The 57,671-nt window shown below is 64.0% G+C and carries 48 protein-coding genes (2 of these 48 running past the window's edge); 31 read left to right on the top strand and 17 right to left on the bottom strand.

Annotated features, from left to right (window positions below; genetic code table 11):
* Positions 1–77, top strand: partial view of a hypothetical protein gene (locus tag ABIB90_RS22210; RefSeq protein WP_354168198.1) — the 3' portion only. It extends 997 nt beyond the left edge of the window; 77 of the gene's 1,074 nt are visible here — the last part of the coding sequence; its start codon lies off the left edge, out of view; it ends in the stop codon at positions 75–77.
* Between the two features lie 129 nt (positions 78–206).
* Here ABIB90_RS22210 and ABIB90_RS22205 read toward each other — a convergent pair whose 3' ends face one another.
* Positions 207–1,025 carry an ABC transporter substrate-binding protein gene (locus tag ABIB90_RS22205; RefSeq protein WP_354201370.1) on the bottom strand — a complete coding sequence of 273 codons (819 nt, stop codon included), beginning with the start codon at positions 1,023–1,025 and terminating at the stop codon, positions 207–209.
* A gap of 255 nt (positions 1,026–1,280) precedes the next feature.
* Between ABIB90_RS22205 and ABIB90_RS22200 the strand changes: the two genes are divergently transcribed.
* Together ABIB90_RS22200 and ABIB90_RS22195 are read left to right on the top strand one after the other, a co-directional pair.
* Complete coding sequence (locus ABIB90_RS22200) at positions 1,281–2,474, top strand: efflux RND transporter periplasmic adaptor subunit (protein ID WP_354168202.1); 1,194 nt, start codon at positions 1,281–1,283, stop codon at positions 2,472–2,474.
* Between the two features lie 15 nt (positions 2,475–2,489).
* Positions 2,490–5,648 carry an efflux RND transporter permease subunit gene (locus ABIB90_RS22195; RefSeq protein WP_354201369.1) on the top strand — a complete coding sequence of 1,053 codons (3,159 nt, stop codon included), beginning with the start codon at positions 2,490–2,492 and terminating at the stop codon, positions 5,646–5,648.
* Here ABIB90_RS22195 and ABIB90_RS22190 read toward each other — a convergent pair.
* Together ABIB90_RS22190 and ABIB90_RS22185 are read right to left on the bottom strand one after the other, a co-directional pair.
* Positions 5,645–7,912, bottom strand: coding sequence for a cation:proton antiporter domain-containing protein (locus ABIB90_RS22190; protein ID WP_354201368.1), 2,268 nt, complete (start codon positions 7,910–7,912; stop codon positions 5,645–5,647). The two genes, ABIB90_RS22195 and ABIB90_RS22190, sit on opposite strands and share 4 nt — an antisense overlap.
* A gap of 577 nt (positions 7,913–8,489) precedes the next feature.
* On the bottom strand, positions 8,490–9,662 hold the full coding sequence (locus ABIB90_RS22185; RefSeq protein ID WP_354168208.1) for an MFS transporter: 1,173 nt from the start codon (positions 9,660–9,662) through the stop codon (positions 8,490–8,492).
* A gap of 60 nt (positions 9,663–9,722) precedes the next feature.
* On the opposite strand from ABIB90_RS22185, the gene ABIB90_RS22180 reads away from it, so the two are divergent.
* Positions 9,723–10,574, top strand: coding sequence for an AraC family transcriptional regulator (locus ABIB90_RS22180; protein WP_354201367.1), 852 nt, complete (start codon positions 9,723–9,725; stop codon positions 10,572–10,574).
* A gap of 180 nt (positions 10,575–10,754) precedes the next feature.
* Positions 10,755–12,107 carry a malonyl-CoA decarboxylase gene (locus ABIB90_RS22175; protein ID WP_354168212.1) on the top strand — a complete coding sequence of 451 codons (1,353 nt, stop codon included), beginning with the start codon at positions 10,755–10,757 and terminating at the stop codon, positions 12,105–12,107.
* Between the two features lie 339 nt (positions 12,108–12,446).
* Here the strand turns inward: ABIB90_RS22175 and ABIB90_RS22170 are convergent, their stop codons facing one another.
* From ABIB90_RS22170 to ABIB90_RS22145, 6 genes are all read right to left on the bottom strand, one after another.
* Complete coding sequence (locus tag ABIB90_RS22170; protein ID WP_027519749.1) at positions 12,447–12,734, bottom strand: GIY-YIG nuclease family protein; 288 nt, start codon at positions 12,732–12,734, stop codon at positions 12,447–12,449.
* 219 nt (positions 12,735–12,953) lie between these two features.
* The gene (gene tarD, locus ABIB90_RS22165) at positions 12,954–14,123 is read right to left on the bottom strand and encodes a D(-)-tartrate dehydratase (RefSeq protein WP_354168215.1); all 1,170 of its coding nucleotides are present in this window, start codon (positions 14,121–14,123) and stop codon (positions 12,954–12,956) included.
* A gap of 148 nt (positions 14,124–14,271) precedes the next feature.
* The gene (locus ABIB90_RS22160) at positions 14,272–14,529 is read right to left on the bottom strand and encodes a DUF3297 family protein (RefSeq protein ID WP_007595651.1); all 258 of its coding nucleotides are present in this window, start codon (positions 14,527–14,529) and stop codon (positions 14,272–14,274) included.
* The gene (locus ABIB90_RS22155) at positions 14,526–15,002 is read right to left on the bottom strand and encodes a glutathione peroxidase (RefSeq protein ID WP_354168217.1); all 477 of its coding nucleotides are present in this window, start codon (positions 15,000–15,002) and stop codon (positions 14,526–14,528) included. The genes ABIB90_RS22160 and ABIB90_RS22155 overlap by 4 nt, the downstream gene beginning before the upstream one ends.
* A 2-nt stretch (positions 15,003–15,004) precedes the next feature.
* Positions 15,005–16,405, bottom strand: a complete 1,401-nt coding sequence (locus ABIB90_RS22150) for an amidase family protein (protein WP_354201366.1) — start codon at positions 16,403–16,405, stop codon at positions 15,005–15,007.
* A 208-nt stretch (positions 16,406–16,613) separates the two neighbouring features.
* Complete coding sequence (locus tag ABIB90_RS22145) at positions 16,614–16,871, bottom strand: DUF6894 family protein (protein WP_354201365.1); 258 nt, start codon at positions 16,869–16,871, stop codon at positions 16,614–16,616.
* A 249-nt stretch (positions 16,872–17,120) separates the two neighbouring features.
* Between ABIB90_RS22145 and pqqA the strand changes: the two genes are divergently transcribed.
* From pqqA to ABIB90_RS22095, 10 genes are all read left to right on the top strand, one after another.
* Positions 17,121–17,201, top strand: coding sequence for a pyrroloquinoline quinone precursor peptide PqqA (gene pqqA / locus ABIB90_RS22140; protein ID WP_007595659.1), 81 nt, complete (start codon positions 17,121–17,123; stop codon positions 17,199–17,201).
* Positions 17,202–17,319: 118 nt separating this feature from the next.
* On the top strand, positions 17,320–18,249 hold the full coding sequence (gene pqqB / locus ABIB90_RS22135) for a pyrroloquinoline quinone biosynthesis protein PqqB (protein WP_354168221.1): 930 nt from the start codon (positions 17,320–17,322) through the stop codon (positions 18,247–18,249).
* 20 nt (positions 18,250–18,269) lie between these two features.
* Positions 18,270–19,037 (top strand): pyrroloquinoline-quinone synthase PqqC, encoded by a 768-nt coding sequence (gene pqqC / locus ABIB90_RS22130; protein WP_502917016.1) that lies wholly within the window; start codon positions 18,270–18,272, stop codon positions 19,035–19,037.
* 10 nt (positions 19,038–19,047) lie between these two features.
* Positions 19,048–19,359, top strand: coding sequence for a pyrroloquinoline quinone biosynthesis peptide chaperone PqqD (pqqD, locus tag ABIB90_RS22125; protein WP_354168225.1), 312 nt, complete (start codon positions 19,048–19,050; stop codon positions 19,357–19,359).
* Positions 19,356–20,555, top strand: coding sequence for a pyrroloquinoline quinone biosynthesis protein PqqE (pqqE, locus tag ABIB90_RS22120; protein WP_354168227.1), 1,200 nt, complete (start codon positions 19,356–19,358; stop codon positions 20,553–20,555). Before pqqD ends, pqqE begins: the two co-directional genes overlap by 4 nt.
* Entirely contained in the window at positions 20,548–21,531 is a 984-nt protein-coding gene (gene pip / locus ABIB90_RS22115) for a prolyl aminopeptidase (protein ID WP_354168229.1), read from the top strand. Before pqqE ends, pip begins: the two co-directional genes overlap by 8 nt.
* Positions 21,532–21,546: 15 nt before the next feature.
* Positions 21,547–22,224, top strand: a complete 678-nt coding sequence (locus ABIB90_RS22110; RefSeq protein ID WP_354201364.1) for a hypothetical protein — start codon at positions 21,547–21,549, stop codon at positions 22,222–22,224.
* Positions 22,225–22,451: 227 nt separating this feature from the next.
* The gene (locus ABIB90_RS22105) at positions 22,452–24,251 is read left to right on the top strand and encodes an FAD-dependent oxidoreductase (protein ID WP_354201363.1); all 1,800 of its coding nucleotides are present in this window, start codon (positions 22,452–22,454) and stop codon (positions 24,249–24,251) included.
* Complete coding sequence (locus ABIB90_RS22100) at positions 24,221–26,068, top strand: 2-oxoacid:acceptor oxidoreductase subunit alpha (RefSeq protein WP_007595684.1); 1,848 nt, start codon at positions 24,221–24,223, stop codon at positions 26,066–26,068. The genes ABIB90_RS22105 and ABIB90_RS22100 overlap by 31 nt, the downstream gene beginning before the upstream one ends.
* The gene (locus ABIB90_RS22095) at positions 26,065–27,120 is read left to right on the top strand and encodes a 2-oxoacid:ferredoxin oxidoreductase subunit beta (RefSeq protein ID WP_018454076.1); all 1,056 of its coding nucleotides are present in this window, start codon (positions 26,065–26,067) and stop codon (positions 27,118–27,120) included. The genes ABIB90_RS22100 and ABIB90_RS22095 overlap by 4 nt, the downstream gene beginning before the upstream one ends.
* A gap of 3 nt (positions 27,121–27,123) precedes the next feature.
* Here the strand turns inward: ABIB90_RS22095 and ABIB90_RS22090 are convergent, their stop codons facing one another.
* Together ABIB90_RS22090 and ABIB90_RS22085 are read right to left on the bottom strand one after the other, a co-directional pair.
* Positions 27,124–27,567, bottom strand: coding sequence for a DUF4399 domain-containing protein (locus tag ABIB90_RS22090; protein WP_354201362.1), 444 nt, complete (start codon positions 27,565–27,567; stop codon positions 27,124–27,126).
* A 17-nt stretch (positions 27,568–27,584) separates the two neighbouring features.
* On the bottom strand, positions 27,585–29,135 hold the full coding sequence (locus ABIB90_RS22085) for an SUMF1/EgtB/PvdO family nonheme iron enzyme (protein WP_354201361.1): 1,551 nt from the start codon (positions 29,133–29,135) through the stop codon (positions 27,585–27,587).
* Positions 29,136–29,439: 304 nt separating this feature from the next.
* On the opposite strand from ABIB90_RS22085, the gene ABIB90_RS22080 reads away from it, so the two are divergent.
* From ABIB90_RS22080 to ABIB90_RS22055, 6 genes are all read left to right on the top strand, one after another.
* Complete coding sequence (locus ABIB90_RS22080) at positions 29,440–30,060, top strand: hypothetical protein (protein WP_354168240.1); 621 nt, start codon at positions 29,440–29,442, stop codon at positions 30,058–30,060.
* Between the two features lie 30 nt (positions 30,061–30,090).
* Positions 30,091–30,540 carry a DsrE family protein gene (locus ABIB90_RS22075; protein ID WP_007595690.1) on the top strand — a complete coding sequence of 150 codons (450 nt, stop codon included), beginning with the start codon at positions 30,091–30,093 and terminating at the stop codon, positions 30,538–30,540.
* 240 nt (positions 30,541–30,780) lie between these two features.
* On the top strand, positions 30,781–31,107 hold the full coding sequence (locus ABIB90_RS22070; protein WP_007595691.1) for an ArsR/SmtB family transcription factor: 327 nt from the start codon (positions 30,781–30,783) through the stop codon (positions 31,105–31,107).
* Positions 31,104–31,535 carry an SRPBCC family protein gene (locus ABIB90_RS22065; protein ID WP_007595695.1) on the top strand — a complete coding sequence of 144 codons (432 nt, stop codon included), beginning with the start codon at positions 31,104–31,106 and terminating at the stop codon, positions 31,533–31,535. Before ABIB90_RS22070 ends, ABIB90_RS22065 begins: the two co-directional genes overlap by 4 nt.
* Before the next feature lie 45 nt (positions 31,536–31,580).
* The gene (locus ABIB90_RS22060) at positions 31,581–31,799 is read left to right on the top strand and encodes a hypothetical protein (protein WP_007595696.1); all 219 of its coding nucleotides are present in this window, start codon (positions 31,581–31,583) and stop codon (positions 31,797–31,799) included.
* Between the two features lie 2 nt (positions 31,800–31,801).
* Complete coding sequence (locus ABIB90_RS22055) at positions 31,802–32,248, top strand: DUF1801 domain-containing protein (protein ID WP_354127281.1); 447 nt, start codon at positions 31,802–31,804, stop codon at positions 32,246–32,248.
* A 219-nt stretch (positions 32,249–32,467) separates the two neighbouring features.
* On the opposite strand, the gene ABIB90_RS22050 is transcribed toward ABIB90_RS22055, so the two are convergent.
* From ABIB90_RS22050 to ABIB90_RS22035, 4 genes are all read right to left on the bottom strand, one after another.
* Entirely contained in the window at positions 32,468–34,003 is a 1,536-nt protein-coding gene (locus tag ABIB90_RS22050) for a SpoVR family protein (protein WP_007595700.1), read from the bottom strand.
* Complete coding sequence (locus tag ABIB90_RS22045; protein WP_354201408.1) at positions 34,000–35,277, bottom strand: YeaH/YhbH family protein; 1,278 nt, start codon at positions 35,275–35,277, stop codon at positions 34,000–34,002. Before ABIB90_RS22045 ends, ABIB90_RS22050 begins: the two co-directional genes overlap by 4 nt.
* A gap of 19 nt (positions 35,278–35,296) precedes the next feature.
* A complete protein-coding gene (locus ABIB90_RS22040; RefSeq protein WP_007595704.1) occupies positions 35,297–37,240 on the bottom strand; it encodes a PrkA family serine protein kinase in 1,944 nt (647 codons plus the stop codon).
* Between the two features lie 299 nt (positions 37,241–37,539).
* Entirely contained in the window at positions 37,540–38,169 is a 630-nt protein-coding gene (locus ABIB90_RS22035; RefSeq protein WP_007595706.1) for a hypothetical protein, read from the bottom strand.
* Positions 38,170–38,499: 330 nt separating this feature from the next.
* Here ABIB90_RS22035 and ABIB90_RS22030 point away from each other — a divergent pair, with 330 nt between their 5' ends.
* The 6 genes from ABIB90_RS22030 to ABIB90_RS22005 are packed head-to-tail and all read left to right on the top strand — an operon-like array spanning position 38,500 to position 46,003.
* A complete protein-coding gene (locus ABIB90_RS22030; protein ID WP_354201359.1) occupies positions 38,500–41,349 on the top strand; it encodes a bifunctional transaldolase/phosoglucose isomerase in 2,850 nt (949 codons plus the stop codon).
* Positions 41,350–41,362: 13 nt separating this feature from the next.
* On the top strand, positions 41,363–42,361 hold the full coding sequence (gene gnd / locus ABIB90_RS22025) for a phosphogluconate dehydrogenase (NAD(+)-dependent, decarboxylating) (RefSeq protein ID WP_354201358.1): 999 nt from the start codon (positions 41,363–41,365) through the stop codon (positions 42,359–42,361).
* A 28-nt stretch (positions 42,362–42,389) separates the two neighbouring features.
* Complete coding sequence (zwf, locus tag ABIB90_RS22020; RefSeq protein WP_219685522.1) at positions 42,390–43,901, top strand: glucose-6-phosphate dehydrogenase; 1,512 nt, start codon at positions 42,390–42,392, stop codon at positions 43,899–43,901.
* Positions 43,902–43,906: 5 nt separating this feature from the next.
* Positions 43,907–44,650, top strand: coding sequence for a 6-phosphogluconolactonase (gene pgl / locus ABIB90_RS22015; protein WP_354201357.1), 744 nt, complete (start codon positions 43,907–43,909; stop codon positions 44,648–44,650).
* Positions 44,637–45,167: a gluconokinase gene (locus ABIB90_RS22010; RefSeq protein ID WP_354168256.1), complete on the top strand. Its 531-nt coding sequence runs from the start codon at positions 44,637–44,639 to the stop codon at positions 45,165–45,167. Before pgl ends, ABIB90_RS22010 begins: the two co-directional genes overlap by 14 nt.
* Before the next feature lie 23 nt (positions 45,168–45,190).
* Positions 45,191–46,003: an HAD family hydrolase gene (locus ABIB90_RS22005; protein ID WP_354201356.1), complete on the top strand. Its 813-nt coding sequence runs from the start codon at positions 45,191–45,193 to the stop codon at positions 46,001–46,003.
* Between the two features lie 4 nt (positions 46,004–46,007).
* Here ABIB90_RS22005 and ABIB90_RS22000 read toward each other — a convergent pair whose 3' ends face one another.
* A complete protein-coding gene (locus ABIB90_RS22000; protein ID WP_354201355.1) occupies positions 46,008–47,807 on the bottom strand; it encodes a glycoside hydrolase family 15 protein in 1,800 nt (599 codons plus the stop codon).
* 43 nt (positions 47,808–47,850) lie between these two features.
* Positions 47,851–49,812: a 4-alpha-glucanotransferase gene (gene malQ, locus ABIB90_RS21995; RefSeq protein WP_354201354.1), complete on the bottom strand. Its 1,962-nt coding sequence runs from the start codon at positions 49,810–49,812 to the stop codon at positions 47,851–47,853.
* A 204-nt stretch (positions 49,813–50,016) separates the two neighbouring features.
* Between malQ and ABIB90_RS21990 the strand changes: the two genes are divergently transcribed.
* The 4 genes in view from ABIB90_RS21990 to glgX are tightly spaced (at most 11 nt apart) and all read left to right on the top strand, a layout consistent with a single transcriptional unit that may run on beyond the window.
* On the top strand, positions 50,017–51,963 hold the full coding sequence (locus tag ABIB90_RS21990) for a maltotransferase domain-containing protein (RefSeq protein ID WP_354201353.1): 1,947 nt from the start codon (positions 50,017–50,019) through the stop codon (positions 51,961–51,963).
* Between the two features lie 11 nt (positions 51,964–51,974).
* On the top strand, positions 51,975–55,268 hold the full coding sequence (gene treS / locus ABIB90_RS21985) for a maltose alpha-D-glucosyltransferase (protein WP_354201352.1): 3,294 nt from the start codon (positions 51,975–51,977) through the stop codon (positions 55,266–55,268).
* Complete coding sequence (glgB, locus tag ABIB90_RS21980) at positions 55,261–57,399, top strand: 1,4-alpha-glucan branching protein GlgB (protein WP_354201351.1); 2,139 nt, start codon at positions 55,261–55,263, stop codon at positions 57,397–57,399. Before treS ends, glgB begins: the two co-directional genes overlap by 8 nt.
* Before the next feature lie 3 nt (positions 57,400–57,402).
* Positions 57,403–57,671, top strand: partial view of a glycogen debranching protein GlgX gene (gene glgX / locus ABIB90_RS21975; protein ID WP_007595729.1) — the beginning only. It continues 1,810 nt past the right edge of the window; 269 of the gene's 2,079 nt are visible here — the first part of the coding sequence; it begins with the start codon at positions 57,403–57,405; the stop codon falls past the right edge of the window.

Below are 57,671 nucleotides of genomic sequence, written 5' to 3'. Positions count from 1 at the left end.
TCCTTGGCGCAATGTGGCTGTTCAAGCGGAAATTCGAGAAGGCGATGGCGAAGTATGCGGAGATCAAGCCGCGCTGAGGTCGCGGTTTGCGGCGGGACATCAAACCCTCATGGTGAGGAGCCCGCCAAAGCGGGCATCTCGAACCATGCAGGCCGAGCATGATCGGCAGCCTCCTAGCTGTTCATATCCGATCGCACTGGCCTGTCCTACTCGGTGCGGATCGGAGTGTCCTTCAGGCCGTTGTTGTCATACGCCTTGCGCAAGGTGCCGTTCGTCACCGCCTCGTTCATGAACTTGGCGGCGAAGGTCAGCGCTTGGGGATGGCCGAGCGGGACGGCGACCGCGGTGACGGTCTTCTTGAAGGTCTCGTCGAGCACTCGCGTGCCCGGAATCTTCTGCGCCATCTTGTTGAGCTGGTCGCGCGACAGCGCGAAGGCGTCGATCTCGCCGCTCTTCAGGAGGCCGAAGATTTCGTCATAGGTCTGGTAGCCCGTGACCTTCGCATTCTTCAGATGGGCAACCGCGCCGCGCATGGTGGTGGTGGCGTTGACGGCCGCGACCTTGATGCCCACCTGGTCGAGCGTGGCGAAATTGGTGACGTTCGAGCCTGATTTGACGATGTAGGTGGCATCCGCGACCTCGTAGATCGGACCGAACGTCATCCTGCTCTCGCGCTCGGGATCCTTGGGGAGCCAGGTGACGTCCCAAGCACCTTTTTCAAGAGTGCCTTTCGATGCGGCATCGGTGATCTGGCCGGAGTTCTGGTGCACGACATATTCGACGGGCACGCCGAGCTGGGCGGCCATCTCCTTGCCGAGATCGACCGGAACGCCGGCATAGCCGGCTTCGGTTTTGGTGGACCAGAACGCGCCGCCCGCCGGGCTGATCGCGATCGCGACCCGCAGCCTGCCGGTCGGCGCGATCTCGTCCTTCAGGCCATCGGCTAGCGCGGGCATGGCAACCGCCGCGGCGAGAACGAGGCCGGCAAGGACCGATTTAAGCACCGACTGGAGAGGCGTGGGCATGTCATGATCTCCCGACCTTTTCTTCTTTTATTCTTCTCTTTTTTGTCCCGACCGCTTCGCGCGCCGTCGCTCAGCCTGTGACATAATTCTGGTCGATCGTGCGCGCGATGAAAAGCGGTTTGTGACGGCAAAGCTGCCAAAGGCCACAGCGCAGTCTGCGGTGCAAGGCCGACGACTGCCATGGCTATGGTGTTCCACGTCCGGGCATTTGTTGATAGCCTCCCGCCCCGACAGACAGCAACCGGGGGCCACCGAATGACCTGCGCGAATCCCGCATCTCCCGCACGAAGCAACGGAGCGTGGAGACATGTCGGGCGGGCACTGGCCGCCGCGATGGCCGTGGCCGCACTCACCGGCTGCGAGGACAAGAACAGTTTCGTCGCCCCGCCCCCGCCCAAGGTGGACGTGGCTACGCCCGTACAGCGCCCGGTGACGCGGTATGTCGAGGCCACCGGCAACACCGCGCCGGTCAAGAATGTCGATCTCGTCGCGCGCGTGCAGGGATTCCTGCAATCGATCGACTACCAGGACGGCGCGTTCGTCAAGCAGGGCACCCAGCTGTTCACGATCGAGCCCGAAACCTACAAGCTCAAGCTCGACCAGGCGCAGGCGGCCGAGGCCGGCGCGCAGGCCTCGCTCCGGCAGGCGGAAGCCGACTTCAAGCGGCAGAGCGATCTCGTGCAGCGGCAAGCGGTCTCGCAAGCGACTTTGGACAGCTCGACCTCGAACCGCGACAACGCACAGGCCAGCCTCCAGCAGGCCCAGGCCAACACCCGCCTCGCCGAAGTCAACTACGGCTACACCAAGGTGAGCGCACCATTCGACGGCGTCGTCAGCGCGCATATGGTCTCGATCGGCGAACTCGTCGGGGTCTCCTCGCCCACTCAACTCGCCTCCATCGTCGCGATGGATCCGATCTATGTGAACTTCACAGTCAACGAGCAGGACGTGCTGCGCATCCGTGCCGAGGCCGCCCGCCGGGGGCTCACCGCCGCCGACATGAAGCAATTCCCGATTCAAGTCGGTTTGCAGACCGAGGCAGGCTATCCGCATGAGGGCAAGCTCGACTATGTCGCCCCGACCCTCACCCAGTCGACCGGCACGCTCGCGGTGCGCGGTCTCGTGCCCAACGACAAGCGGGTGCTGCTGCCCGGCTATTTCGTCCGCGTCCGCGTGCCCTTCACCCAGGAGAAGGACGCCCTGCTCGTGCCCGACACCGCGCTCGGCAGCGACCAGGGCGGCCGCTATCTCCTCGTCGTCAACGGCGACAACGTCGTCGAGCAGCGCAAGGTGCAGATCGGCCCCGTCGACAACGGCCTGCGCGTGATCGAGAGCGGGTTGAAGCCGGACGACCGCGTGGTGACCGCAGGGCTGCTGCGGGTGATTCCGGGCCAGAAGATCGACCCTCAGATGACGAAGATCGAGCAGCCGCAGGCGTCTGCCAAGTAAGTAGGAGCGCCTGCCATGATCTCAAAATTCTTCATCGAGCGGCCGGTCCTCTCGAACGTCATCGCGCTGTTGATGATCCTGATCGGCGGCGTCGCGCTGTTCAACCTCGCGATCGCGCAATATCCCGACGTGGTGCCGCCGACGGTGCAGGTCACGACCCGCTATCCCGGCGCCAGCGCCAAGACCGTGATCGACACCGTGGCACTGCCGATCGAGCAGCAGGTCAACGGCGTCGAGGACATGCTCTATATGCAGTCCTACAGCGGCTCCGACGGCACCTATACGTTGACCGTGACGTTCAAGATCGGCACCGACCTCAACTTCGCGCAGGTGCTGGTGCAGAACCGCGTCTCCAGCGCGCTGTCGCAACTGCCCCAGTCCGTGCAGAACCAGGGCGTCACTGTCCAGAAGAAATCGACCTCGATCCTGCTATTCGTGACGCTGACCTCGCCCGACAAGACGTTCGACAGCCTTTATTTGAGCAACTACGCCACCATCAACCTCCGCGACGAACTCTCGCGCCTGCCTGGCGTCGGCAACGTCACCGTGTTCGGCGCCGGTCAGTATTCGATGCGGGTGTGGCTCGATCCGAACAAGCTGCAGGTCCGTGGCCTGGTGCCGCAGGACGTCATCCAGGCGATCCAGCAGCAGAGCCAGCAGGTCTCGGCCGGCCAGGTCGGTGCGCCGCCGACGCCGCCGGGCCAGGCGTTTCAGTACACCCTCAACGTCAACGGCAGGCTCGACGACACCGCCGAGTTCGAGAACATCATCGTCAAATCGGGCACCAGCGGCGACGTCACGCGGGTGCGCGACGTCGGCTGGGTCGAGCTCGGCGCGCAGACCTACAGCCAGATCTTCTCGCTCAACAAGCAGCCGGCCACCGGCATCGGCGTGTTCCAGTCGCCGGGCGCCAATGCACTCCAGGTCGAACAGGCCGTCGAGAAGAAGATGGCGGAGCTCGCGAAGGCGTTCCCGCAAGGCATGAAGTACGATACGCCGTTCGACACCACAAAGTTCGTGCAGGCCTCGGTGCACGAGGTCTACATGACGCTGATCGAGGCCGGCCTGCTGGTGCTGGTCGTGATCCTGGTGTTCCTGCAGGACTGGCGCGCGATGCTGGTGCCGGCCACCACGGTGCCGGTGACCATCATCGGCGCCTTCGCCGCCATGGCGGCGCTCGGCTTCACCATCAACATGTCGACGCTGTTCGCGATCGTCCTCGCGATTGGCATCGTCGTCGACGACGCCATCGTCGTGGTGGAAGGCGCGGCCCACAACATCGAGCAGGGCATGAACGGCCACGACGCCGCGATCAAAGCAATGGACCAGTTGTTCGCGCCGATCGTCGGCATCACGCTGGTGTTGATCTCGGTGTTTTTGCCGGCGTCGTTCCTCGCCGGGCTCACCGGCCGCATCTATTCGCAATTCGCGCTAGTGATCGCCGCGACCGCGCTTCTGTCCGCCATCAACGCGGCGACGCTGAAGCCGACCCAGTGCGCGCTCTGGCTGCGGCCGACGGTGCCGCCGGAGCAGCGCAACTTCTTCTATCGCGGCTTCAACGCGGTCTATAACCGCGTCGAGCGCGGCTACATCCGACTGATCGGCGTGCTGTGCAGGAACAGCACGATCTCGGTCGCGATCGCACTGGTGCTGATCGTGATCGGCGGCTATGGCCTGTCCCGCGTGCCGACCGGCTTCCTTCCGATCGAAGATCAGGGCTATCTGATCGCCGCCGTGCAACTCCCTGACGGTGCCGCGCTGGAGCGGACCCAGAAGGTGCTCGACAGAGCGAGCGAGCTGATCAAGGACACGCCCGGAGTCCAGCAGGTCATCACCATCGCCGGCATCTCCGCGCTCGACAACAGCGCCAGCCTTGCCAACGCCGGCGTCGCCTACATCATCCTGAAGGACTGGGACGCGCGCAAAGGACCGGGCGAGGATCTGCGCTCGCTGGTCTACGGGCTGAACGACAAGCTCGCGGTCATCATGGAGGCGCGCACGCTGGTGCTGCCGCCGCCGCCGATCCAGGGCATCGGCAACGCGGCCGGCTTCTCGATGCAGGTCGAGCTGCGCGACGGCAACAGCGATTTCGCCAAGCTCCAGGCCATCACGGGCGCGATGGTCTCCAACGGCCAGAGCCAGAGCGCGCTGCAGCGCGTGCAGTCCTCGTTCCGCTCTTCGGTGCCGCAATTCAACGTCGAAATCGACCGCATCAAGACCCAGACGCTGCATGTCACGACGGACCAGGTGTTCGCGGCGCTATCGACCTATCTCGGCTCGTCCTATGTCAACCAGTTCAACAAGTTCGGCCGCGTGTTCCAGGTCTACACGCAAGCCGATCCGGCCTTCCGCGTCACCGAGCGCGACATCGCCAACATGATGGTGCGCAACTCGAACGGCGACATGATCCCGATCGGCACGGTCGCCACGATCACGCCGGCCACCGGCCCCTCGCTGATCAGCCTCTACAATCTCTATCCGTCCTCAACCGTCATCGGCCTCCCCGCGCAGGGCTACTCCTCCGGCCAGTCGCTGAAGCTGATGGAGGAGATCGCGGACAAGACGCTGCCGCCGGGCACCGGCTACGAATGGACCGCGATGTCCTATCAGGAGAAGGCCGTCTCCAACCAGATCTACTGGGTGTTCGGGCTCGCCATGCTGCTGGTCTATCTCGTGCTCGCCGGCCAGTACGAGAGCTGGTACGCGCCGATCTCGGTGATCCTGGCGGTGCCGCTGTCGTTGCTCGGCCCCATGCTGATCCTCAATGCCCTGAAGATCGACAACAACCTCTATTGCCAGATCGGCCTGATCCTGCTGATTGCGCTGTCGGCCAAGAACGCCATCCTGATCGTCGAGGTCGGGCTCGAGCTGCACGGCCGCGACGGCAAGCCGGTGCTGGAATCCGCCATCGAAGCTGCGCGCGCCCGCTTCCGCCCGATCTTGATGACGTCGTTCGCCTTCATCCTCGGGGTGGTGCCGCTGGTGATCGCGACCGGCGCCGGCGCCAGCGCGCGCAAGTCGATCGGTATCACCGTGTTCTCGGGCATGCTGGCCTCGACCTGCCTTGCGGTGCTGTTCGTGCCGGCGTTCTTCGTGGTGGTGCAGCGCTTCGAGAACTGGCGTGCGTCGAAGAAGATTCCGAAGGCGGTGGCAGTGGCCGAGGTGAAGTCCTAGGCTTGCTCCGCAGCCACCTGCCGCGCCTCGCCGCTCGAGACCAGGAGCACCGAAACCTTTGCCTGCCTGAGCACGGCGTCGGCGACGCCGCCGAAGGAGAGGTGATCGGCCTGGATGCGGTCGACGCCCATCACCACGAGATCGACGTCGGTGGTCTCGATCTCGCGCAGGATCGCCGCTTCCGGCGTCCGATTCGCGCGCAAGGTCGTGGTGATGTCGACCTCGTAGCGGGCGGCGAGATCGCTGGCGTCCTTCAGGATGCCGGCCTCGTGGCTCAGACCCCGAGAGGCGCCGCGCTGCGCGCCCTTGTCCCGCGTCGTCGCGACATAGATCACCCGGAGCGAGCCTGATCCCGCCTGCGCCAGCGCGACCGCGACCTCGGCGCCGCGCTTGGAGACGCCGCTGCCGGAGACCGGAACGAGGATGTTGAGCGCCTCGGGCATCGGCTGCTTCAGGTGCTTGCCCTTGGCCGCCACGATCGCGAGCGGTCCTTCGAATTGCGCTGCGATGTCCTCGATCCTCCGATCGAAGCGATCCTTGGCGGCAGCAACCTTGTCGACGCCGATGACCAGGAGGTCGAAGCCCTTGCGCGCTTCGTCGGCGATGGACGCGCCGAGCTCCGCACGCCTTGCCCGGGTGACGACATCGACGCTGCCGGAATCGCCATCGCCATGGGCCGAGACGGTCTCGGCGGCCTTCTTCACCACCGCCTCGTGGCTTTCCGCCTCGCCGCTCTCCTTCTCCTGCTCCTTGGCGCGCTTGCCGACGTGCAGCACCGTGATCGGCAGACCGCGCATGCCGGCGATCAGGCCGGCAATGTGGGCGGCGAAGGTGGCGTTGACACTTTCGTCCACTGCCAGCAAAGGACGTTCGAGATTGGCGACGAAGCCGCGCCTCTCGAACTCTTCGCGCTCCAGGCGCTCCTGCTCCTCCTTGTTCATCGGCAGCTTCGCCAGCGCCGCGCGCAGCATCGGCGGCATCGCCATCGTGGTCACGATCGCCATGGTCACGATCATCGTGAACAGGTTCTGGCTGAGCACGCCGATCGAAAGACCGATGGTGGCGATGATCACCTCGGTCGAGCCGCGCGCGTTCATCCCGCTTGCGAGGGCCAGCGACTCCCGTGTGTTCAGCCCGCCCACGGTTCCGCCGACGAAGGCGCCGCCGAACTTGCCGACACTGGCGATCACGACCAGCAGGCCGGTGAGCATCAGCAGATGGGGATCGCGCAGCACCGTGAGGTCGGCGCTCAAGCCGGCCAGACCGAAGAACACCGGCATGAAGAAGCTGGATATCAACCCGCGCAGGCGCTCGTCGATCTGCCGCGTCAGGATCGGGGACTCGCCGACCAGAATGCCGGCGACAAAGGCGCCGAGCACGGTGTGAACGCCGATCAGATGCGTGATCAGCGCCATGGCGCACATCATCAGCAGGATCACCGTGATGACCGGCGCGGTGCTGACGAGATTGTCGTTGGCCCAGCGGATGAGCTGGAACGCGAGGCGGCGGCCGATGGTGAAGCTGATGGCGAGGAAGGCGAGCGTGCCGAGCACGGCTTTCGCCACCGAGGCGATATCCAGCGTGCCGTGCGACGCCAGGCTGAAGATGACGGCGATGATGATCCAGCCGATGGTGTCGTCGATGACGGCGGTGGCGACGATGATCTGGCCGACATTGCGGCGCATGAAGTTCATCTCGCGCACCACCACCGCGACGATCTTCACCGAGGAAATCGACAGCGCCGTGCCCATGAACAGCGACGCCACCAGGCGGGCTTGCGGATTCGGCAACAGCGTGTCCGGCAGGAACTCGCCGAGCGCGAAGCCGCAGGCGAAGGGCACGAGGATGCCGGCGATCGAGATCGCGATCGCGGCCTTGCCGACCTTCCTGACCAGCTTGAGGTCGGTCTCCATGCCGGTCAGCAGCAACAGCAGCAGGATGCCGAACTGGGCGATGCCGTCGATCATCGCTTTCTGCTCGGGCGTCTTGGGGAAGATCGCGTGCTGCGCGTCAGGCCAGACCCAACCGAACAGCGAGGGACCGAGCAGGATGCCGGCGAGCAATTCGCCGATCACCGAGGGCTGGCCGAGGCGCTGCATGATCTCGCCGAGACCGCGGCCGACCGCGATCAACAGCACGATTTGGGCCACCAGCAGGAATTCCGACGGACCGGCCGATTTGCCGCCCTCGGCACTGGCCGCAACTGTGGTGAGGACAAGCGCCGCGGGGACAAGGCCGACCGGTCGGAGCAGGCTCCACTGCATGCAAGAATTTTCCCCCTTCATCTGCCCCGGCGAGGTGCCGGGATGACGGGGATAGAACCCGCGGCAGGCAACCGGAGTTCCTTGAGTTCGCGGCCGGGTAAGGGGACAACACCAAAAAACGCGAAAACAACCCCATGCACAGTAGGGATGAGGTTGAAAAGACTGAAGAAAAATTTTGTCTCTGCGAAACTCAAATTTCGTCTTTGCCGAAAATCACTTGCTCCGTCGGGCAAAACACTGGCATGATGGCATCATCGGCAGACTAAGCGAGCCGCCGCCACATCCCCGTCATTGCGAGCGCAGCGACTTGTCCGCCGAAGCTTAGCGAAGGCGGAAGCAATCCAGAATCCCTCCCTGGAAAGATTCTGGATTGCTTCGTCGCTGCGCTCCTCGCAATGACGGCGTGGAAAGAGCTGATGTTACGCCCCCTCGTGCCCCGGACGCAGCGCAGCGCCACTTCGGCGGTACGCTGCAGAGCCGGGGCCCATGCGGCACGGGAATTCGCAGCCTCTGGGTCCCGGCTCTGCGCCGCAACGCTCGCGCGTTGCAGCTTGTCCGGAACACGAGACTATTGCCCTCACACCGCGTGCGGTGTCCTGATCTCGCGCGGCAGAATGATCGCGGCTGCGATCGCGAGCAGGCAGAGTGCGGCGAAGGCATGCAGCATGGTGACGAAGCCGCCCTGCTCGTAGAGCCAGGCGACCAGGCCGACCGAGGCGCCGGCCGCGGTGAAGCCGATGAAGTAGCGCACGGCATAGGCGCGCGAGCGCCATTCCTCGCTGGTGTATTTGCCGACCATGGCGTCGTTGACCGTGACCTGCCCGAACGCGCCCATGACGATGCCGATCGAGACCAGGATCAGCGGCAAATTGGACAGGCTCGCGGCCAGATACAGGAACGGCGCCAGCATGAAGGACAGCGGCAGCGCCACCGTCTTCAGCGAATAGCGGTCGAGCAGCCGGCCGATCGTGTATTGCGTCATCGCGCCGAACACGTAGACGCAGGCGGCAATAACACCAAGCAGCGCCGGGCTTTTGGTGAGATCGGCGAGCCGCTCCGCGAACAGCTTTGGCAGCGCCACGGTGACGGCATTGAACGTGGTGGAGATCGCGATCACCACGATCAGCAGCGACAGGATCACGCGCCACATGTCCTGCTTGGCGACCCGCGCCTGCGCTGCCGCCTGCTTCGAGCCCTTGCGGTCCTCGTGCACGACCATCATCGCAAAGGCGATACCGATCAGGATGGTGACGATGCCCGGGACGATGAAGGCGAAGCGCCAGCCGAGGTACTGGCCGATCACGCCTGTGACCAGCGCTGACGATGCGACGCCGAGATTGCCCCAGACGCCGTTGATGCCCATCTCGCGGCCGAGCCTGTCGGCGTAGGACACGATCATGGCGGTGCCGACGGGATGATAGATCGAGGCAAAAATGCCGATCGCGAACAGCGCCGCGCCAAGCTCAGCCTGCGTCTGCACGAACCCGACCGAGATCATGGAGGCGCCGATGCCGACGAAAAAGATCAGCATCATGTGGCGACGGCTCCAGCGGTCGCCGAGCCAGCCGGTGAGCAGCGAGCCCGCGCCGAAGGCGACGAAGCCCGGCGTCGCATAAGGCAAGAGTTCCGAATAGGCCATGCCGAGCGCCGGCCCCATGATGATCACCGCGGCCGCGAAAATCAGCATCGCGTAATGGTCGATGAAATGGCCCGCGTTGACGAAACTGATCACCCGGCTGGGGCTGTTCATTCCGAATCCTCTCCTGCTCCGAAATGAGTTATATGTCGGGCGAGTGACGGGATGCCGCCAATGACTGTCGTCGAGACGCCAATCCTCCGGGCGGTCCGGAGCAATCATCGCTCGCCCGCGGGCGTGCATCTGGTCGCGCGCGACTACCCCAAGGGCATGCGGATCGATCCGCATATGCACCGCGAGGCACAGCTGATCTATGCCGCCAGGGGCACCATGCAGGTGACGACGCCCGGGGGGCGCTGGCTGGTGCCGCCGGACCGCGCGGTCTGGGTCCCCGCCGGGCTCCAGCACGCCATCGATCTGCTCGCCGACATCGAGATGCGCACGCTGTATTTCGACCTCGCCTGGCTGAAGCGCGAGCAGCGCCATGAGGGACTGACCAAGGAATTCGTGGTGCGGGTGTCGCCGCTGCTGAACCAGGCGATCCTCGCGCTGTTCGACGCGCGCAATACCGAGGAGCGGACCGATCTGCTGGTGCGCCTGGTGATGCTGGAACTGGTTCAGGCCGAGGATTCCGCAACCTTCGTGCCGCTGCCGCACGAGCCGCGCTGCCGGCGCGCGGCCATGATCGTGCTCGACGATCCCACCGCCCTGCACGACATCGGCACGCTGGCGCGCGAGGTCGGAACCTCCGCGCGCACGCTGTCGCGGCTGTTTTCGACCGAGACGCAGCTGAGCTTCAAGAGCTGGTGCCAGCGCGCAAGAATCGCGGCGGCGATCCAGCGGCTGTCGACCGATGCAAACGTGTCGGTGAAGCAGCTCGCGACCCAGCTCGGCTATGCCAGCGTGCCGGCGTTTTCGGCGGCGTTCCGCCAGGTGACGGGGCGGACGCCGACGGAGTTTGTCACACATTCGGTGTCATCGCCCGGCTTGACCGGGCGATCCAGTACTCTGGGACGGCGCGGCTAGAACCGAAAAGCTGCGGCGTACTGGATGCCCCGGTCAAGCCGGAGCATGACAGCTTTCTTTGGGTTTTCGAACCGCCCGCCCCCGCTAAACTTGCCAAAATCCCCCGCTTGATTGTGATCGGCTTCCGCCCAAATCCCGTGTAAGATTCCCGCACCGCACAAACCTGACACGAAAGCCCCGATGGCCAACGCTTTCTTCTCCGACCTGCTCACCACCATCTCCGAGCGTGGCCGCACTCTGCTTCGCCGCGGGGATTCTGCCGACACCAAGCAGGACGCCGATGGGCTCATCGAGCTCTGCGGCGCGCTGCTGTCGGGCCGGGGCGAAGCTTCGGGCACCGCCATGGCGCGTGAGGTGCTCGACATCTACCAGGACCTGGATGCGGCGGGACGTCGCGCCTTTTTCGAAGCACTGGTGCGCGATTTCGGCCCGGATCGGGAACGCCTGTCCAAGGCGATCGAGACATGGCGCGCCAAGCCGGCCGACGAGGATGCCAGCGCCTTGCACTTCGCCTCCGAGCCGCGCCGGCAGGAGCTGATCCGCCGCCTCAACCGCGCGCCCGGCGGCACCGGCGATCTCGTCAAGATGCGCGCCGACCTGCTCGACATGATGAACGGGCACGCCGATCTCGCCGCACTCGATCGCGACGTCTCGCATCTTCTCTCGTCATGGTTCAACAGGGGGTTTCTCGTGCTGCGCAGGATCGACTGGTCGACCCCGGCCAACATCCTCGAAAAGATCATCCGTTATGAAGCCGTACACGAGATCAGCGACTGGGACGATCTGCGCCGCCGCATCGATCCGGTCGACCGTCGCTGCTACGCCTTCTTCCATCCCGCGATGGTCGACGAGCCCCTGATCTTCGTCGAGGTGGCGCTGACGGAGACGATCCCCGGCGCGATCGCGCCGCTGCTCGCGGTCGACCGCCCCTCCGTCCCGATCGAGCGCGCCCGCACCGCCGTGTTCTACTCGATCTCCAACACCCAGCGCGGTCTCGGCGGCATCTCCTTCGGCAGCTTCCTGATCAAGCAGGTGGTGGAGGAGCTGCGCCGCGAATTGCCCAAGCTCGACAATTTCGTGACGCTGTCGCCGGTGCCGGGCTTCATGCCATGGGTGAAGCAGGACAAGGATTTGCCGCTGTCGGACGAGGACCGCGAGATCCTGAAGCGCCTCGACGATCCCAAATGGTTCGAGAACCCCGAGACCACGACACTGCTACGTGGCGTGATCGAACCCCTCGCGGCGCACTACTTCCTCAAGGCACGCACGCCGAAAGGCAAGCTGATCGATTCCGTCGCGCGCTTCCATCTCGGCAACGGCGCCCGCCTCGAGCGCATCAATTGGTTAGGCGATCTCTCGCCCAAGGGGGTGCGCGAGTCCGCCGGCGTGATGGTCAACTATCTCTACCGCCTCGACGACATCGAGAAGAACCACGAAGCCTACGCCAATGACGGCGAGGTCGTGGCCTCGAGCGCGGTGAAGAAGCTGCTGAAGGGCGAAGGGCGGCGGCTGCTGGACATGCGGCTGTCGTAGAGACATTCGGCTCACGGCACATCGTCAAGGCGAACCCAGCCGACGACGCTCTCTCCGCCGTCATTGCGAGGAGCTCTGCGACGAAGCAATCCAGACTGCCTCCGCGGAAAGATTCTGGATTGTTTCGCTGCGCTCGCAATGACGGAGATTGTGGCGACACCTCGCGCAATCCCAGCAATTCGCCCGCAGCAGGCGAAGCGCCCGTCGAAGCGCTCCCCTCTCGCCACCGTCATTGCGAGGAGCCCTTGCGACGAAGCAATCCAGACTGCTCCCGTGGAAATACTCTGGATTGCTTCGCTGCGCTCGCAATGACGGGGTGTGTGGTGACACCTGGTGCAATCAGATTAGCGTCTCGTACAAATCCATCCAATCCGGATTGACGCTCTCGATCAGCGCAAGCTTCTTTTCCCGGCTGCCGGCCTTGATCTGCTTCTCGCGTGTGATCGCGTCGGTCATCGTCGCATGCAGCTCGTACCAGACGAGAAGCTTGCAGCCATACTTTGACGAGAACCCCTTCACCAAGCCCTCGCGGTGCTCGAACGCGCGGCGCGGTGGATTGGACGTGACGCCTGTATAGATCGTCCCGTTGCGGCGATTGGCGAACATGTACACGCAAGGCTGCTTCATGATCGTGCTCATCTGAGGAGAGCTTTCATGATATCCAAGAGATGATTGCGAGACTTTCGCCGACATCGTCACTGCGAGGAGCTCGCGACAAAATTGCAAAGCAATTTGCGCTGATGCGACGAAGCAATCCAGACTGCCTCCTTGGAAACACTCTGGATTGCTTCGCTGCGCTCGCAATGACGGAGTGTGTGGCGCGGCCGTCGCGCCCCTCGCGTTGCGCTACTCCGCCAGCGCCTTCATCTCCTTGTAGAGATCCGACTTGCCTTCGAAGCCGATGCCTGACAGCTCCGGCATGGTGATGTGGCCGTTCTCGACGCGGACGCCGTCGGGGAAGCCGCCGTAGGGCTGGAACAGATCGGGATAGCTCTCGTTGCCGCCGAGGCCTAAGCCGGCTGCGATGTTGAGCGACATCTGGTGGCCGCCGTGGGGGATGCAGCGGCTCGGCGACCAGCCATGAGTTTTCAGCACCTCCAGCGTGCGCTGGTATTCGCACAGGCCGTAGGACAACGCGCAGTCGAATTGCAGCCAGTCGCGGTCGGGCCGCATGCCGCCGTAGCGGATCAAATTGCGGGCGTCCTGGTGGCTGAACAGGTTTTCGCCCGTTGCCATCGGTCCCGGATAGAATTCGGCGAGGGCTGCCTGCAGCGCGTAGTCGAGGGGGTCGCCGACTTCCTCGTACCAGAACAAGGGATAATCCCGCAGCATCTTGGCGTAGGCGATTCCGGTCTCGAGATCGAAGCGGCCGTTGGCATCGACGGCGAGCTGCGCGTCCTTGCCGATCTCTTTCAGCACCGCCTCGATGCGGGCGCGGTCGTCCTCGATATCGGCGCCGCCGATCTTCATCTTCACGACGTTGTAGCCGCGATCGAGATAGCCGCGCATCTCGCCGCGCAGCATCGAGAGGTCCTTGCCCGGATAATAATAGCCGCCGGCGGCGTAGACGAACACGCGCGGATTGGCTTTGACGCCGTGACGCTCAGCCAGCAGGCGGAAAAGCGGTTTCCCTGCGATCTTCGCTACCGCATCCCACACCGCCATGTCGATGGTGCCGACCGCGACGGAGCGCTCGCCGTGGCCCCCCGGCTTCTCGTTGGTCATCATCGCACCCCAGACCTTGTCGGGGTCGAGATTGTCGCCGGCCGCATTCAGCAGCGATTTCGGATCGGCCTCCAGGATGCGCGAGGCAAAGCGCTCGCGGATCAGGCCGCCCTGCCCGTAGCGGCCGTTGGAGTTGAAGCCGTAGCCGACGACGCGCTTGCCGTCGCGCACGACGTCGGTGACGACGGCAACCAGGCTCGTCGTCATCTTGGTGAAATCGATATAGGCGTTGCGGATCGGCGAAGAGATCGGTTTCGTGATCTCGCGGACGTCGACGATGCGGACGGACATGGGGTTTGGCCTTTCACTTTCGTCATTGCGAGGAGCGAAGCGACGAAGCAATCCAGACTGCCTTCGCGGAAAGATCCTGGATTGCTTCGCTTCGCTCGCAATGACGGAGGAGAGAGCGCTCGCGATGACGAGTGGAGAGAGCGCGCTCTTACTTCTTATCCCTGAAATACGGCTCGACCGGGCCGTGCACCTTGATGGTCAGCGGGTTGCCGTGACGGTCCTTGGCGTTGCCGGCGGTGACGCGGACCCAGCCTTCGCTGATGCAGTACTCCTCGACATTGGTCTTCTCGACGCCCTTGAAGCGGATGCCGACGTCGCGCGCCAAAATGTCCGCGTTGTAATAGGGGCTGCTCGGATCGACCGAGAGGCGGTCCGGAAATTCGTCGCTCATGATTGTCTCGCTCATAACAGGGTCTCGATTTGCTGCCGTAATCCTTCGGGCCGCGCGGTCGGCGCATAGCGCGAAACCACCTTGCCGGCGCGATCCACCAGGAATTTGGTGAAATTCCATTTGATGGAGGCGCCCAGCAGGCCGGATTGCTGGCGTTTCAGGTACTCATACAACGGATGCGCATTGCTGCCGTTGACGTCGATCTTCTCGAACAGGGGAAAGGTGACGTCGTAGTTGGTCGAGCAGAACGCCTGGATCTCGCTCGCCGGCCCAGGCTCCTGCGCACCGAACTGGTTGCAGGGAAAGCCGAGCACCGAGAAGCCGCGCGGATTGAGATCGCGATGCAGATCCTCCAGCCCGCGATATTGCGGCGTGAAGCCGCATTTGCTCGCGGTGTTGACGATCAGCAGCACCTGTCCCTCGAAGCGGCGCATGGGCACTTCTTCGCCGAGAAGCGAGTTGGCCTTGAAGTCGTAGATCACGGCCATCGCTAACCCACAGGATCGATCGGCGACGGCGGCACGCCGCCCGCCTCGATCGCCTCGCCTGCGAGCAGACAGAGATCCTCGCGATAGCGGCCGGACACGATGTGCACGCCGACCGGCGCCTTGCCGACGAGGCCGGTGGAGACCACGAGGCCCGGCAGGCCCATGAAGGGAGTGGCGATCTGCGGCAGTTGCGCTTCCCAGACCCGCTTAAAGGATTCCTCGTCCTTGCGGTCGAGATGATCCGGGAACGGCAGCTCGCCGGAGACCGGTGTCAGCAGCACGGCATAGGTCTCGAAGAACAGCATCCAGTCGCGGGTCAGCGTGGCGCGGCGGGTCAATGCCTTGGCGTAATTCGCCTGGTCCATCGGCGTGACCCTGGCGCGGTTGCCGCGCAGGCACGCCAGCGCACCGGGATCGCCCTCACGCTCGGCCATCTCCAGCTGCGCCTCAAAGCCGTCGCCGAGCCAGAGCTTGATCTGCCACTCGACCGCCTCGCGCATTGGCGGTGTGTTCTCGATCACATCGACCGTCCAGCCCGCACCCTCCAGGCGCTTGCCGGCATCGGTCACGGCTGCCTTCACCTCCGGTGTGGTCGCAAGGCCGTCCGGATTGAGACACAGCGCGGCGCGCTTCGGCCGCGCGGGGCCTTCCAGCGGCTCGGGCACGAACCAGGGATCGCGGATGTCGCGGGCCGACATGGCCGCGAGCGAAATCCTGATGTCGTTGACGGTGCGCGCCAGCGGGCCCGACACCGCCATGATCTGCGGGCCGATCGGGCGCTCCGGCAACGCCGCGTTGAAGGCGGGGATGCGGCCCAGCGTCGGGCGCAGACCATGCACGCCGCAGGCATAGGCGGGATAGCGGATCGAGCCCGCAATGTCGGTGCCATGGGCGATATGGCCGATGCCGGCCGCGACCGCCGAGCCGGCGCCGCCGGACGAGCCGCCCGGCGTCAGCGAGGCATCGCGCGGGTTCTTGGTGTCGCCATGGACCAAATTGGTGGTGAACCAGCGATAGGAGAAGGCGGGGCAATTGGTGCGACCAAGCAGAACGGCGCCGGCTTTGCGGAAATTGGCGACCACCGGATTGTCCTCGCGCGCGATCAGGTCGCGCTGGAGCTTGAGGCCGTTGGTGGTGGCAAAGCCCTCCTGGTCGACATTGGCCTTGATGGTGACGGGCACGCCGGCGAGAGGGCCTGGGTCCTCGCCCCTGGCGATGGCGGCATCGACGGCGTCGGCCTGCTTGAGCACGTCCTCGGGCCGGTGGTCGATCACGGCGTTGAGCTGGGGATTGACGGCGTCGAGCCGGGCGAGGCCGGCCTGCGCGGCCTCCCTGGCGGAGACCTTTTTGGTTTTGACGAGGGTGGCGAGGTCGGCGGCCGACAGGCGCCAGAGATCTTGCATGGCTTGCTCCGTTTAACCGGCGTCTTTTAGCCCCGGGAACGCGGCAAAGCCATGCGGATTTCGCAGGGGCGAAGGGCGAGAGCCGGGTGACGCCTCATTCGCCGTCATTGCGAGCGAAGCGAAGCAATCCAGAGTGCCTCCGCGGAAGCAGTCTGGATTGCTTCGTCGCAAGGGCTCCTCGCAATGACGGGGAAAGAGCGGCGGACCTCTAATGCCGGGTGGCGGACTGGTCCGGGATGTCCAGCAATGCCTCGGTGAAGGGGAATTCGAGCACGATCTCGCCTTCGCGGTCGGTAACTTCGATCACGGCCTCAAGCAGGGCCGGCTGGGTGCCTTCCGATCTCAGCACCTCCAGAATCATCTGGCGGGCAACCTCCCAGGCACGGTCGGGATTGCGCAGATCCTCTCCCTCAGGATCCAAGATCAGTTCGTTGCCGATACGGGTGTTGAAGAAATATCTGGGCATCACGAAGTTCCAGTTGGGTCGCCTGTACCGGATTGAAAGCTGCACTGCACTCACAACTGCTTTATCAGGACAGGGTTCGCGACCGAATGCGCCGAGCGCAGGGCCGCATCACCAGAAAGTACTGTTCCCCACGCTTTTTTCGCGGCGCAATATGCCCGTCCTCGGGAAAATTTCACTGGCGAACTTTTGTGCTCGCAGTAACTTAGCCCCGGGCGGATACGTCCGAAATCTCGAAAATGGAGAGCCGAAATGGCCTGGAAAGCCCCGAAGATCGTCGAAGTGCCCTGTGGCATGGAAATCAACATGTATGTGAGCGCTACCCGCAAGTAAGCGGTTGGTGAGTTCGCGTTCTGCGCAGGTGGATCTTTCGGTCACGATGCATGTCCGGAAGACAGGATTTGTGTTGGCGTGAGGTCCACCTCGCGACATTGCCTCCAGGAGACGGATCATGCTTCGCGTCGTCGTCCTGGGCGCCGCAGCCGGCGGCGGAGTGCCGCAATGGAATTGCGGCTGCGAGGGCTGCCGGACGGCCCGTGATAACGGCCAAGAGCTGCAACGGACCCAAGCCTCGGTCGCCTTCACTGGCGACGGCGAGCACTGGTTCTTGATCAACGCCTCCCCCGACCTCCGCCAGCAATTGAATGCGACGCCACAGCTGCATCCGAAGGCAGGCGCGCTGCGCCATACGCCGATCGCAGGCGTGATCCTGACCAACAGCGAAGTGGACGCGGTGGCAGGCCTGCTGTCGATGCGCGAGGGCTCGCCCTTCGCGGTCTATGCGCATGAGAAGGTGCTGGCGATCCTGAAGGCCAACAGCATCTTCAACGTGCTGAACGAGAAGAACGTGCAGCGCCTGCCGGTCGGCATCAACGAGCCGTTCGAGCCGCGGCTGCCGGACGGGGCGCGCTCAGGACTTGAGGTGCGGCCCTTCGCGGTCTCGGGCAAATCGGCCTGGTACCTGGAAGGCAAGGCGCATCCGGGCGGCGACACCGGCGAGGGCGATACGCTGGGGCTGAAGATCACCGACAAAGCGACCGGCAAATGCTTCTATTTCATCGCCGCCTGCGCCGAGGTCACCGACGCGCTCAAGGCCGAGATCGACGGCGCTTCGCTGGTGTTCTTCGACGGCACGGTGTGGCAGGACGACGAGATGATCAAGGCTGGGCTCGGCCACAAGACCGGCAAGAGCATGGGCCACGTCGCGATGTCCGGTGACCACGGCGCCATCGCGCGGCTCGCCGACCTCACACTCGACAGGAAGATATTTCTGCATATCAATAACTCGAACCCGGCACTGCTGCCCGCATCCCCCGAGCGCAAGGCCGCTGAAGCGGCGGGCTGGCAGATACCCGCTGACGGAACGGAGATCGTGCTGTGAATGCCGCGTCACTGACTGGAATGACCGCGCTCTCGATCGGCAAGGACATCAGGCTCACTAGCGCCGAGGAGCTGGAGGCGACGCTGCGCCATATCGGTGCGACGCGCTATCACAGCCTGCATCCGTTCCATAGACTGCTGCACGGCGGCAAGCTGAACAAGGGCCAGGTCCAGGCCTGGGCCCTGAACCGCTACTATTATCAGAGCACCATCCCGATCAAGGACGCGGTGGTGATCTCGCGCTTCCGCGACCGCGCCACGCGCGTGGAATGGCGCCACCGCATCGAGGACCATGACGGCGATATCGGCTCCGAAGGCGGGATCGAGCGCTGGCTGAAGCTGACCGACGGCCTCGGGCTGGACACGGCTTATGTGGAATCGACCGAGGGCATCCTGCCCGCGACGCGCTTCGCGGTCGAAGCCTATGTCCACTATTGCCGCGAGAAGTCGCCGCTGGAGGCAATCGCCTCCTCGCTCACCGAATTGTTCGCGCCGAACCTGCACGAGGAGCGCATTGCCGGCATGCTGGAGCACTATGACTTCGTCAATCCTGACACCATGAGCTACTTCAAGCGCCGCCTGGCACAGGCGCCGCGCGACGCCGGGTTTGCGCTCGACTATGTCAAGGCGCACGCCACCACGCCCGAGCAACGCGCGTCGGTCTGCAACGCGCTGATCTTCAAGACCAACGTGCTATGGGTGCAGCTCGACGCGCTCCAACACGCCTATGTCGAGGGCCACATTCCGCCGGGCGCGTTCGTGCCCCAAGAACACCAAAAAGCGAGCTGAGGAACAACCGATGGCCGGGCCGCGTCACATCAGCGTCAGCGAGACCAGCCGGCCGGTGCTGCCGCGGCACGCCAAGCTGAAATATGACGAGACGCGAAAAGTCTGGGTGATCCTGGCGCCCGAACGCGTGCTGGCGCCGGACGAGATCGCGGTCGAGGTCTTGCAGCTCTGCGACGGCGAGCGCAATGTCGGCGACATGTCCGACCAGCTCGCGGCAAAATACGCCGCGCCGCGAGAGGCGATCCTGGCCGACGTCATCGTCATGCTGCAGGATCTCGCCGACAAGGGCTTTCTCACGGAGGCCCGGGAGAAGACGTCATGAGCGATGTGCTCGGCAATCCCACCATTCCGCCCGACGCCAGTGACAGCCTCGCGGTGCTGGAGAAGAGCCGCTCGACGGCGGAGACGTTCGGCATTCCGCTCGCCGTGCTGCTCGAGATCACCCACCGCTGCCCGCTGCAATGTCCCTATTGCTCCAACCCGGTCGAGCTCGACCGCTCGGGCAAGGAGCTGACCACCGAGGAATGGAAGAAAGTCCTGAGCGAGCTCGCCGAGATCGGCGTGCTCCAGGTGCATTTCTCCGGCGGCGAACCGACCGCGCGCAAGGATCTGGTCGAACTGGTCAAGCATGCCAGCGACGTCGGCCTCTACACCAACCTCATCACCTCGGCCGTGCTGCTGACGCGCGAGCGGCTGAGCGAGCTGGCCGATGCCGGGCTCTGCCACGTGCAGATCAGCTTCCAGGGCGTTGAAGAAGCCCTCGCCGATCGCGTCGGCGGTTACAAAAACGGGCATCGCAAGAAGCTCGAAGTGGCAAAATGGACGCGCGATCTCGATTTGCCGCTCACCGTGAACGCGGTGATGCACCGGCAGAACCTGCACCAGCTGCCTGATATCATCCAGATGTCGATCGATCTCGACGCCGACCGGCTCGAGGTCGCCAATGTCCAATATTACGGCTGGGCGCTGAGGAACCGCGCCGCGCTGATGCCGACGGTGGCGCAGCTCGACGAGTGCACCCGTATCGTCGAGGACGCGCGCGAGCGGCTGAAGGGCCGGCTGACGATCGACTATGTCGTGCCCGATTACTACGCGCTGCGGCCGAAGAAGTGCATGGGCGGCTGGGGCCGGCAGTTCTTCAACATTTCGCCGGCCGGCAAGGTGCTGCCCTGCCACGCCGCCGAGAGCATCACCGGGCTCGACTTCGAATCCGTGCGCTCCAACCATTCGATCGCATGGATCTGGCAGAACTCGGAGGCCTTCAACCGCTATCGCGGCACCGGCTGGATGAAGGAACCGTGCAAGAGTTGCGAATTCCGCGAGATCGATTTCGGCGGCTGCCGCTGCCAGGCCTTTGCGCTGACCGGTGACGCCGCCAACACCGATCCGGCCTGTGCGCTGTCGCCGCTGCACGAGACCATCTTCAAGCAGGCCGAGCGCGAGGCCGAGGGCGACACCAACCGCTTCATCTACCGCAATTTCGCCGGCGGCACTCTGGAATCCGGGAACGATGCCTGACGCCGACGCGGCCAGCTCAGTCAAGCGCACCGATCCCTTTGCGCCGCTGACCTCCGAAACGCTCGACGTCGGCGACGGCCACGAGCTCTATGTCGAGAGCGTCGGCCGCACCGACGGAATCCCCGCGGTCTACCTGCATGGCGGCCCCGGCAGCGGCTGCCAGCCCGACCATCGCCGGCTGTTTGATCCCGACCGTTTTCATACCGTGCTGTTCGACCAGCGCGGCTGCGGCCGCAGCCGGCCGAAGGGATCGCGCCAGCACAACACCACGCAGCATCTGATCGCGGACATGGAAAAAATCCGCGAGAAATTCGGGGTCGCGCGCTGGATGGTGGTCGGCGGATCCTGGGGCGCGACGCTGGCGCTGGCTTATGCGCAGGCGCATCCCGAGCGCGTTTCCGGGATTGCGCTCCGCGCGACGTTTCTCGGCACGCGTGCTGAAGTCGAGATCGCCTTCACCTCGCGCCTGTCGCAATTCTACCCCGCGCTCTACGAGGATTTTCTGAGCGTGCTGCCGCTCGAGGAGCGCGCGCGGCCGGTGGAAGCCTATTATCGCCGCATCCTCGATCCCGATCCGGCCGTGCATGGCCCGGCCTCGCGCGCCTGGTACGATACCGAGCGCGCCTTGTCCGAGCACAAGGCGGCAAAGACCCGGCTGGACCTGGCGTCGCTGAACGTCTGGCGCACATTGCCGGCGACACCGTTCATGGAGGCGCATTATTTCATTCACGACAGCTTCATGACGGAGAACCAGTTGTTGCGGAACGCCGGCAAGCTCGACGGCATTCCCGGCATCATCGTCCAAGGCCGCTACGATCTGTTGTGCCCTCCCGAGACATCCGAGCGGCTAGCGAAAGCGTGGCCGGGTTCCGAGATTCGCATCGTGGAAGAAGCCGGCCATTCGCTCTATGATACCGGCGTGCGAGACGCGGTCATGAAGTCGATCGCGGATATCGCCTCGAAGATTTCTCGATAGCGGGACAACAAGAAAATGCCACTCGCTGGAAAAAGCATGCTGCTGACGTCGATGAATATCGACGTTTCAGATGAAGCCGATTTCAATCGATGGTACGATCGCGAGCATCTGGAAGAGCGCGTTGCGATCGAGGGTTTTCTGGAGGCGCGGCGCTATGTCGCGCACGCTGCCAATCCCAAATACCTCTCGCTGTATTCAACCGCGACGCTCGACGTGCTCGACAGTCCCGCCTACCGGGCGCGGCTCGCCAATCAGACTGAATGGTCGCGGCGGAGCATGGCGCATTTCAAGGACATGCTGCGCGTGGTCGCACGCATCACGATCAGCAACGGCACCGGACGCGGCGCGGCGCTCGGCCTCGTGCGGCTGCGGCCGACGCCGGACAATGCAGCCGCGTGGCGTGACGCACTGCAAGAACGGCTGGCGCCTGAAAAACACGACGGCATCATCTCCATGCATCTGCTCGAAAGCGAGCCGGAATTGTCGGGCGCGACCGCGGACATTCCGGCGCTGCGCAACGAAGGCGCACGCGACTGGTTCGTGCTGATCGACGGCACGCATGTCGGCGCGGTCTCGGCCGTGATCGCCGCGCGCTTCACCGGCCCTGCCGCCTCGCCATTCCCGCTTCCCGTGTCGGTCGGCACCTACAGCCTGATGTGGGACCTCGCGAAGAGCGACATCGCGCGCAACTAGGACGCATCGCAACATGTTGCACCGCCACATAGCGCGCGCGGCCGTTAATGCTGTGCGCGCGTAGCTCCCATGAAAGAGGGGAAGCGCGAATTTTGCCGTTGTACTTCGGACCGGTTCTAATAAGCTAACCCAATGACGTCATTCAGAAACCAGATCGCCGCGCGTTAGCGTTCGCCAAGCTCAAGAAAAGGCCGCCGGGTCTTTGAGCCTGCGCGGACAGGGTAGGAATGAAACCGACCGACATTGCGGCCCCCGACTACTTTCACAAAGTGGTCGATTGCCAATGGGCCTGTCCTGCGCACACCCCCGTTCCCGAATACATCCGACTGATCGCCCAAGGCCGCTACAGCGACGCCTATATGATCAACTGGAAATCGAACGTGTTTCCCGGAATTCTGGGACGCACCTGCGATCGTCCATGCGAGCCGGCGTGCCGCCGCGGACGCGTCGAGGAGACCCCGGTCGCGATCTGTCGCCTGAAGCGCGTCGCCGCCGACTTCAAGGACGACATCACCCAACGCCTGCCGCGGCCCTCGGCCAAGAACGGCAAGCGCGTCGCCTTCGTCGGTGGCGGTCCCGCTTCGCTGACGGTTGCGCGCGATCTCGCACCGCTCGGCTATCACTGCACGGTGTTCGACGGCGATCCACGAGCCGGCGGCATGATGCGCTCGCAGATCCCGAAATTTCGCCTGCCGGATTCAGTCATCGACGAGGAGACCGGCTACATCCTGGGTCTCGGCGTTGACTTCAAGGGCGGCCACCGCATCGAAAGCATGAAGGCGCTGCTCGCGGAGAAGTATGACGCGATCTTCGTCGGCTCCGGCGCACCGCGCGGACGCGAGCTCGACATCCCCGGACGCAAGGAAGCAGCCGCCAACGTCCATATCGGCATCGACTGGCTGTCCTCGGTCTCGTTCGGCCATACCGACAAGATCGGCAAGCGCGTCATCGTGCTCGGCGGCGGCAACACCGCGATGGATTGCTGCCGCACCGCGCGTCGCCTCGGCGGCGAAGAGGTGAAGGTCGTCGTGCGCTCCGGCTTCGAGGAAATGAAGGCCTCGCCCTGGGAGAAGGAAGACGCGCTCCACGAAGACATCCCGATCCTCAACTTCCTCGTGCCCACAGCCTTCGTCCACGACAACGGCAAGCTCACCGGCATCACCTTCCAGAAGGTGAAGGCCGAATACGACGCCAAGGGCCGCCGCAACCTCGTGCCCTCGGGCGAGCCGGACCAAACCATCGAATGCGACGACGTGCTGGTCGCGGTCGGCCAGGAGAACGCCTTTCCCTGGATCGAGCAGGACTGCGGGATCGAGTTCGACAAATGGCACATGCCCAAGGTCGATCCGCAAACCTTCGTCTCGACCAACCCGAAAGTATTCTTCGGCGGCGACGCCGCGTTCGGGCCGAAGAATATCATCTGGGCGGTGGCGCAGGGCCATGATGCCGCGCTGTCGATCCACAAGATGCTCTCGGGCGAGGACGTCACCGAGCGTCCATTGCCGGAGGTGCACATCTCCTCGCAGAAGATGGGCATCCACGAATGGAGCTATGACAACGACATCTCCAACGACAAGCGCTACAAGGTGCCGCATCGCGACAAGGTGATCGCGCTGAAGGACGTCCGCACGGAGGTCGAGCTCGGCTACGACGTCAAGCTGGCGCTGGGCGAGGCCGAGCGCTGCCTGAACTGCGACGTCCAGACCGTGTTCTCGACCTCGCTCTGCATCGAGTGCGACGCCTGCGTCGACATCTGTCCGATGGACTGCATCACCTTCACCGACAATGGCGAGGAAGGCGATCTCCGTCAGCGCCTGAAAGCGCCCTCGCTGCATCCGGACCAGGATCTCTATGTCTCGAGCGACCTCAAGACCGGGCGCGTGATGATCAAGGACGAGGATGTCTGCCTGCATTGCGGGCTGTGTGCCGAGCGCTGTCCCACCGGCGCCTGGGACATGCAGAAATATTTGATCGAGATGACTCACGCAGGTTCAGCATGTCCGACAAAAAGCCGATCAGCAGCGTAAACGACTTCGTCGTCCGCTTCGCCAACGTCAACGGATCGGGCTCGGCCAGCGCCAACGAGATGTTTGCGCGCGCGATTCTGCGCCATGGCGTTCCGGTGAGCCCTCGTAACATCTTCCCCTCCAACATCCAGGGCCTGCCGACCTGGTACGAGGTGCGGGTGACCGAACAGGGCCATCTCGGCGCCCGCGGCGGCGTCGACATGATGGTGGCGATGAACCCGCAGACCTGGGACAAGGACGTCGCAGGCATCGAGCCCGGCGGCTATCTGTTCTACGATTCCACCAAGCCGATGCCGTCGACCAAATTCCGCGACGACATCACCGTGATCGGGGTCCCCCTGACCGCGATCACCAACTCGACCTATACCGATCCGCGCCAGCGCCAGCTGTTCAAGAACATCATCTATCTCGGGGCGCTCTCGGCGCTGCTCGACATGGATCCGAAGCTGATCGAGCAGCTGATCGGCGAGCAGTACAAGGGCAAGGAGAAGCTGCTCTCGTCCAACGTCCACGCGCTGCATCTCGGCCGCGACTGGGCGCTGCAAAACCTGAAATGTCCGACCGGGCTGCGGGTGAAGAAGTCCGACAAGGTCGGCGACCGCATCTTCATCGAGGGCAACAGCGCCGCCGCGCTCGGCGCCGTCTATGGTGGCGCCACGGTGTGCGCCTGGTATCCGATCACGCCGTCCTCGTCCGTGGCCGAGGCTTTCACCGCCCACTGCAAGAAGTACCGGCACGATCCGGAAACCGGCAAGGCGAAATACGCCATCGTGCAGGGCGAGGACGAGCTCGCTTCGATCGGCATCGTGATCGGCGCCTCCTGGAACGGCGCGCGCGCCTTCACCGCAACCTCCGGCCCCGGCATCTCGCTGATGACCGAGTTCATCGGCCTGTCATATTTCGCCGAAATCCCGGCCGTGATCATGAACATCCAGCGCGCCGGTCCCTCGACCGGCATGCCGACCCGGACCCAGCAATGCGACATCATCGCCTGCGCCTATGCTTCGCATGGCGACACCAAGCATGTGCTGCTGTTCCCTGAGGATCCCGCCGAGGCGTTCGAGTTCGCGGCCGCGGCCTTCGATCTCGCCGAGCGGCTCCAGACCACCATCTTCCTGATGCTCGACCTCGACATCGGCATGAACCACCGGCTCTGCCGTCCCTTGAAGTGGGACGACGCCAAGCAATATGACCGCGGCAAGGTGATGACTTCGGAGATGCTGGAGGAAGGCCGCGACTTCGGCCGCTATCTCGACGTCGACGGCGACGGCATCCCCTACCGAACCTATCCCGGCACGCATCCGACCAAGGGCTCATATTTTACCCGCGGCACGTCGCGCGACCGCTATGCGCGTTACTCCGAAGAAGGCTCGGTCTACGCCGACAACATGCAGCGGCTGATGCGCAAGTTCGAGACCGCGCAGGATCTGGTGCCACGGCCGCTTCAGGCCAATGCGGAACGGCCGACCAAATACGGCGTGATCTATTTCGGCTCGACCACGCCGGCGATGGACGAGGCGATCGGATTGTTGGAGGCACGAGGCCATCAGCTCGATCGCCTGCGCATCCGCGCCTTCCCGTTCCACTCCAGCGTGGCGAGCTTCCTCGCCGAGCACGATTTCGTCTACGTGGTCGAGCAGAACCGCGACAGCCAGCTGCGCCAGCTCATCGTCAACGAAAACGGCATCGACCCGGTGCGGCTGGTGCCGATCGTGCACTACGACGGCTCGCCGATCACCGCCCGCTTCATCGCAAAAGCCATTGGCGACCACCAGGATCACCTCAAGGTGACCCCGCTCCGCAAGGCCGTGTCATGACCTACATTGCAAAGCCGAAATTCCACCATCCCGGGCTGAAGAAGAACGAGCTCGGCTACACCCATCGCGACTACGAAGGCAAGATCTCGACGCTGTGCGCCGGCTGCGGCCACGATTCGATCACGGCCTCGATCATCGAGGCCTGCTATGAGCTTTCGATCGAGCCGCACCGGGTTGCGAAGATCTCGGGCATCGGCTGCTCGTCGAAGACGCCGGACTATTTCCTCGGCAATTCGCACGGCTTCAACTCCGTGCACGGCCGCATGCCCAGCGTGCTGACCGGCGCCAATCTCGCCAATCGCGACCTGATCTATCTAGGTGTCTCCGGCGACGGCGATTCCGCCTCGATCGGCTTCGGCCAGTTCGCCCATTCGATCCGGCGCGGGGTGAACATGACCTATATCGTCGAGAACAACGGCGTCTACGGCCTGACCAAGGGCCAGTTCTCGGCGACCGCCGACCGCGGCTCGAAGTCCAAGAAGGGCGTCACCAACACCGACAACGCCATCGACCTCGTCGCCATCGCGCTGCAGTTGGGGGCGACTTTCGTCGCGCGCTCGTTCTCCGGCGACAAGACCCAGCTCGTGCCGCTGATCGCGGCCGCGATCCGCCACAAGGGCGCGTCGTTCATCGACGTCATCAGCCCCTGCATCGCCTTCAACAATCACGCCGGCTCGACCAAGAGCTTCGACTATGTCCGCGAGCACAATGACGCGGTGAACCGGCTCGACGTGCTGGTCGGCCGCGATCCGATCGCGGTGGATTACGCACCCGGCACGGTGCAAATGGTCGAGCAGCATGACGGCAGCAGGATCGCGCTGCGCAAGATCGACGCCGACTACGATCCGCACGACCGGCTCGGCGCCCAGACCTTCCTGCAAAAGCACGCCGCAAAGGGACAGATCGTCACCGGCCTGCTCTACGTTGATCCTGATGCGGAAGATCTGCACGAGCATCTCAACACGGTCGAGACGCCGCTCAACACGCTGGAAGCGGACACGCTCTGCCCGGGCTCGGCGGCGCTGGACAAATTCAACGCCAGCCTGCGGTGATTGCTACCGCGCCGTGGCAGGTTGCCTGACCCGTATGGTGATCTTCTCCGACACGATGGGCGGCTCGAACGGATAGTGCTTGGCATCGCCCAGCACAAGTTGAAGCGTGTGCGACCCGGGCGGAAGCTCGAGCAGCGTTTCGGTCTGCCCTGCCCCGAAATGCAGATGCGACTTGTCCTGCAGGATCGGCTCCTTGGGATCGATGGGGTCGTTGACGTCGATCAGCAAATGATGATGACCGGCGTTCTGATACTCGTCGCCGGCATGGGTCACTCCCATGTTGCGCAAGCCGAACCGGACCCAGAATCCGCCGCGGACCTTCTGCCCGTCATGCGGGGTGATGAAATAGAGCTTGGCGTCCTTGGGCGCTGCCTTGCCCTGCGAAAAGGCCACCCCCGGGAGCAATGCGAGCGCCGCCGCCAGCGCGACGCAACGAAGGATCTGCATCAAACCAACTCCTCCACTTAAGGGCTGAGCGCCACGCGGAATCCGTGCGTCGGATAACGAACGTTGGTGTCGTAGCCATCGCGGTTGGACGGCCGCACATATCTCGAATCGTTCTTCCAGGAGCCCGAGCGCAGGACATGAGCGCTGCATTCCCCGCTGCTCCATGCCGAGCCGTCACCGGGCGCGCCCTGATAGGTCTTGTGCCAGCAGTCCTCGACCCACTGATCGACCCCGCCGCCCATGTCGTGGAGCCCGAACGGATTAGGCCTGAAGCTGCCGACCTTCGCCGGCTGCTCGGCCGCGAGATCACCGCAATCCTTGCAACCGGCCATGCCCGGCTGCAGCTTGTCGCCCCACCAATATTTGGTCTGCGTTCCGCCACGCGCGGCATATTCCCATTCGGCTTCGCTCGGAAGCCGATAAGTCTTCTTCGTCGCCTGCGCGAGATAGGCCGCATATTGCTGCGCGTCGGTCCAGCTCACATTGCTGACCGGCGCATCGTCCTTGCCGATGGCCGTGAAGCCGCACGCCTTTGCAGCGGCGCACTCATTCCATTCCTGCACGGTCACCGGATATTTTCCGATCGAGAACGGCTTGACCGTCACCTGATGGACAGGACGCTCGGTCGGGTCGTCATTGCTTCCCATCGCAAAGCTGCCGCCGCGAATGGCGACCATCTCGGGTTCGCGGACGGGAATGGCCGATTGACTTGCCGATTGACTCGGCGCGGGAGCGGGCGACGGAGATGACGAAGCCGACGAGGGAGAAGGCTGCGGCGTCTGCGGCGCTGCTTCGCGCGACGGAGGCTGCGGGCTCGGTGATGCGGCAGGCGAAGCGGTGGGAGAAGCGGTGGGCCCGGTGGCCTGCTCGCTCACCCTGCCCGGTGTCTGAGCCAGCAGATACCACAGCACACCGGCGGCAATCACCGACAGCGTGATACCCAGGAGAAAGATCAGAGTATTCTCGCGCCGCCCCCGCGTCCTGCCGACCGCGTCTGCATCCGGCAGCACTTTATAGACGCGCACGGGATCGGTGATGTTCTTGACCTTGCGGTCCCCGAGCGACTCGTAACCGCACACGACCTTGTGCTTGATCTGCTCGTAGATCGCGCCGGAGATAAAGACCTGGCCTGGCTCGGCGATGCCCTCGATGCGCGTGGCGATGTTGACGCCGTCGCCGTAGACGTCGTCCGGCTCCACGATGACATCACCGAGATTGACGCCAATCCGGTACTCGATCCGGGTGTCCTTCGGAAGCGAGGCGTTGCGGCCGATGAGATTCTGCTGGATGACGATGCTGCATCGGACGGCCTCGACCGGACTGTCGAAAATCGCGATGAAGCCATCGCCCGTCGTCTTCACCAGACTTCCATTGTGCTCGACGATGCTGGGCTGGATGAGATCCCGCTCGATCCGCTTGACGCGGACGTGCGTGCCCTCCTCGTCGGCCTGCATCAGGCGGCTGTAGGAAGCGATGTCACCGACAATGATGGCCGCGAGGCGACGAGGCATAGGGCCGTGCGAAGGCGGCTCGTCATTCCCGGATCTGAAGTTGCGAATTTCGCCCATTGCGGGGACTCCACAAACTTACAAAGGCAGACCCCAACCTACGACTGCCAAAGGCGATCGTCTGTGAAGGCTATCACATCGACGAAATCGGGCAATGTCCGTGGGGATCGCAGGAGTCGATTTCCGAAAGGCGAAGGCGTTACATCGAATGAACCTTTATGACCCCACCGATGACTAACGCCCCGCGTGGAACTAATCACCTCGCTCCGCCCTGCGATGCTCGTGTCATTGATGTGCGAACCATGAACGCGTCGCACCGGGTTCGCGTCTAAAGTACAGCTCAGTTGCTGCACGCGAGGCCATCATGAAGTTTTTTCTCGTTGCTGCCGTCTTCCTCGCCGCCTTCGCCGGCGCGGCCCACGCCGAGGAGGCCGACGATATCCGTGAGGCCAGCAAGGCCGAAGCCGAGACCTTCAACGCGCGCATGTATGCCGGCGCACCCGCCAATAAGGCCTATGCCTGCTTCGTGCGGCGCTACGATGCCGAGCACCTGGCGCGTCATCCGAAGCAGAAGGTCGCCGCGATGAAGCTGCTGATCTCGGCGGAGATGGACACCGAAGACAAGCAGCTCCACAATTCCTTCCGCCTCGGTTTTAAGTATCGTCACCGCTCGGGCGATTTCGATTCCAGCGGCTCCTGTCATCACACCGTGTTCACCAAGGACGGCACCGAAATCCGCCTCGGCTGCGGCGTCGACTGCGAGGGCGGCGGCATCGGCGTCGCGCTCGCAAACGACGACAAATCGGCGATCGTGCGGCTGGCGCGGGTCAGGGTCTGGCAGAACAACAAGCCGGATGAGGATGCCGAACTGTCACTGGTCGCCGGCGCCGACGACGGGATTTTCCGCCTGGATCGAACGGACAATAAGGAATGCGCCTCGCTCGTGACCGACCGCAAGGAACTCGCCGCGCTCCGCCACAAATGATATGTCTCCGGCGCAATCGAGGAGATCGTCATGAACCGCCGGAACATGTTGTGGAGCGCCATCTCAGGCCTGGGCGCAGCGCTTGGCGCCTCCAGCGCGAACGCCGCGACGGACGCCGGCGCGGGCAACAAGCTGAAGGTGGTGTATCACCTGAGCGATGCCGAGAAGGTCAATTTCGTCCTTGGCAACATCCAGAACCACATCGAGGGCGTCGGCGGCCCCGAGCATGTGACGATCGCACTGGTGATCCACGGGCCGGCGCTGAAGGCGTTTCACTCGGCGCAGGCCAACCCTGACATCAGCAAGCGCGTCGGCGATTTCTCCAAGGATGGCGTCGAGCTTGCCGCCTGCGGCAACACGATGAAGGCGCAGAACGTCACGCTTACGGATCTCTTGCCGGGCTTCGTCAGCGCGGAGAAGGGCGGCGTCGTCCGTTTGGCCGAGCTCCAGTCGCAGGGCTATCTCTATCTGCGGCCGTAGGTAGCAGCGAAAGTGGTGGGCTCCCTCCCCCGCTTGCGGGGGAGGGTCGGGGAGAGGGTGTCTCAGCAATCGAGAACCCCCAAGTGGAGAGAGCCCTCACCCGGCGCTGCGCGCCGACCTCTCCCGCAAGCGGGAGAGGTAAGAGGAGTTTGCGGGATCGCTTCCCACACCGCTTCCCACTTGACACATCCATAACTCCACGGTTATGAATATACCCATAACTTACAGATTATGGATTATATGCCCGCCGCCGCCCACGACCTTCTGTTCAGGACGCTCGCCGACCCCACCCGTCGGGCGATCTTCGAGCGATTGTGCCGCGAGGGCGAACAGACGGTCGGGGCCCTGACGGCACTGTCGGGCGTGTCCCAGCCGGCGGTCTCAAAACATCTCGGCGCGCTGAAGCAGGCTGGCCTCGTGCGCGACCGGCATCAAGGACGGCAGACGCATTACAGCGCCCAACCCGGCGCGCTCAATCCGCTGATCGACTGGACCAGCCAGATGGCCGGATTCTGGCAGAACCGGCTCGACGCGCTCGACGATCTCCTGAAGAGGATGGACCAATGAACGAATCCGCGACCGAAACCCGATCTGTCGTCGTCGAGCGCGAATTTGCCTTTCCGGCAGAGCGGATCTGGCGCGCGCTGACGCAGCCGCATCTGATCGAGGAATGGCTGATGAAGAACGACTTCAAGCCGAACGTGGGCCACCGCTTCAACCTTCGCGGCGAATGGGGCGGCGTGCTGGACTGCGAAGTCCTCACCATCGAGCCGCAGAAGACGCTCGCCTACACCTGGAATTTCTCGCACGAGGACGCGGCGTTCGATCTCAAGAGCGTCGTGACCTTCACGCTGACGCCGACGGGCGCAGGCACTCATCTGCGTGTCGAGCAAGCGGGCTTCAGCCCGGCGCAGAAGCAGGCATTTGGCGGCGCGCATGCCGGCTGGAAGCAGTTCCTCACCAAGCTGGACGAGCTGCTGGCCAAGGCAGACTAGCTCGGCCGCCGGCCTTCATTTCGATCATCTCAAGAGGAGGTTTCATTGACCGGAAATATGTGGATTCGACAGATCCATCGCTGGCTGTCGATTGCTTTCACGCTGGCCGTCATCGCCAACATCGTCGCCCTGACGATGCAAGTCCAGGCGACGTGGATCGGCTTGCTCGCCTTCGTCCCATTGATCCCGTTGCTTGCGACCGGGCTCTACATGTTCGCGCTGCCATATCTCGGCCGCGGCCGCGGCGCCCGACAAGAGGCGTGAGCATGAAGAAGGCCGTGACCGCGAAAACCAGCAGCGCGATGAAGACGAATGGCGCTTCGCCATCCAGGATGATCGACGGCAGGATCAAGGAGCTCGGCGACTGGCGCGGCGACATGCTCGGGCGAATCCGCGGCCTGATCAAGGAGGCCGACCCTGATGTCGTCGAGGAATGGAAGTGGCGCGGCGTTCCGGTGTGGGAGCACGACGGCATCATCTGCACCGGCGAGACCTACAAGGCCGTGGTGAAGATGACCTTTGCCAAGGGCGCCGCGCTGGACGATCCCGCCGGCCTGTTCAACTCGAGCCTCGACGGCAACGTGCGCCGCGCGATCGATATTCGCGAAGGCGACAAGATCAACGAGAAGGCGTTGAAGGCGCTGATCCGCGCAGCCGTGGAGCTGAATGCGTCGAAAGCCAAGAAGAAGCCGGCGAAGAAGCGATCGACTTAGAGCACGATTGATTCACGTTGATCGCTTTAGCAGCCGCGGACTGGCTGCAACCTCTCCCGCTTGCGGGAGAGGTCGGCGCGTAGCGCCGGGTGAGGGCTCTATCCTCTGGGGGAATCCCGCTGCGGAGACACCCTCTCGGCCGCAAGCGGGGGAGGGAGCGCACCTCCCTGGCAGAAGCCACAAGGCTAATCTCGTCGCGCTCCGGAAGCTGCCCCGCCCTCACGCCACCGCCGAGATCGGCCGCGGGCTCACGACGTATTCGCGCAGCACCTTGTCGTTGGAATCGACCTCGATCAGTGCGACATCGTAGGTCCAGAGATCGGCGAGATGCTGGAGCACGCGCTTGGCGTCGGTCTCGTTGAGCTGCGCGCCCTTGATGACATGGTGATGCAGGATCAGCCGCCGGTCGCCGGAGAGATCGACGTCGACCACCTCGATATTCGCGTCGATGTAGCCGACATCGTGCTGCCGTGCCAGCTCGCGCCGGACGCGGCGGAAGCCGCGCTCGTCGTGAATGGCGTCGACCCGGATGCCGGCGCGCTCCTCGGGATCGTCATGCAGGTGGAACATGCGGAGATGCCGCATCAGCTTCGGACTCAGGAACTGGGCGATAAAACTCTCGTCGCGGTAATTGGCCCAGACGTCGCGCAGCACGCCCATCACGTCGTTCTTGCCGGCGATGTCCGGGAACCACTCGCGGTCCTCGTCTTCCGGCCGGGTGACGATGCGCTCGATGTCCTGCATCATGGCGAAGCCGAGCGCATAGGGATTGAAGCCGGAAAAGCGCTGGTCGTCGAATTCGGGCTGGAACACGACGTTGGTGTGCGACTGCAGGAATTCGAGAAAATTGCCGTCGCTGATGCGGCCCTGCTGATGCAGCTTGGTCATGATGCGATAGTGGACGTAGGTCGCCGTCCCCTCGTTCATCACCTTGGTCTGGCTCTGCGGATAGAAATATTGCGCGATGTGGCGAACGATGCGCAACAGCTCGCGCTGCCATGGCGCCAGCCGCGGCGCGCTCTTCTCTAGGAAATACAGCAGGTTTTCCTGCGGCAGGCCGAGCAGCTTGCGGCGCCGTTCGACGCTGAGTGCGGACCGGGTCTTGCTCTTTCCCGCCGGCACGGTGCGCCAGAGGTCGTTGAAGACCTCCTCCTCATGCTGGCGGCGGCGCCCTGCCCGCTTCTCTTCGGCGCGGAGGTCGAGCTTCTTCTTGCCGGGATAGCGGTCGATCCCATGCGACATCAGCGCATGCGCGGCATCGAGGGTGCGCTCGACCTCGACGCGGCCGTAGCGATCCTCGCATTGCATGACGTAGTTCTTGGCGAAATCCAGATAGTCCAGGATGCCGTCGGCGTCGGTCCACTGCTTGAACAGATAGTTGTTCTTGAAGAAGTGGTTGTGGCCGAAGGCGGCGTGCGCGATCACCAGGGTCTGCATCGTCGCCGTGTTCTCCTCCATCAGGTAGGAGATGCAGGGCGAGGAGTTGATCACGATCTCATAGGCAAGTCCCATCAGGCCCTTGCGGTATGAGGCCTCGTGATACGCGAAGTGCTTTCCGAATGACCAGTGCTTGTAGAACAGCGGCATGCCGACCGACGAATAGGCGTCCAGCATCTGCTCGGCGGTGATGACTTCGATCTGGTTCGGATAGACGTCGAGCCCGAGATCTTTCGTCGCCACCTCCTCGCAGGCATCCGTGATGCGCTGCAAGGTGTGAAAATCCCAATCGGCGCCTTCGAACAAGCGTTCTGTCATGGAGCGGCTTTCTCCTGGGCAGTGTCGCGGCGCTGAAACAGATCGTGGAACACCGGAAAAATCTCGCTGCGCTCGCTGACCTTGCGCATCGAGAGCGGTGCGCCGCTGTTGCGCAGGCGCTCGTAGAGAGTCCAGAGCGAGGAGTCGGACAGATCGAAAGCGCTGCCGCCGGACTCGCCGACCTCGAGATAGGCAAAGAACTGGCAGACCGGCAGGATCTTGTCGGTCAGCAGCATGCCCGCGAGCTCGCCGTCGGAATAGGAATTGTCGCCGTCGGAGGCTTGGGCGGCGTAGATATTCCAGTCCGACGGGCTGAAGCGTTCGCGCACGATCTCGTGCATCGCCTGCAGGGCGCTGGAGACCAGCGTGCCGCCGGAAGCCGGGCCGTAGAAGAAGGTCTGCTCGTCCACCTCCTCGGCGCGATCGGTGTGGCGGATGAAGACGATGTCGACATGCTTGTAGCGGCGCTTCAGGAACACGTAGAGCAGCATGTAGAAGCGCTTGGCGAGATCCTTCATGTGCTCGGACATCGAGCCCGACACGTCCATCAGGCAGAACATCACGGCCTGGGCAACGGGCTTGGGCACCGTCTCGAAGCGGCGGTAGCGGATATCGAGCGGATCGATGAAGGGAATGCGCTTGGACTTCGCCTTCAGTTTTTCGAGCTGGGCCATCAGCACCAGACGCTCGTCCTCGTCCGCGCAGGCGGCGATGGCGGCTTCCAGCTCTTCGATCTCCTCCTTGCTGGGACGCTTGAGCGCGATACGGCGCGCCAGTGCGCGCCGAACCGTCCGGCTCACCGAGATGTTGGATGGCGAGCCCGACGTGGTGTAGCCGGTGCGCTGGATGCCCTCGCTCTCGGTGTGCGCGATCTTGCGCTTGGCAAGGTCGGGCAATTCGAGATCGTCGAGAAAGAGATCGACGAATTCGTCGCGGCTGAGCACGAAACGGAAGGCGTCCTCGCTGTCGCCTTCGCCCGGTCCGGAATCCTTGGCGCTGCCCTGGCCCGAGCGCTGGAGGTAGTCGCCCTCGATGAACTTCTTGTTCCCGGGCAACACCATGTCGCGCGTTCCGCCGTCGCGGCGGAAACGCGGCTCATGCATGCCGTCGAGCGGAATGGTGACCTCGCCACCCTCCAGGACGTCCTTGATGTCGCGTTCCTGCGAGGTCTTCTTGACGGCGCCCTGCACCAGGGATTTGGCCCGACGCAAGAACCGCTGCCGGTTCTCGAGACTCTTGCCGCCTGGATTCAGGCGCCTGTCAATAATGTGAATCGGCACTTTTCCATCCGCCTCAACCGGCCTGCTTCACGCGCATGTACCATTCGACGAGCCGGCGAACCTGACGCTCGGTGTAGCCGCGCTCCACCATGCGTGCGACGAACTCGCCGTGCTTCTTCTCCGTCTCGCCGTCCTTCTTCGACCCGAAGGAGATGACCGGAAGCAGGTCCTCGACCTGGGAGAATATCCGCTTTTCGATCACATCGCGAATCTTCTCGTAGGAGATCCAGGTCGGATTCTTGCCGCCGTTCTGGGCGCGCGACCGTAACGAGAATTTGACCACCTCGTTGCGGAAATCCTTCGGATTGGCGATGCCCGCCGGCTTCTCGATCTTGGTCAGCTCCTGGTTCAAAAGCTCGCGATCCAACAGCTGGCCGGTGTCGGCGTCCTTGAAATCCTGGTCCTCGATCCAGGCATCGGCGTAGTCGACGTAGCGGTCGAACAGGTTCTGGCCGTAATCCGAGTAGGATTCGAGATAAGCCTTCTGGATCTCGTTGCCGATGAACTCGGCATAACGCGGAGCAAGGTCCGCCTTGATGAATTCGAGGTAGCGCTTCTCGACTTCCTCGGGCAGCTGCTCGCGCTTGATCGATTGCTCCAGCGCGTACATCAGATGCACGGCGTCGGCGGCGACTTCCTGCGGATCGTGGTTGAAGGTCGCAGCCAGGATCTTGAAGGCAAAGCGGGTGGAAACACCGTCCATGCCCTCGTCGACGCCGGCGGCATCGCGATATTCCTGGACGCTGCGCGCCTTCGGATCGGTCTCCTTCAGGCTCTCGCCGTCGTAGACCCTCATCTTGGCGTAGGTCGTGGAATTTTCGTGCTTGCGCAGGCGCGACATCACCGAGAACCGCGCCAGCGTTTCCAGCGTCGCGGGCGCGCAAGGCGCGGCCGCGAGCTCGGAGCCCTGGATCAGCTTCTCGTAGATCTTCTGCTCCTCCGTGATCCGCAGGCAGTACGGCACCTTGATCACGCAGATGCGGTCGATGAAGGCCTCGTTATTCTTGTTGGCCTTGAAGCTCGACCACTCGGCTTCGTTGGAGTGCGCGAGGATGACGCCGGTGAACGGAATCGCGCCGATGTTCTCGGTGCCGATGTAGTTGCCTTCCTGCGTCGCGGTGAGCAGCGGATGCAGCATCTTGATCGGCGCCTTGAACATCTCGACGAACTCGAGCACGCCCTGGTTGGCGCGATTGAGGCCGCCGGAATAGCTGTAGGCGTCGGGATCGTTCTGCGCATAGGTTTCGAGCTTGCGGATGTCGACCTTGCCGACCAGCGAGGAGATGTCCTGGTTGTTCTCGTCACCCGGCTCGGTCTTGGCGATCCCGATCTGGCGCAGCCGCGACGGCTGGATTTTTGCAACCCGAAACTGGGAAATGTCGCCGCCGAAGGCTTCCAGCCGCTTGTAGCACCACGGGCTCATCAGGCCGGTGAGACGGCGGCGTGGAATGCCGTATTTCTCTTCCAGCATCGGGCCGAGCTGATCCGGATCGAACAGGCTGAGCGGACTTTCGAACACGGGCGAGAGCTCGTCGCCAGCCTTGAGCACGTAGATCGGATGCACTTCCATCAGCGACTTCAGCCGCTCGGCGAGCGAGGATTTGCCGCCGCCGACCGGACCGAGCAGATACAGGATCTGCTTGCGCTCTTCGAGGCCCTGCGCCGCGTGACGGAAGAAACCGACGATGCGCTCGATGGTTTCTTCCATGCCGTAGAAGCCGGCGAAGGCCGGATAGGTGCGGATCGTGCGGTTCAAAAAAATACGGCCAAGGCGTGGGTCCTTGGCCGTGTCAATCGTCTGGGGCTCACCGATCGCTGCTAGCAGTCGTTCGGCCGCGTTCGCGTATTTCATGGGATCGCTTCGACACGATTCCAGATATTCCGCCATCGACATGTCGTGTTGGCTTCTCGCCTCGAACGACTTAGCGAAAGCGTTGAATAGAGAATCGTTGTACATGATCCCTCTCCGCGTGAGTTCCGCTACACAATTGAACGAAAGCAGCGACCGGACCGTTCCTTAGCGCCACTCTCGAATCAGCGTGAGCACATGACGATCATTCGACACCCGGGCGCCTTCTCGGCGCAACGCACAACGTAGGCACAGGGTGAGTTACGAACAGGCACCTGCCTGATATTTGAGCGAATCTTTGTCTATATTGGCTCATTTCCAGAAAATGTCACTCGCTCGCAACATCCGGGCGTTACCGGGGATGCGTTCATCCGGCCTCGCATCATAGCGGTCTGCGAACGGCGATCTTATGACGCTTGTGCGGCGAAGCCTTGCGTGCCGCGTTCATCTTCCTGCTGCAATGCGGTGCGCGGACCGCCGGCGGCGTGATAGTCGCGGCAAGCGCGCAGCAGTGTATCAAAATCGGTCGCTAGGCCCTCCGACCGGATGACGATGCGATCGTCCCTCACGGAGCGGGCCAAGCCGCGGATGCTGCAGAGCTGCCGCTGCAAGGCCGGCGTCGGCGTCAGCACGATCACCTTGCGCCCGCGGCGTTCTTCAGCCGAAATCTCCGCGATCGAGTCCCACAGCAGAAATTCATTGCCGATGCGGAGATCGCGGATGCCATAGGGGGTGACGATCACCACCGATCCCCGCTCGGCGGGGAGCATCCAGATCAGCCGACCGGTCATCACGGCGAACACCACCACGCCGGCAGAGCCGACCGTCGCGTCGTAATCGCCAAAAGCGCTCGACCAGCCCAAGGCGAGCGTTGCGCTGAGCAGCGTCATGGCGAAGCCCGCTACGACCAGCAGCCGCGTTTGGGTCGTACACGGACCGATTTCGAGATCGTGGGACGCATCGACGCATCCGGTCGACGTGACCGACTGGGGGCTGTCTGTGACAGCGAGCGCCAGACGGTCATGATGTGCTTGCATGCCTTCCCCCAGCATGGCCATTCGCGACCGAGCCACAATGCACCAGCCGGACCGGAATCCGCTGATGAGTACTCCGCGCAGCCGCTAGCGGCGAGGCGAGACAGCTGGCGTTACACAACAAGGGCCCGACCGATTCCTCACGGCCAACGACCTTTTTACGCAACTCGGCTCCCTTTACGCGGATCGCCATGATCGCGACGGAGTTACACTGGAGGATATGACGCCCATACCCTTGATTGGTTCCCTCAAGGAAGCATGTAAGCTAGAGGATAGCGCGTCAGGACCGGTGCGGAAACCCCTCGCCCGCAGGCTTGGAGATAAATTAGCATCATGAATCCCGTCAAAGAACTGGAAAAGCACGGACAAGCCGTCTGGCTGGACTTCCTGGCCCGCGGCTTCATCGCCAAGGGCGACCTGAAGCGGCTGATCGACACCGACGGCGTCAAGGGCGTCACCTCCAACCCCTCGATCTTCGAGAAAGCGATCGGCAGCTCGGACGAGTACGACGCGCCGATCGGCAAGGCGTTGAAGCGCGGCGATCGGTCGGTCGCCGACCTGTTCGAGGCCGTCGCGGTCGAGGACATCCAGAACGCCGCCGACGTGCTGCGCCCGGTCTACGACCGCCTCAAGGGTGGCGACGGGTATGTCAGCCTTGAAGTCTCGCCCTATCTGGCGATGGACACCGCCGGCACGGTCACCGAGGCGCGGCGGCTCTGGAAGGACGTCAACCGCAAGAACCTGATGGTGAAGGTGCCGGCAACGCCGGAGGGCCTGCCGGCGATCGAGACCCTGATCGGCGACGGCATCAGCATTAACATCACGCTGCTGTTCTCCAGGGACGTCTATCTGCAGGTTGCCGAGGCCTATCTCGCCGGTCTGGAGACATACGTCGCAGGTGGCGGCGACCCCTCGCACGTGGCGAGCGTGGCGAGCTTCTTCGTCAGCCGCATCGACTCGGTGGTCGACAAGCAGCTCGACGAGAAGATCGCTCGCGCCAACGATCCGTCCGAGAAGGAGCGGCTGGCCGCGCTGAAGGGCAAGGTCGCGATCGCCAATGCCAAGGTCGCCTATCAGGATTACAAGCGCCTGTTCTCGGGTCCCCGCTGGGACAAGCTCGCCGCCAAGGGCGCCAAGCCGCAGCGCATGCTGTGGGCGTCGACCGGCACCAAGAACAAGGACTACAGCGACGTCCTCTATGTCGAGGAGCTGATCGGCCCCGACACCATCAACACCGTGCCGCCGGCGACGCTCGACGCATTCCGTGACCACGGCAAGCCGCGCGACAGCCTTGAAGAAAACCTCGACGACGCCTGCCGCGTGCTGGAAGAGCTGGAGCGCTCCGGCGTCTCGCTCGATGCCATCACAGAGGAGCTCGTCAAGGACGGCGTCAAGCAGTTCGCCGACGCCGCCGACAAGCTCTATGGTGCGGTCGCCCACAAGCGCGCCACCGTGCTCGGGCCCGCGATCGACCGCCAGCTGCTCTCGCTCGGCGACGGTCTCGGCAAGGCCGTGGCCAAGAGCACCGAGGAATGGCGCGCGTCGGCCAAGATCCGTAGGCTGTGGCAGCGCGACAAATCGGTCTGGACCGGCACTGACGAGGACAAATGGCTCGGCTGGCTCGACAGCGCCGCCAAGGCCGATGTTGCCGACTATGAGGACTATGCCAGTCGCGTGAAAGGCCAGAAATTCTCCGACGCCGTCGTGCTCGGCATGGGCGGATCAAGCCTCGGGCCGGAGGTGCTGGCCGAGACCTTTGGCAAGAAACCCGGGTTCCCGAAGCTGCACGTGCTGGATTCCACCGATCCGGCGCAGGTGCGGGCGATGGAGGCCAGGATCGACATCGCCAACACCGTTTTCATCGTCTCAAGCAAGTCCGGCGGCACCACCGAACCGAATGCGATGAAGGATTATTTCCACGAGCGCGTCACGCAGGCGGTCGGGCCGAAGGTCAAGACCGGCTATCGCTTCATTGCGGTCACCGATCCCGGATCGTCGCTGGAGAAGGCGGCGAAGACGCTGAGCTATGCGCGCATCTTCCATGGCGAGCCCTCCATCGGCGGACGCTACTCGGTGCTCTCGCCGTTTGGCCTGGTGCCGGCGGCAACTGCGGGCATCGACATCAAGACCTTCGTCAAGCATGCGCTTGCCATGGCCCGCTCCTGCGGACCGGACGTGCCGCCGGCTGAGAACCCCGGCGTGCAGCTCGGCCTTGCCATGGGCCATGCAGCGCTCGAAGGCCGCGACAAGGTGACGATCCTGTCGTCGAAGAAGATTGCCGATTTCGGCGCCTGGGCCGAGCAGCTCATCGCGGAATCGACCGGCAAGGATGGCAAGGGTCTGGTCCCGATCGACGGCGAGCCGCTGGGCGAGCCTGCGGTCTACGGCAATGACCGGCTCTTCATCGACATCCGTATCGAGGGCGAAGCGGACGCCGCCCATGACTCGCAGCTTGCTGCGATCGAAGCGGCCGGTCATCCCGTCGTGCGCATCGTGATGAAGTCGATCGATCATCTCGGCCAGGAGTTCTTCCGCTTCGAGATGGCAACGGCGGTGGCGGGCAGCATCCTCGGCATCAACCCGTTCGACCAGCCGGACGTGGAAGCGGCCAAGATCAAGACCCGAGAGCTCACCGCGTCGTTCGAAAAGACCGGCGCGCTGCCGGCCGAGCAGCCGGTGGTCAGCACCGCCGAGGCCGATCTCTACACCGACGAGGCCAATGCCGCGGCCCTGCGCGCCGCCGGCGCCAACGGTGACCTCACCTCATGGCTGAAGGCGCATCTGTCGCGCTCCAACCATGGCGATTATGTCGCCCTGCTCGGCTACATCGCGCGCGACAAGGCGACGATCGACGCACTCCAGACCATGCGGCTCGAAGTGCGCGAGAAGCGACATGTCGCAACCTGCGCCGAGTTCGGACCGCGTTTCCTGCACTCGACAGGACAGGCCTACAAGGGCGGCCCCGACAGCGGCGTGTTCCTCCAGATCACCGCCGACGATGCCAGGGACCTGCCGGTGCCGGGCCAGAAGGCCAGCTTCGGCGTCATCAAGGCCGCGCAGGCGCGCGGCGACTTCGACGTGCTCACCGAGCGCGGCCGGCGCGCGCTGCGGGTCCACCTGAAGGGCGGGCTCAAGAAGGGTCTCGCGGCGCTCAATGCCGCGCTCAACGACGCACTGAACTAAGGGAATTCCTCAAATGCAACTCGGCATGATCGGCCTCGGCCGGATGGGCGGCAACATCGTTCGCCGCCTGATGCGCCACGGCCATTCGACCGTGGTCTACGACAAGGACGCCAAGGCCGTCGCCGGCCTTGCCGCAGACGGCGCGGTCGGCTCGGCGACGCTCGAAGAGTTCATTGCGAAACTGGAGCGGCCGCGCGCGGCGTGGGTGATGCTGCCGGCCGGCCACATCACCGAGACCACGATCGACACGATCGCGGGCGCGATGCAGGAAGGCGACGTCATCATCGACGGCGGCAACACGTTCTGGCAGGACGACGTCCGCCGCGGCAAGGCGCTGAAGCAGCGCGGCATCCACTATGTCGACGTCGGCACCTCCGGCGGCGTCTGGGGCCTCGACCGCGGCTATTGCATGATGATCGGCGGCGAGAAACAGGTGGTCGATCGGCTCGATCCGATCTTCGCCGCGCTCGCGCCCGGCGCCGGCGACATTTCGCGCACGGAGGGACGTGAGGGCCGCGATACCCGCATCGAGCAGGGCTACATCCATGCCGGCCCCGTCGGCGCCGGGCATTTCGTCAAGATGATCCACAACGGTATCGAATACGGCCTGATGCAGGCCTATGCCGAAGGTTTTGACATCCTCAAGAACGCCAACATCGAGGCCTTGCCGGCGGATCATCGTTACGATTTCGATCTCGCCGATATCGCCGAGGTGTGGCGGCGTGGCAGCGTGATCCCGTCCTGGCTGCTCGATCTCACCTCGACGGCGCTCGCCGACAGCCCGGCGTTGACGGAATATTCCGGTTTCGTCGACGATTCCGGCGAAGGACGCTGGACTGTGAACGCGGCGATCGACGAGGCCGTGCCGGCCGAAGTCCTGACCGCGGCGCTGTTCGCACGTTTCCGTTCCCGCAAGGAACACACCTTCGCCGAGAAAATTCTCTCAGCGATGCGAGCCGGCTTCGGCGGCCACAAGGAGCCGAAGCAGCCGGCTGCTTCGAAGCCGAAATAGCAATTAGCAGAGCGAAGGCCAATAGTTCGTGACAAAAGACCCGCAAGCCAAGCGCAAGCCGGAAAATTGCGCCTTCGTCATCTTTGGTGTCACCGGCGACCTCACCCATCGGCTGGTGATGCCATCGCTCTACAATCTGGCGGCCGAGCATCTGTTACCGGAAAAGTTCTGCGTGGTCGGCGTCGCCCGCCGGGGCCAGTCGGACGACGAGCTGCGCGACAGCCTGTTGAAGGGCTTGCGCCAGTTCGCGACCCGGCCGGTGGACGACGACATTGCCAAGAAGCTGCTGGAATGCGTGACCTTCGTCGAAGCCGACGCAAAGGATCCGCCATCCTTTGATCGCCTGCGCGAGCATCTGGATTCCCTGGAATGCGCGCAGGACACCGGCGGCAACCGGCTGTTCTACCTGGCGACCCCGCCGGCCGCGTTCGCGCCGACCGCGCGCGAGCTCGGCCGCACCGGCATGATGAAGGAGAACGGCGCGTGGCGGCGGCTGGTGATCGAAAAGCCGTTCGGCACCGACCTCGCCTCCGCGCGCGCGCTGAATGGCGAGCTGCTGAAGATCATGGACGAGCACCAGATCTACCGGATCGATCACTATCTCGGCAAGGAGACGGTGCAGAACATCCTGGTGCTGCGCTTTGCCAACGGCATGTTCGAGCCGATCTGGAATCGCAACCATATCGACCACATCCAGATCACGGTGGAGGAAAAACTCGGCGTCGGCCATCGCGGCGGCTTCTACGATGCCACCGGCGCGCTGCGCGACATGGTGCCGAACCATCTGTTTCAGCTGATGTCGCTGGTCGCGATGGAGCCGCCGGCGCGTTTCGATGCCCATTCCGTGCGCTCCGAGAAAGCCGAGATTCTGACCTCGATTCAGCGCCCGAGCGAAGAAGAAGCGCTGAAGAGCTCGGTGCGCGCCCAATATCTCTCGGGGCGCATCGGCGACGATGAGATCCCGGACTATCGCAAGACCGAGGACGTCAAACCCGGCAGCACCACCGAGACCTATGTCGCGCTGAAACTGATGATCGACAATTGGCGCTGGGCCGGCGTGCCGTTCTATTTGCGGACCGGCAAGGCGCTCGGCCACAAGCGCACCGAGGTCGCGATCAAGTTCAAGCAGGCGCCGCTGTCGATGTTCTCAGGCACGGCTGTCGATCGCCTCTCCCAGAACTTCCTCACGATCGGCATCGCACCGACGGAGACCATCGAGCTCCAGTTCAACGCCAAGATCCCGGGGCCGAGCGTCACCATCGACGGCGTCGAGATGAAGTTCCGCTATGGCGACTATTTCCGGGCCGATCCCTCGACCGGCTACGAGACGCTGATCTACGACTGCATGATCGGCGACAACATCCTGTTCCAGCGCGCCGACGGCATCGAAGCCGGGTGGCAGGCGGTGCAGCCGTTCCTGGACGCCTGGAAGAACGCGGGCAGCAACGGCATCGAGACCTATCAAGCCGGCAGCGACGGCCCCGCCTGCGCCGATGAATTGCTCCGCCGCGACGGCCGAAGCTGGCGTAAGTTTTCGTGACGGCGATGGCCGGACAGCCGAAGCTGATCGTCGCGGCCGACGCCGAGGCTCTCGCCCGGGCCGCGGCCGAACGGGTGATGGCGCGAATCGCGGCCAATCCCGGGCGCATCGCGATCTGCCTGACCGGCGGCTCCAGCCCGAAGAAGCTCTACCAGCTGCTGGGCAGCGAGGCCTGGCGCGAAAAAATCCCGTGGGAGCGCGTGCACTGGTTCATCGGTGACGAGCGCTTCGTGCCCCAAAGCGATCCCCTCAACAACATGGCGGTCGCGCGCGCGACCTTTCTCGATCGCAACGCACCCTCCGGCCATGTTCACCCGATCCCGACGACGGCTGACGACCCTGATCAGAGCGCCGAGGTCTATGCGCGCGAGCTGCAGTCTTTCTACGGCGCGGAAAGCCTGGATCCGGCGCGGCCGCTGTTCGACATCGTTTTGATGGGCGCAGGTCCCGACGGCCACACGGCTTCGCTCTTCCCGGGCTACGCCGCGATCGAGGAGACCGAGCGCTGGGTCGTCGGCGTCCCAAAGGCCAATGTTGCCCCCTTCGTGCCGCGGGTCTCGCTCACCCTGCCCGCGCTGGCGTCCTGCCGCGAAATGCTGTTCGAGATTGCGGGGCACGACAAGCAGCCGATCTTGACGCGCCTCCTCAATGGCGAGACTCTGCCGGCTGTACGCGCGCGCTCGAATGGCGAGACCGTCTGGCTGGTCGACCAAGCCGCGCTTCCGGGGGGAATTCGTGACGGGCGTTGAAGCACCTTGTGCATTGATCGTGATGGGCGTGTCGGGTTCGGGCAAGAGTACGGTTGCAAAAGCGCTGGGCGAGCGCCTCGGCTGGCGATTCGAGGACGGAGACAGCTTTCATCCCGCCAGCAATGTCGAGAAGATGCGGGCCGGCCATCCCCTCACCGACGAGGACCGCTGGCCCTGGCTCAACGCCATTGCCGACGAGATCGCGCGGGTCTGTGACAAGGGCGAGCACGTGATCATCGCCTGCTCGGCGCTAAAGCATACTTATCGGGACGTGCTGCTGCGCGGACGCGACGACGTCCGCTTCATATTCCTGCGGGGCACGAAGGAGCTGATCGCCGCTCGCCTTGCGCAACGCAAGGGGCATTTCATGCCGCCCGGCCTGCTGACGAGCCAGTTCAACACGCTGGAGCCGCCCGAGGCTGGCGAGCACGTGATCACCGTCTCGATCGACGAATCCGTGGAAGCGATCGTGGACGGCGCGGTGCGACAGCTGAAACTGGGCGGCGCGAAACGCTGAGGCCAAACACCCAAGGGATTGTCATGACAAAAATCTCGCTCGTCGTCTCCGACGTCGACGGTACGCTGCTGACGAAGGACAAGACGCTGACCGGCCGCGCGAGGTCCGCGGTGCAGCGTCTGCACCAGGCCGGCATCGGTTTCACGATTACGTCGAGCCGGCCCGCGATCGGCATGCGCTTCCTGATCGAACCGCTGGCGCTCTGGCTGCCGGTCGGCCCGTTCAATGGCTCCTCGATCGTCGATCCCGAGATGAATCCGGTCGAGCAGCATTTGATTCCGGCGAGCGCCGCCGAGCGGTCCCTGCAAATCCTCCGGGACTTCCGCGCCGACATCTGGCTGTTCACCACCGACAAATGGCTGATCGACAAGCCTGATGGCCAATACGTCGCTCACGAGCAGCACACCATCCGCTCCGATCCCACCATCGTCACGGACTTTTCACCGTATCTCGCGAGCGCCTGCAAGATCGTCGGCGCCAGCGCCGATGCGGCCGGCCTCGAAGCATGCGAGAAGGTAATGCAGCAGGCGCTCGGCAGCGAGGCCACTGCTGTGCGTTCGCAAACCTATTACCTCGACATCACCCCGCCCGGTTTCGACAAGGGCACATTCGTGCAAGCCATGGCCAAGCGCCTCGGCATTTCAACCGACGCGGTCGCAACCATCGGCGACATGCAGAACGACCTCGCCATGTTCCGCGTCAGCGGCACCTCGATCGCGATGGGCAATGCGGCCGACAACGTCAAGGACCAGGCGACCCACGTCACCGCGTCCAACGAGCAGGACGGTTTTGCGGAGGCGATGGAGATGATCTTGAAGCGGAACGGGGTCGCCTAGGTCACTACTTCGACCGCTGCATCGCGGGCTTCTCGCTGCCCTGCCTTGCCGCCGACAGATTATGCGCGGTGTTGACCAGCGCGATATGCGTCAGCGCCTGGGGGAAATTGCCGGTCTGACGCTTGGCGCCTGAATCATATTCCTCGGCCAGCAGCCCGACATCATTCGCGATCCCGACCACGCGATCGAACAAGGCTTGCGCCTTGTCGAGATCGCCCGCCAGCACATGGGCATCGGCCAGCCACAGGCTGCAGGCGAGGAAGGCGCCTTCGAGCGGCGGCTGCCCCGCAGGCACCTCGCGGGGATCGTGCCGCAGCACGAAGCCGTCAGGCATCATGTGCTTTTCCATCGCCACTATGGTGCCGCGAATGCGCGGATCCGACGCTTCCAGGAAGCCGACGGCCGGCAGCAGCAGCACGCTGGCGTCGAGCAGCTTCGAGCCGTAGGACTCCACGAAGGCATTCTCCTCCGTGTTGAAGCCCCGGTTGCAGACGTCGCGATGAATGGCGTCGCGCAAGGTGCGCCAGTGCAGCAGCGGCGCCTTGAAGCCGAAGGTCTCGGCGCTCTTGATGCCGCGGTCGAAGGCGACCCAGGTCATCACCTTGGAGAAGACATAGTGCTTCGGCTCTCCGCGCCGCTCCCAGATGCCGTGATCGGGCTGGTCCCAGACTTCGGCGAGATGCTTGAGCACGGCGCATTCCAGCGCCCAGCTCTCGTCGTCGAGCTTGAGCTTGGCCATCCGCGATTGGTGGAAGGCGTCGATCAGTTCGCCGTAGACGTCGAGCTGGAGCTGCGCATGCGCGGCATTGCCGACGCGCACCGGCTGGGCGCCCTCGTAGCCGTCGAGCCAACCGGCTTCCCATTCCAGCAGTCGCCGCTGGCCCCAGATGCCGTACATGATCTGCATGTTCGACGGTGAGCCTGCAGCCGCCCGCAACAGCCAATTGTGCCAGGCCGAGGCTTCCTCGGTGTAACCCGAGTTCATCAGCGCCAGCAGCGTGAAGGTGGCATCGCGCAGCCAGCAGAAGCGGTAGTCCCAATTCCTGGCGCCGCCGAGCTTCTCCGGCAAGGAGGTGGTCGGCGCCGCGACGATGCCGCCGGTCGGACCGAAGGTCAGCGCCTTGAGTGTGATCAGCGAGCGCACGATCAGGTCGCGATAGTCGCCATCGCGATTACAGTGGCTGCACCAGTCCTGCCAGAACTTTTCCGTCTCCTGCAGCGCGAGCTCCGGGTCGATCGGTGCGGGTGGCTCGAGATGCGAGGGGCCGTAGGTCAGCACGAACGGCACGGTCTCGCCCGCCTTCACCTCGAAATCGGAGACCGTGGTCAGATCCTCGCCGCGGGTCTTCGCGGGAGTCCGCAGCACCGTCATGTCCTGCCCGGCGACCGCCAGCAGGGAATGGTCGATCCGCCGCACCCACGGGATGTCGACGCCGAAGCCGAAGCGGATGACGAGCTCCATCCGTATCTTCACCGTGCCGCTGACGCCGCGGACCAGCCGCACGATATCGGAGGCCTTGCCGCGCGGCGGCATGAAGTCGATCAGCGCAACGGTGCCGCTCTTCGTCTCAAAGCGCGTCTCGAGGATGAGGGTGTCGCCGAGATAGCGGCGCGACGTCGCGGTGACGTCCTCCCTCGGCGCGATCAGCCAGCGGCCGTTCTTGTGCGTGCCGAGGAGCGCGGCAAAGCAGGCGTCGGAATCGAAGGCCGGCCAGCACAGCCAATCGATCGAGCCGTTGCGGCCGACCAGCGCCGCGGTCTCGCAGTCGCCGATCAGCGCATAGTCCTCAATCCTCTGAGACAATGTCGTACGAGCCTCGAAAACGGCACCCTTGGAGCCCAGGCGATCAACGCCCGCCGGGCAACGAGCGTTCCCGTGTCGCGGCCTTCAAAGCCCCGAGATCGACTTTCGAGGCAATCTTGTCGAGCGTCACAGGCAGGCGCTGGCGCCAGTTCGGATGCTCGTCGATCGTACCGGGAATGTTGGGCTGGTCGATCACCCCGAGCAGATCCTCCAGCGACACCGCAAGCAGCCGCGACGGCGTGCGCGACAGGAAGGCGAGCACCGAATAGACATCATTGGCACGGATGCCGTTGGCGCGCAGGATCTCGTCGAGCAGGCCGAGCGCATCCCAGCGGGCCTGATCGTTCTCGCCGGGATCGAGCCCGAGCGAGCGCTTCATCCTGAGATCGCTGAATGAGCGCCAGCCGGCATAGGTCGACAAATCATGCGTGTTCAGCGTCACCAGCGCGTTGGGCCGGTAGTGATCGACGGGCCGGAAATGACCGGCATCGTCGCGCTCGAACATCATGACGAGGTAGGACCAGATGCCGAAATCCTGCATGGTCTCGCGAAAACCTTCCGGCACCGTGCCGAGGTCCTCGCCGATCACGATGCACTTATGGGCCGCGCTCTCGCGCGCCACAGTCGCCAGCAGCGCCTCGAACGGCATTTGCACATAGGCGCCGTTGTCGGGCTTGAAGCCGCGCGGCACCAGATAAAGTCGCTTCAGGCCCAGCACGTGATCGAGACGGATGGCCCCGGAATGGCGCATTGAAGCCGCGAGCATATCGGCGAATGGCACGAAGGATTGCGCCTCCAGGCCGCCGGCATTGAAGCCGGCGAGGCCCCAATCCTGGCCGATGGTATTGAGCACGTCCGGCGGCGCGCCGACGGCGAGATGACGGGAGATCGCCCCCTGCTCGTTCCAGGCATCGAAGCCGTTCGACTGCACGCCGACGGCAACGTCGAGATAGAGCCCAACCCGCATGCCGAGCTGGCCGGCCAGCTCCTTGGCGGCATGCAATTGGCTATCAGCCGTCCATTGCACGAATTCGACGAACTCGACCTCGTGCTTGTCCGGGCCATTGCGCAGCTCGGCGCATTTCGTCTCGTCCGGCTTTTGCCATTCCTCCGGCCATTCCCACCACGGCGCCGCGAAGCGATGACGGAGCACCTCGAAGCAGGCAAAGCGGGACAATAGCGGCGCGCGAGCCGCGCGGAAGGCGTCGAACTGGTTGCGGCGGACGCCGCTCGCGGTTTTGACGAAGCTGTCGAAGGCGGCGCGGAGGCCGAGCCATTTCAAGGCCGCCATGTCGTGATAGGGCACGCGATCGCCGTCGCGGAGCCGCGCGGCGGTCGCGGCCGCATCGGGGACGAGGTCGGGGGAAAATTCCGGGATCGCCTCGACGTCGATATAGAGCGGATTGAGAAACAGCCGGCTGTTCGGCGAATAGGGACTGCAATCGGCCGGATGGTCGTCGAACAACACATGCAGGGGATTGAGCCCGACGCCGTCGGCCCCCAACTGCTTGGCGAGCCGGACGAGACCGGCGAGGTCGGTGAAATCGCCGATGCCCCAATTGCGGTCCGAGCGGACGCTGTAGAGCTGCACGGCAAGCAGCCAGCCGCGGTCGAAATCGCCGCCAAAGGCCCGCTCCGGCGCCACGATCATCGGCACCTCTTCGGTCACGCCTTCGGCATCGATCAGCGTCAGGCGGTGATAGCCGAGCGGCAGGCCGGCGGGCCAGGCAATCACGGGCTCGCGCGTCTCACCTTGGGCGATCAAATTGCCGTTGCCGGTCATCTTCCATTTGAGCGGCGGCGCACCGATCGTCACCAATTCGGTGCGCGGATGTCCCAAGGCGCGTACCACCACGGGCCCGCTGACGAAGCGGTAAACCCGCTTTTCCGGCAGGGCGTCGAGGATGGATTTGAGGGCCACGGGATCGGTGACCCGCAGCTTTCCGAGGGCATCGACGAATTCGGATTGAACGCCCTTGATCCGGGCTTGAGCTAAAAGATCCATTCGGCACGCAGCTTGCAGGCCATTTTTTGGCCGGGGGCATCGATTTTAACGAGGTCGCGGAAGAGGTTAGTCAGGGGTAACTCGCGAGCCGCGCCTGCCGTTCCCCAGGGAACCAATGACACACAAGCGGCTTTCTATAGTGGTATCAAGCGTAGGTTCCCGGCAAGGGAAACGGGCTCCTGCTTTCTTGTCAATGGCATCACCGTGAACAAGACAATTCAAACTGTCGAGAGTGCCGCAGCGGGCAGCACTTTCCTCATCGAGGACGTCTATCCCCTGATCGACGGCGGGCGCTTCCCCGTGAAGCGGATCGCGCGCGAACCGGTCGAGGTCTGGGCCGACATCTACCGGGACGGCGACGCCGTGATCGGCGCAGCGCTGATCTGGCGACAGGAGCAGGACCGCGAATGGCAGAGCGAGCCGATGATCCCTCACGGCAATGACCGCTGGTCCGGCGCGTTCACACCGGTCGAGCCCGGCAAATATGTCTATGCGATCGAAGCCTGGACCGACGAGTTCGCGACGTGGTCGCGCGCGGTCGCGCGCAAGCAGCGCTCCGGCGCCGATGTCACTCTCGATGCGATCGAGGGCGCGGGCCTCCTGACCAAGGCGCATGGCGCGCAGCAGGACGCCGCCGCCGTCATCGTCAGGCAATGCGAGGACTATCTTCAGACCGGCGACGTTGCCCCGCTGCTGGCAACCGAGCTCGGCGCAGCCATGGCCGAGAGCCAGTCGCGGCCTGATCTCACGCGCTCGGCGCTATTCCCACTGTTCGTCGACCGCGACAAGGCACGCTTCGGCACCTGGTATCAGATGATGCCGCGCAGCCAGAGCGTGGTGCCGGGACAGCATGGCACGCTCCGCGACTGCATCGCGCGCGTGCCCGACATCGCCGCGATGGGCTTTGACGTGCTCTACTTCACGCCGATCCATCCCATCGGCCGCACCCGGCGCAAGGGCCGCAACAACACGCCGGTGGCGGCCGAAGGCGATCCCGGCTCGCCTTATGCGATCGGCGCCATCGAGGGCGGGCACGATGCGCTGCACCCCGAACTCGGCACAATCGAGGATTTTCGCGCGCTGGTCGCGACCTGCCTGGAATACGGCCTCGAACTCGCGCTCGACTTCGCCGTGCAATGCTCGCCGGACCACCCGTGGCTGACGCAGCATCCGGAATGGTTCAAATGGCGCCCGGATCGCTCGGTGCGGACGGCTGACGGGCCCTATTCCGATATCGTCATCCCCGATTTCACGTCCGTCGACCGGGCTGGACTGTGGAACACGTTTCGCGACGCCATGCTGTTCTGGATCGACCACGGCGTCACCATCTTCGCCATCGACAATCATGACACCGCGCCGCTCGCCTTCTGGGAGTGGCTGATCCGTGACATCCGCCGCCGGCATCCCGAGGTGATCCTGTTCTCCAAGACGTTTGCGCGCCCGAAGCTGATGAAGGGGCTTGCCAAGCTCGGCTTTGCACAATCGTTCAGCTATTTCCCCTGGCGCACGGCGAAGTGGGAGCTGGAGCAATATCTCGGCGAGCTGACGCGCTATCCCGAACGTGATTTCTATCGGCCGAACCTGTTCGTGAATACGCCCGATCTCTTGCCCTATCATCTCCAGGGCGGCGAGACATGGGCGTTCAAATCGCGCCTCGCGCTGGCGGCGACGCTGTCCGGCAATTACGGCCTCTACAGCGGGTTCGAGTTGCTGGAGCATGACGCGATCCCCGGCCGCGAGGAATATCTCGATTCTGAGAAATACCAGATCAAGCAGCGCGACTGGAACAAGCCCGGCAACATCAAGGCCTACATCGCGGAGCTCAATCGCATCCGCAACGAGAATGCTGCGCTTCACCAGACCGCGAACCTGCGCTTCCTCGGCATCGAAGACGGCGAGACGATCGCCTTCGTGAAGGAGGCGACCGGCCCGGCCAACGTCGTCGTCGCCGTGGTTGCACTGTCGCGCCACGTGCGCGAATTCTGGTTGCCGCTCGGCGACGTCACGGTTGACGCCGGCGGGCAGCGACACCATGTGTCGGCACTCGAAAACCTCCTCACCGGCGAACAGGCCCGCATCGAATGGGGCGGGATCAAATTGCGTAGCGATCCCGAGCGCGATCCGGCGCTACTGTTCCGCTGCCTGGCGTAAGGGCGCACGCCATGAACGTATTGTCTTCCGTCGACACCAAGAAAGCCGAGGCTGCCGAGATCGTGGACGAGCTCTGGTACAAGGACGCCATCATCTATCAGCTCCACGTCAAGGCGTTTGCCGACAGCAATCAGGACGGCATCGGCGATTTCGCAGGGCTGACAGAGAAGCTGCCTTATCTCCAGGAGCTCGGCGTCACCGCGCTGTGGCTGCTGCCGTTCTATCCTTCGCCCGGCCGCGACGACGGCTACGACATCGCCGACTACGGCGCGGTCAATCCCGATTTCGGGACGATGAAGGATTTCAAGCGCTTCATCCAGGAAGCGCAGAAGCGCGGGCTGCGCGTCATCACCGAGCTCGTCGTCAACCACACCTCGGACCAGCACAATTGGTTCAAGCGCGCGCGCCGCAGCCCTCCGGGCTCGAGCGCCCGCAACTGGTATGTCTGGAGCGACACCGACCAGAAATACCAGGGCACCCGCATCATCTTCACCGACACCGAGAAGTCGAACTGGACCTGGGATCACGAGGCCGGCGCTTTCTACTGGCACCGCTTCTTCTCGCACCAGCCGGATCTCAATTTCGACAATCCGCGCGTCGTCAGCGCCCTGATCCAGGTAATGAAGCGCTGGCTCGATGCCGGTGTCGACGGCTTCCGTCTGGACGCCATTCCCTATCTCTGCGAGCGCGAAGGCACCTCGAACGAGAACCTTCCCGAGACGCATGCCATCATCAAGCGGCTGCGCCACGAGCTGGATTCCTACTCCAAGGGCAAGCTGCTGCTGGCCGAGGCCAATCAATGGCCGGAGGACGTGCAGGAATATTTCGGCCGCGGCGACGAGTGCCACATGGCCTACCACTTCCCGCTGATGCCGCGCATCTACATGGCGATCGCCCAGGAGGACCGCTTCCCGATCACCGACATCCTGCGCCAGACGCCGGACATTCCCGCGAGCTGCCAATGGGCGCTGTTCCTGCGCAACCATGACGAGCTGACGCTGGAGATGGTGACCGACGTCGAGCGCGACTACCTGTGGACCACCTACGCCAACGATCCACGTGCCCGCATCAATGTCGGCATCCGCCGGCGCCTCGCGCCGCTGATGGACAACGACCGGCGCAAGATCGAGCTGATGAACTCGCTGCTGCTGTCCTTCCCGGGAACGCCGATCATCTATTACGGCGACGAGATCGGGATGGGCGACAACATCTATCTCGGCGACCGCAACGGCGTGCGCACGCCGATGCAGTGGAGCCCGGATCGCAACGGCGGCTTCTCGCGCTGCGACCCGGCCCGCCTCTATGCGCCGCTGATCATGGATCCGGTCTACGGCTACGAATCGGTGAACGTGGAGGCGCAGTCGCGCAGCCTGTCCTCGCTGCTCAGCGCGACCAAGCGCCTGATCTCGGTGCGCAAATCGACGCTCGCCTTCGGCCGCGGCACCATGACCTTCATCCGCCCGGCCAACCGCGCCGTGCTGGCCTATGTCCGACAGTACCGCGACGAGGTGATCCTTTGCGTCGCCAACCTGTCGCGGGCGGCCCAGGCGACCGAGCTCGATCTGTCGCCCTGGAAGGACCGCATCCCGCAGGAGATGCTCGGCCGCACGCGTTTTCCGGCGATCGGCGAACTGCCCTACATGGTCACGCTGGGGCCCTATGGCTTCTACTGGTTCCAGCTCACCGAGCGCGACAAGTCCGAGCCGGTGACGCCGCGCGCGGTGCCGGAATTCGAGACGCTGGTGGTGCCGGTGAACTCGACCTGGGTGTCGCTGGCGCGCGAGCGGGGCGTGTTCGAGCACGAGGTGCTGCCGGGATTCCTGTCGCGCACGCGCTGGTATCCCGAGCACAATCCCAAGCACATCAAGCCGACGCTGACCTCGGCGGTGCCGTTCTGCGACATCGGCGACAACAGGCCTTGGATCGCGTTTTTCGAGGCGGCGCAGGGCGACGTCACCACGCGCTACGTGCTGCCGATGCAGATCGAATGGGTGCGTTTCGACCGCGAACGCTTCAATCCCAGGGCACTCGCCGCCGTACGTCAGGGTGCCCGCGAAGGGACGCTGCTGGATGTGGCAACCGAGCAGATCTTCATTGGCCTGTTCCTGCGCAATCTGTCGCAGAACCTGGTGGTGGAAGAAAACAATCTGCGGCTGGACTTCAAGGCGACCAGCCGGTTTGCCGAGTACACCATCAAGGAGCCCGAACGCATCCGCGCGATCGAACAGTCGAACAGCACCGCGCTGGTCGACAATCAATATGTCGCCAAGATCTATCGCCAGCTCGAAGCCGGTATCAATCCCGAGATCGAGATCGGCTCCTACCTCACCGAAATCGCCCGCTTTGCCAATACGCCGGCACTGCTCGGCAGCGTCGAACTGGTCGAAGACGACCGTCGCAGCGCAGTCGGCGTGCTGCACGCCTATGTCGAGAACCAGGGCGACGGCTGGGGCGTCACTGCGGGCTATCTCGACCGCTATATCGACGAGCAGCGGGTGCTGCCACCGGGCGAGATGCCCCGCGAGACCCAGGAGCAAGCGCCCTATCTGCACTTCATTACGCAGATCGGCCGACGGCTCGCCGAGCTGCATGTGGCTCTGGCCGCCGCAAAGCCCGGCGATCTCGCGCCGGAGCCGATTGGCTCCGCACACATCAAGCGCTGGTCATCCGAGCTCAAGGCACGGGCCGAGCGGGTTTTCGAGCGGCTGGCCGCCAGCACCGACAGCCTGCGGGAGGTGGACCGACCGCTGATCAATCAGCTCGCCGCGGAGCGCGCGTCCCTGTCCGGCCGGCTCAGCGCGCTACTACCTGCCGGGATCGGCGGGTTGAACATCCGTCATCATGGCGACTTCCGCCTCGGGCAAACTCTGATCGTGAAGGACGATATCTTCATCATCGACTTCGACGGAGATCCGCGTTTGCCGCTGGCGGAGAAGCGGCGCAAGCTGCCTGCGGCGCGCGACGTTGCCGGCCTGATCCGCTCGATTGATCTTTCGGTTAACGCGGCGCTCCACCGCGCGCTCACGGGTGCTTCCGACGAACAGGGCCGGCTTACGGCTGCGCTCGACGAATGGCGCGAGCGCACCACCGCGACGTTCCTCACCGCCTACCGCGAAGCCATGACCGATCGGCGGCTGTGGCCGGAAGATCCGCAATCCGCGGCAGGCCTGTTAAGGTTTTTCCTGCTTGATCAAGCGTTCGAGGAAGTAGAGTACGAGCTGTCCCACCGGCCTGAGGGGCTCCATGCGCCGCTGTCCGGACTGCTTCGCATTCTGTCCAGTATCGAGAGCGAAGCCCATGCCTAAACTCCCTGCCGAGGCCTATGCGATCATCGAGGGTCGCCACTCCGATCCCTTCCACTATCTCGGGCTGCATCCCGAGGGCGACAAGAGCGTGGTGCGCGCGTTTCTTCCCGATGCTTCCAATGTCGAGGCGGTGGGCGAGCACGGCGAGGTGGCGAAGCTCGATCGCGTCCATGATGCCGGCCTGTTCATCGGCGCTCTTCCGAACGGCGCGAAGCACTATCAGCTCCGCGCGAAGTTCGGCGACAACGTCATCGAATTCGAGGACACCTATCGCTTTCCGCCGATCCTGACCGATTTCGACCTCTATCTGCTCGGCGAAGGCACGCACCAGCGCCTTTACGACAAGCTCGGCGCGCATCCGATGCGGCTCGACGGCATCGATGGCATCGGCTTCGTGGTGCTGGCGCCCAATGCCCGGCGTGTCTCCGTGGTCGGCGACTTCAATTTCTGGGACGGACGCCGCCATCCGATGCGGGTGCGCGGCGCGGGTTATTGGGAATTGTTCATCCCGCACGCCAAGGCGGGCGACCACTACAAGTTCGAAATTATCGGACCGCATGGCCATCTGCTTCCGCTGAAGTCCGATCCGATGGCCTTTGCAAGCGAGGTGCGGCCGAAGACCGCTTCCATCGTGTTCGACGAAGCACATCTGCCCCGGCCGCGACCGGCACCCGACGGCATCAACGCGTTGTCTGCGCCGATATCGATCTACGAGGTCCATCTCGGCTCGTGGCGGCGCAAGAACGGCAATGAATGGCTGACCTATCGCGAACTGGCCGAGCAGCTGCCGGCCTACGCCCGCGACATGGGCTTCACCCATCTCGAATTCCTCCCCGTCAGCGAGCATCCTTTCGACGGCTCATGGGGCTATCAGCCGACTGGCCTGTATGCGCCGACCAGCCGCTTCGGCACGCCGGAGGATTTTGCTGCACTGGTCGATGCCTGCCACCGCGAGGGCGTCGGCGTGCTGCTCGACTGGGTGCCCGGCCACTTCCCGGACGATCCGCACGGGCTCGGCAGCTTTGACGGCACAGCGCTGTACGAGCACGCCAATCCGCTCCAGGGCCGGCATCTCGATTGGGGTACGCTGATCTACAATTACGGCCGCACCGAAGTCACGAACTTCCTGGTGTCCAACGCGCTGTTCTGGCTCGAGCGCTACGCGATCGACGGACTGCGCGTCGATGCCGTCGCGTCCATGCTCTACCTCGACTACAGCCGTCCGCCCGGCGCGTGGATTCCGAACCAGCATGGCGGCCGGGAGAACATCGAGGCGATCGCGTTCCTGCGCCGCTTCAACACCGAGCTGTTCGCACGTTTCCCGCAGGCGACCACGGCCGCCGAAGAGTCCACCGCCTGGCCGCAGGTCTCGCGCCCGGTAGAATTCGGCGGGCTCGGCTTCGGCTACAAGTGGAACATGGGCTGGATGCACGACACGCTGAACTACATCAGCAAGGATCCGATCCACCGCAAGCATCATCACGGCGACATCCTGTTCGGCCTGCACTACGCCTTCTCGGAGAATTTCGTCCTGCCGCTGTCGCATGACGAAGTCGTGCACGGCAAGCGCTCGATCCTCGGGCGTATGCCCGGAGACGAATGGCAGCGCTTCGCGAATTTGCGCGCCTATTACAGCTTCATGTTCGGCCATCCCGGCAAGAAGCTGCTGTTCATGGGCGCCGAAATCGCACAAAGCCGCGAATGGAATCACGACCAGTCGCTCGACTGGCACTTGCTCGAGTACAAGCCCCATTCAGGCATCCAGGCGCTGATCCGCGATCTCAACCGGCTCTATCGCGCGGTGCCGGCGCTGCACCAGATGGACTGCGAGCAGGCCGGGTTCGAATGGCTGATCACCGACGACGCCAACCGCAACGTCTTCGCATGGCTGCGCAAGGGATTTGACGAGCACGCCCGGTGCATGGTGATCGTCAACTTCTCACCCAACGTCTATCGCAACTACCGCGTTCGCGCGCCCCTCAGTGGCAAGTGGAAGGAAGTGTTCAACTCCGACTCCGCCCATTACGGCGGCAGCAATGTCGGCAATATCGGCGAAGTCCACGCCGTCAATGGCGAGCTCCGCCTCACCATTCCGCCGCTCGCCGCGATCTTCCTCGTTCCGGAAAGCTGAACGATGCGCCTGACTGCTGGATCGCCCGCACGCCTCGGCGCAAGCTGGGACGGACGCGGCACCAATTTCGCGCTGTTCTCCGCCAACGCGCAGAAGGTCGAGCTGTGCCTGTTTGACATGCAGGGCCGCCGCGAACTCGAGCGCGTCGAGCTGCCGGAGCGCACCGAGGATGTCTGGCACGGCTATCTCAACGACGTCTCGCCCGGCCAGCTCTACGGCTACCGCGTGCATGGCCCCTACGAGCCCGAACAAGGCCACCGCTTCAACGCCAA

Origin of the sequence: Bradyrhizobium sp. JR4.1, from assembly GCF_040548605.1 — a bacterium.
GTDB lineage: Bacteria > Pseudomonadota > Alphaproteobacteria > Rhizobiales > Xanthobacteraceae > Bradyrhizobium > Bradyrhizobium canariense.
The sequence above is the reverse complement of the archived record's forward strand: the minus strand, read 5'-3'. Positions and strand labels throughout refer to the sequence as shown.

What these genes read in the sequence shown, in the direction of transcription:
- ABIB90_RS22205 (WP_354201370.1), bottom strand. Translation starts at nt 1,025, where the DNA reads ATGCCCACGCCTCTCCAGTCGGTGCTTAAATCGGTCCTTGCCGGCCTC.
- ABIB90_RS22195 (WP_354201369.1), top strand. Translation starts at nt 2,490, where the DNA reads ATGATCTCAAAATTCTTCATCGAGCGGCCGGTCCTCTCGAACGTCATC.
- ABIB90_RS22155 (WP_354168217.1), bottom strand. Translation starts at nt 15,002, where the DNA reads ATGGCCGTGATCTACGACTTCAAGGCCAACTCGCTTCTCGGCGAAGAA.
- malQ (WP_354201354.1), bottom strand. Translation starts at nt 49,812, where the DNA reads ATGGATCTTTTAGCTCAAGCCCGGATCAAGGGCGTTCAATCCGAATTC.
- ABIB90_RS22035 (WP_007595706.1), bottom strand. Translation starts at nt 38,169, where the DNA reads ATGCAAGCACATCATGACCGTCTGGCGCTCGCTGTCACAGACAGCCCC.
- pqqA (WP_007595659.1), top strand. Translation starts at nt 17,121, where the DNA reads ATGGCCTGGAAAGCCCCGAAGATCGTCGAAGTGCCCTGTGGCATGGAA.
- pgl (WP_354201357.1), top strand. Translation starts at nt 43,907, where the DNA reads ATGGCCGGACAGCCGAAGCTGATCGTCGCGGCCGACGCCGAGGCTCTC.
- ABIB90_RS22080 (WP_354168240.1), top strand. Translation starts at nt 29,440, where the DNA reads ATGAAGTTTTTTCTCGTTGCTGCCGTCTTCCTCGCCGCCTTCGCCGGC.
- ABIB90_RS22170 (WP_027519749.1), bottom strand. Translation starts at nt 12,734, where the DNA reads ATGAAGCAGCCTTGCGTGTACATGTTCGCCAATCGCCGCAACGGGACG.
- ABIB90_RS22040 (WP_007595704.1), bottom strand. Translation starts at nt 37,240, where the DNA reads ATGTACAACGATTCTCTATTCAACGCTTTCGCTAAGTCGTTCGAGGCG.
- pip (WP_354168229.1), top strand. Translation starts at nt 20,548, where the DNA reads ATGCCTGACGCCGACGCGGCCAGCTCAGTCAAGCGCACCGATCCCTTT.
- ABIB90_RS22160 (WP_007595651.1), bottom strand. Translation starts at nt 14,529, where the DNA reads ATGAGCGAGACAATCATGAGCGACGAATTTCCGGACCGCCTCTCGGTC.
- ABIB90_RS22105 (WP_354201363.1), top strand. Translation starts at nt 22,452, where the DNA reads ATGAAACCGACCGACATTGCGGCCCCCGACTACTTTCACAAAGTGGTC.
- ABIB90_RS22050 (WP_007595700.1), bottom strand. Translation starts at nt 34,003, where the DNA reads ATGACAGAACGCTTGTTCGAAGGCGCCGATTGGGATTTTCACACCTTG.
- pqqE (WP_354168227.1), top strand. Translation starts at nt 19,356, where the DNA reads ATGAGCGATGTGCTCGGCAATCCCACCATTCCGCCCGACGCCAGTGAC.
- ABIB90_RS22030 (WP_354201359.1), top strand. Translation starts at nt 38,500, where the DNA reads ATGAATCCCGTCAAAGAACTGGAAAAGCACGGACAAGCCGTCTGGCTG.
- ABIB90_RS22185 (WP_354168208.1), bottom strand. Translation starts at nt 9,662, where the DNA reads ATGAACAGCCCCAGCCGGGTGATCAGTTTCGTCAACGCGGGCCATTTC.
- ABIB90_RS22190 (WP_354201368.1), bottom strand. Translation starts at nt 7,912, where the DNA reads ATGCAGTGGAGCCTGCTCCGACCGGTCGGCCTTGTCCCCGCGGCGCTT.
- ABIB90_RS22180 (WP_354201367.1), top strand. Translation starts at nt 9,723, where the DNA reads ATGACTGTCGTCGAGACGCCAATCCTCCGGGCGGTCCGGAGCAATCAT.
- pqqB (WP_354168221.1), top strand. Translation starts at nt 17,320, where the DNA reads ATGCTTCGCGTCGTCGTCCTGGGCGCCGCAGCCGGCGGCGGAGTGCCG.
- pqqC (WP_502917016.1), top strand. Translation starts at nt 18,270, where the DNA reads ATGACCGCGCTCTCGATCGGCAAGGACATCAGGCTCACTAGCGCCGAG.
- pqqD (WP_354168225.1), top strand. Translation starts at nt 19,048, where the DNA reads ATGGCCGGGCCGCGTCACATCAGCGTCAGCGAGACCAGCCGGCCGGTG.
- glgB (WP_354201351.1), top strand. Translation starts at nt 55,261, where the DNA reads ATGCCTAAACTCCCTGCCGAGGCCTATGCGATCATCGAGGGTCGCCAC.
- ABIB90_RS22070 (WP_007595691.1), top strand. Translation starts at nt 30,781, where the DNA reads ATGCCCGCCGCCGCCCACGACCTTCTGTTCAGGACGCTCGCCGACCCC.
- ABIB90_RS22110 (WP_354201364.1), top strand. Translation starts at nt 21,547, where the DNA reads ATGCCACTCGCTGGAAAAAGCATGCTGCTGACGTCGATGAATATCGAC.
- ABIB90_RS22090 (WP_354201362.1), bottom strand. Translation starts at nt 27,567, where the DNA reads ATGCAGATCCTTCGTTGCGTCGCGCTGGCGGCGGCGCTCGCATTGCTC.
- ABIB90_RS22055 (WP_354127281.1), top strand. Translation starts at nt 31,802, where the DNA reads ATGAAGAAGGCCGTGACCGCGAAAACCAGCAGCGCGATGAAGACGAAT.
- ABIB90_RS22150 (WP_354201366.1), bottom strand. Translation starts at nt 16,405, where the DNA reads ATGCAAGATCTCTGGCGCCTGTCGGCCGCCGACCTCGCCACCCTCGTC.
- treS (WP_354201352.1), top strand. Translation starts at nt 51,975, where the DNA reads ATGAACGTATTGTCTTCCGTCGACACCAAGAAAGCCGAGGCTGCCGAG.
- ABIB90_RS22085 (WP_354201361.1), bottom strand. Translation starts at nt 29,135, where the DNA reads ATGGGCGAAATTCGCAACTTCAGATCCGGGAATGACGAGCCGCCTTCG.
- ABIB90_RS22175 (WP_354168212.1), top strand. Translation starts at nt 10,755, where the DNA reads ATGGCCAACGCTTTCTTCTCCGACCTGCTCACCACCATCTCCGAGCGT.
- ABIB90_RS22005 (WP_354201356.1), top strand. Translation starts at nt 45,191, where the DNA reads ATGACAAAAATCTCGCTCGTCGTCTCCGACGTCGACGGTACGCTGCTG.
- ABIB90_RS22095 (WP_018454076.1), top strand. Translation starts at nt 26,065, where the DNA reads ATGACCTACATTGCAAAGCCGAAATTCCACCATCCCGGGCTGAAGAAG.
- gnd (WP_354201358.1), top strand. Translation starts at nt 41,363, where the DNA reads ATGCAACTCGGCATGATCGGCCTCGGCCGGATGGGCGGCAACATCGTT.
- ABIB90_RS22075 (WP_007595690.1), top strand. Translation starts at nt 30,091, where the DNA reads ATGAACCGCCGGAACATGTTGTGGAGCGCCATCTCAGGCCTGGGCGCA.
- ABIB90_RS22065 (WP_007595695.1), top strand. Translation starts at nt 31,104, where the DNA reads ATGAACGAATCCGCGACCGAAACCCGATCTGTCGTCGTCGAGCGCGAA.
- ABIB90_RS22145 (WP_354201365.1), bottom strand. Translation starts at nt 16,871, where the DNA reads ATGCCCAGATATTTCTTCAACACCCGTATCGGCAACGAACTGATCTTG.
- ABIB90_RS22100 (WP_007595684.1), top strand. Translation starts at nt 24,221, where the DNA reads ATGTCCGACAAAAAGCCGATCAGCAGCGTAAACGACTTCGTCGTCCGC.
- tarD (WP_354168215.1), bottom strand. Translation starts at nt 14,123, where the DNA reads ATGTCCGTCCGCATCGTCGACGTCCGCGAGATCACGAAACCGATCTCT.
- ABIB90_RS22200 (WP_354168202.1), top strand. Translation starts at nt 1,281, where the DNA reads ATGACCTGCGCGAATCCCGCATCTCCCGCACGAAGCAACGGAGCGTGG.